Source organism: Niallia sp. M35 (assembly GCF_050971705.1).
Classification (GTDB): Bacteria; Bacillota; Bacilli; order Bacillales; family Cytobacillaceae; genus Niallia; species Niallia circulans_A.
Genome location: NZ_JBPCEP010000026.1, coordinates 1 through 53,373, shown reverse-complemented (window position 1 = coordinate 53,373; position 53,373 = coordinate 1). Strand labels below are relative to the sequence as shown.

Sequence of the window (53,373 nt, the reverse complement as noted above, 5' to 3'; positions counted from 1 at the left end):
TCATTATAACAAAGAAGTAGAGCTGGTCGATGAACCTTAATAAAGCTTTTGATAAAGTCTTTCTCCACCATTAAGCTCTCTATATTTTGGCATTACTTCAACAAAACTCAATGTCTCTTTATCCCCTAAACCTAGAAATCCTTCTTTACTTAAACTCTCATAAAATAGGTGATGAACTTGGTTCTGAAGCATTGGATTAAAGTAAATCAGTACATTTCTACAAATAATAACATGAAATTCATTAAAGGATTGATCTGTTACTAGATTATGCTGCGCAAAAATAATATTTTTCAACAAATCAGAATGAAAATAGGCATATTGATGATCGGTTTTATAATATTCTGAGAAGGCATTTGTCCCACCAGCAAGCATATAATTTTTCGTATATGCTTGCATTTTGTGGAGAGGAAATGCACCTTTGCTTGCCTTTTCCAGCACGGTTTCATTCATGTCTGTTGCATAAATAACCGCCTTATCCTTTAAACCCTCTTCTTCTAATAAAATGGCCATAGAAAAGACTTCTTCGCCAGTAGCACAACCAGCATGCCATATCCGAATTTCTTCAAGCTTTCGTAAATACGGGATGATTTGCGCTCTAAAAGAACGAAAAAAGCTTGGATTCCTAAACATTTCTGTTACATTGATAGAAAAATCATTAAGAAGTTGTTCAAGGAATGCCTCTTCATGAATCACTCTTTCCAGCAATCTCGTAATCGTAGGAATATTATCCATTTTCATTCTATAGTAGATTCTGCGTGTAATAGAAGATCGGTTATATTGACGAAAATCAAAACCTGATAATCGAAAAATCCCTTCAAGCAGCAGATCTACTTCGATGTCTGCATGATCTTGATTCTCTACCTCTTGATCATTATTCAGGAATAGATGATCCATCTCCGTTCCTCCTTACTTAGCTAAGCTAACCATACTCTTAAGACGGAGTATAATTGATCCAAATCTAACGGCTTACTGATATAATCAGATGCCCCCGCCTCTAAACATTTTTCACGGTCATTCTTCATCGCTTTTGCCGTTAATGCGATAATTGGTATCTCTGTCAGATTCAACGTTTGACGGATAATTGTCATGGTTTCATATCCATTCATATTCGGCATCATAATATCCATTAGGATAACATCCAAATCTATAGTTCTATCCAGAATGTCTAAACATTCCTTCCCGTTATAGGCAACAAGAACATCCATCCCTCTTTTTTCAAGAGTCGTTTTAAGAGCAAAGATATTTCGATTATCATCGTCTACAATCAATACCTTTTTCCCTTTAAACACATCCTCGTTCTCGTCCTTAGAAATCACAATTTCTGTTTTTCTTTCTTCTTCCTGTTTCTGTTCTTCCTTATCTATTTCTTGTCGAGCTTCTTGCTTTTTCACTTCCATAGTAGCAGCTACATTCATCTCACTAATATTAAGTTGGGTGTCTGCTATTCCATTCGGAAGACTTGGAATAATGAGGGTAAAAGTACTGCCCTTACCTTCCTCACTCTTCAAGGAAATCCAACCACCTAGCAATCTAGCAAACTCTCTACAAATGGAAAGACCTAAACCAGTACCTCCATATTTACGCACAGTGGCGCCATCTGCTTGCTGGAATGTTTCAAAGATTAATTTATGTTTATCTTTCGGGATGCCAATCCCAGTGTCCGTTACGGAAATTTCCAGCCACTCACTACTTAATTCTCTCATACTGCGGCTAATCTGATTTCTCTTCTTAATATTTAAGGAAACTGTTCCGTTTTCCGTAAATTTAAAGGCATTGGATAATAGATTTTTAATAATTTGTTGGAATCTCTTTTCATCTGTAAATACGATGTCTTGGAGACCTTCCTGTTTGTTTACTAAAAATTCTACTTCCTTCTGGTTAGCGATAGGCGCGAAGCTTCGCTCCAATTGTGAAGTAATATCATGAATGCTTACTTCTCCAAAATGAACATCAAGCTTGCCTGCTTCTACCTTGGAAAGATCAAGAATATCATTTATAAGCGAAAGAAGATCTTTACCAGAGGAATGAATAACATTCGCAAACTCCATTTCTTCTTCCGATAGATGATTCGAATCATTCTCCGCTAACATTTCTGAAAGAATTAGAATACTATTTAGCGGTGTTCTTAATTCGTGGGACATATTAGCTAAAAACTCTGATTTATAATTAGAATTTTGAATAACCAACTCTGTTTTCTCTTCTAATTCCTCTTTTGCTTTTTCTAAATCCCTCGTCTTGGCTTCTGCTTCCCTTGTTCGATCTTCAAGCTGTTCATTAGTAGCCATCAGCTCTTCTTTTTGCATTTGCAGCTCTTCTGATTGTGACTGTAATTCTTCTGACTGTGTTTGTAGCTCTTCTGATTGAACTTGTAACTCTTCTGTCATTGCTCTAGATTCATTTAATAAGCGAACGATTTCCATTCTACCCATAATACTATTAATCGTTAATCCAAATGTCTCCACTATCCCAGTAATGAGATTTTGTTGAAGGGTTGTAAATTCTGTCATTGTAGCAAGTTCAAGTACAGCAATAGCCTCCCCCTCAAACATAACAGGTACAATGATAATACTACGTGGAGAAACATCCCCTAACCCTGTTGCAATTAAGCGATAATCACTTGGGATTTCTTGATAATGAAGAACACGCTGTTCTTTAGCACTTTGACCAATTAGGCCTTCTCCTATTTGGAAGGTCTCTCGTCCAATCGTATCTCCAGATTCAGCAAATGTTGCCATTTTTATGTAGGTTTCTTTTTTCTGTTGGGCGTCTTTTACATAAAAGGCTCCAAAGCTTGCATTTGTTTTTAGCGCTATTTCTGTTATAAACACACTAGTTAACGCTTCAATAGAAGGAATTCCTTGAAATTTCATCACAATATCAGCAACGTTCGACTGTAACCATTCTCTCTGTTCAACTGTATCAAGGAGGCTATTTGTCGCTTCTGCAAGCTCTCTTATTTCATCGTTTGTCCGGACATGAATACGAGTACTGACATTTCCTTTAGAGGCAGCGATTGTTTTAATAGATCCTGTTACTTCCTTTATTGTTCTAACAATCGATTTAGAAGTTTGTCCAGCCAGACTAATAGCAACAAGTGAAATCAAGACTAATACGCCGAATAGTCCTACTGTTAAACCATTATTTTGTTTGTCCAGCTTTGTTGCCTGCTTGGCCGATGCATCCTTCTCTGTATCTCTAAGATTCGTAAATTTTTCTGTAATCTCGTTTATATAATCTCGTCCATTATCCTCTTTGAAAAATTCTTCAAGAGCTTCTGTATTATTTTGTGCTTTATATTGGATGGTTGGCTCACCAGCCGTATTAATCCAATTCAAAATATTTTCCTTTATTTCGAGTAAATTCCGCTGTTGTGCAGGTTTATTACTCATTAATTGATACAATTCCTCAAATTGCTCTTTCCAATTTTCCTTCCCATCATTATACGGAATTAAGTAACTTTGGTTACCTGTGATTATGTATCCACGCTGACCTGTCTCCATATCTAATACACTTTTCTCAATAGAAGATGTAAGTTCATGTATGCGAGAATCATAATTGATAATCGAATTACGTTCCTGTTGAAGGGAGCGTATTTGATTATTTAGTAAAATTACTGACACAAGTAAGCAAAGAATGATAACAATGTAACCAAGGATAATTTTGGAGCGAATGCCAAACTTAAATTTAGAATCCATTTGATTACCTTCCTTAACTTATTTTCTATTTTAATAGTATAGTATTTACAATAAAAATGAAAAGGGAATTTGTTCTATTTTCTTCTTTTTCATCTAGTTTATATTACTTTTTTCATCGCTTTAACTTTACAAGCCTATGCTTTGTATTTGCTACTAATAATTTTGTAAGTAAAACGGTGCTTGAATAACCCTTTGCTTTTCAATTACTTTACAACCTGGAAAACAAAGGGTGGGAATGACTGCATTTGCTACTTCTCACCCTTCTCTTACATTCAAAGCCTTTATGCGTATCAATTTATGTCTAATAAAAACATTCATTACAAACAGCAAATTTAAACTTAGCCGATAGTTCTTTCCCGCATTTCTTGCATTGCTTCGTCCGTTTCTTACCTTTAAACCCAGTCTTTAACTGATCGTTTATTTGGTCACTCAATTCCTGTCTTACCTTTTCCCAATAATAGGCTTCTGTCCTTCTTTCTAATCTATATAGGAATAATAAGTGCAGACCAATCGCTTTATAACCGAGCTCCAGTTCCTCCAAACTATCTTGTTTAATTTTTGGTTCTGGTAAATCCCTGTTTTCCACAATTGCCTCCATATTTGCTTTCCATTGCGCTCGTAATGAGGCTTCACTTGTGGCGAATGGTAGTTTCAGAAAACTAAATAAATCATGCAGGGACATTCTCGCTTCGACCATCGTATCCATAATCATTTCATATAGCTGCATTTCCTCTGCTAGTGAAGCCTTTCTTGTTCCTTCTGGGCTTTTAAAATGTCCCCATAAATAAAAGAACAGCCCCAAATTATTGGAATACTTTTGAAATCTTTCTAAAACAGCACTTGTTGGTGCTATTGTGAATCCATACAAGTCTTCGTCTCTTTTTTCTAATAAATACTTCATCCTTTTACGGTCACTGGTGAAAGCAACTCGCCCAATATCATATATCCCCTTTCTTCCTGCTCTACCTGCAATCTGCTTCACTTCCTGTGAGGTTAACATCCTTCTTCTTATCCCATCAAATTTGTCATTCTCTAAGAAGACAATTCTCCTTATTGGTAAATTAAGCCCCATCCCAATTGCATCTGTTGAAACAATAACTTTCGTTTCTCCCTTAATAAAGCGCTCCATTTGTTTTTTTCTTGCTTCTGGTGGCATACTTCCATAGATGATACTGACTTGCCATCCTTTTCTTTGTAACTCAGAGGCTGTTTCTAAGACACTTCTTCTAGAGAAACACACTAATGCGTCTCCCTTTCTTGTATGACTTAATTGAAATAACTCATTTTCTACCTGTAACGGTGTCTCCCGTCGATATTCATGAACCTCTACATCTATATCACCTAATAACTGTAGAATCATGTTTTTGGCATGCAGACTTGCGATAATATGGACCTCTTGTGCATTTGTCTTGGTGATAGCACGATACCATGAGAATCCTCGTTCTCTGTCCGCAATCATTTGTGCCTCATCAATGACAACAACTTCGTAAAAATCCTTTTCATGAAACATTTCTACTGTACTCGATTGATGTTGAGCTTCCAGAACAAGCTTTTCTTCTTCCCCTGTTTTTAGCGAACATGGAATTCCTTGCTGATTCAGCTTCTCATAAATTTCCAATGCTAATAATCTTAATGGAGCTAAATATAAACCGCTGGAAGCTTCCATCATTCGTTTAATTGCTTGAAATGTTTTACCAGTATTTGTTTCTCCAGTATGAAGGATATATTTAACATCTATATTGGTTGGAGGGTAATATTCTCTTCCAAATATATCCTCAATCATTCTTGCTTCTTCTTCTTTACGTCGTCTTTGCTCCTCGCGATCTTCTGCTTCCTTCTGTTCCTTCCTTTGACGGTCTTTTTCCATAATCTCTTTATGAATCTCTACATCAAAAGGAATATCTAATAATTTTTCCAAATCGATTACATACTCAGAAAACAAATCTTCAAGAAACTCTTCTGTTATTTCTTCCAGTAAAGGCGTGCTTACTTCTAGTAAAAAAGAATTGCTTAAGGAATGGTCAAATATGTCTTCATATTCTTCTTTTATTCGATTAGGCAATTTATCTTTCAGCCATGTCGGAAAAAAGTCAATTAAATGCTGAAAGATTAAATTTTCATATGCTTCTGTCCGGTCTTCTAAAAAGTAAAATTGGTTATAGGGCATATTCATTTCATTTGATAAATATTCTTCAAAGGTTAACTCCATCGAAGATAAAACAATGCCATTCCGTTCTATCTCTAGCGCAATATTACTTCCTGTTAAATAGCGAACATAGAGAAACAATTCCTCATAATGCTTTTCCATCAATTGCTCAATATAATAAGAGAATTTCATTTTATATTTACGTTTTGCTTCTAGATTTTTCTGTTCTTCTACGGTTTGCAAATAGTTTTCTCGTCTTTCTTTATACCTTTTTTCCCATTCTTCTTTTTTATCCCCGAGGTTTTTTCTTAACCATTCTTCATAACGGAATACTTCAACCTCACGAATTTCACTTCTAAATAATCGGTTAATAACCTTTTTATTAAGATCATTAATGTCCAATCCTTTATTGGTGAGATATTGTTTCTTTTCAGCATACTTGATATGACTAGTTGCAGTATTTAGCCAAGTATTTAGCCAAATTTGCTCTATAAATACTTTTCGGTCATCCATATATTGTTCAAAAGTAGGCAGACGATCTTGTTTCTCTAAATACTTATTTACATCATTCATAATATGGCTTTTTGTTTGTTGAATCGCTTTATCGTATTGCGGTTTTAATATTGGATTTATCATGATGAACTCCTATAGAAATGTTATACCATTCTTATTTTCCTTTATTTTATCTTAGACATGTAGGTTTTTTAAAATTTTTTAGACTGTCTACCATTTTTCATATGGACTTTATTAACGATCATAACATGGATACTAAAGTAAAATGTTGTTATATTCGTTTATTTTATTCAATGCCGATTTTTATCGTTGATTTACTACGATTTTTTTGTTTTGGAAGATTATTTCTTAAAAATTAGGGAAAACATAAAGGATGATTTCTCGGGAAATAAAAAATCCTTGCACGTTGGCAAGGATTATTTGGGAGGGTCTTCTTTAATAGAGTAAAATTTGTTGCTTAGTTTTTCTTAAGGCTTAATTCTCTTTTATATTTCTCTAGTTCTTTCTCTGTGCAGCGTACATAGTGACCTGGAGTTACTTCTCTTAACTCAGCTGGCTCATTAGTATCATGTACAGATGGATCATATGCAATTCTCTTGCGCTCACGTTCATAACGCGGATCTGGAAGTGGAATTGCGGATAGTAATGATTTTGTGTATGGGTGAATTGGGTTTTCATACAATTCATCTGCTTCTGCAAGCTCTACCATATTACCCATATACATAACACCAATACGATCACTAATATATTTAACCATGGAAAGATCATGAGCAATAAATAAATAAGTCAATCCACGCTCTTTTTGGAGCTTTTTCAAAAGATTTACTACCTGTGCTTGAATAGAAACGTCTAATGCAGAAATAGGCTCATCACAGATAATGAAATCTGGCTCAACAGCTAGGGCGCGAGCAATTCCAATTCTCTGCCTTTGACCGCCGCTGAATTCATGCGGAAAGCGTGTAGCATGCTCTTTATTCAACCCTACTACTTCAAGGAGTTCTTCAACTCTTTGACGACGCTCTTCTGGTGTTTTTGCAAGATTATGATTATCAATTCCTTCTGCAATAATATCCAGTACTGTCATACGCGGATTTAGAGAAGAATGTGGATCTTGGAAAATCATTTGCATTTTTTGGTTAAATTTGCGAAGCTCTGCCTTTGATTTTTTCCCATGCACATCTTCGCCTTCAAATTTCACTTCTCCACCTGTTGCATCGTAAAGACGGATGATTGTTCTACCTGTTGTTGACTTTCCACAACCAGATTCTCCAACCAGACCAAAGGTTTCTCCTTTAAAAATATCAAAGGATACACCATCTACGGCTTTTATTACCCGATCTCTTCCAGCTGAGAAATGTTTTTGTAAATTCTTAACCTCTAGTAATTTTTCTCTAGTCAACGTTTTCCACCATCCTTTTTACCAGTTTGCGAGAAACCTAACATTCTTTGCTTAACTGATTCTGGCGGTTCCATATGTGGAGCATCTTCATGCAATAACCACGTAGCTGCATAATGAGTATCTGAAACCTTAAACATAGGCGGCTCCATTACTTTATCAATTTCTAGTGCATATTTATTTCTAGATGCAAACGCATCTCCGACTGGCGGCTTTAACATATTTGGCGGGCTACCAGGTATAGCAAACAACTCTTCATCGTCACTATCAAGTGTCGGCATAGATCCGATTAGTCCCCAAGTATATGGATGTTTTGGATTATAGAATATATCATCTACCGTACCAATTTCAACAATTTTACCAGCATACATTACAGCAACACGATCTGCCACATTTGCCACAACACCAAGATCATGAGTAATAAAGATAATTGCACTATCTGTTTTCTTTTGAATATCTTTCATCAACTCTAGAATTTGTGCCTGAATTGTAACATCAAGTGCTGTTGTTGGTTCATCAGCAATTAAAATCTTTGGGTTACACGCAAGAGCAATCGCTACAACCACCCGTTGGCGCATTCCACCTGAGAATTGATGCGGAAACTGATTAATTCGTACTTCCGGCTGTGGAATACCAACTAATTCAAGTAATTCTAAGGCACGTTTTTTTGCATCAGACTTGTTCATGTTTTGGTGCTTAATTAAGCCTTCCATGATTTGATTTCCAATTTTCATCGTTGGATTCAAAGAGGACATCGGATCCTGGAACACCATTGAAATATCTTTTCCGCGAATTTTTTGCATCTCTTTTTTGGATTTCTTAACTAGATCTTCTCCTTCAAAAAGAATTTCACCTGTTTTAATCACACTTTGCGGCTCAGGAAGAAGTCTCATAATGGCATTAGAAGTAACCGATTTACCAGAACCGGATTCTCCTACTATTGCTAATGTTTCCCCTTTATTCAGATCAAAACTAACACCACGAACAGCTTGTACCTCACCATTGTAGGTGTTAAATGATACTCTTAAATCTTTGACTTCTAATAATTTACTCATTTATTAAACACCTACTTTCTATTTATGCATCTTAGGATCAAATGCATCTCTTAAACCATCACCTAAAATGTTAAATGCAATCATTAGTACTGATAATACAACTGCTGGGAATACTAATAAATATGGGTATAATCTTAAGTTTGCAAATCCTAGTTCAATTAAAGCACCTAAAGAAGCGTCTGGTGGTACAATACCTAAACCGATGAAACTTAAAAATGCTTCGAAGAAAATAGCTCCAGGAATAGAGAACATGGTGTTAACAATTATGATACCACTGATATTAGGAATTAAGTGCTTTCTAATTATCGTACCGTTTGAGGTTCCTAATGTTTTTGCTGCCAGAACAAATTCCTGGTTAGTAAGTTTCATTACTTCACCGCGAACGACACGTGACATGCCAATCCAACCTGTAATTGTTAATGCTACAACAATAGAAATAATACCTGGTTTTAGAATTAACATCATTAATAAAATGATTACTAAGTTAGGTATACCCACTAGCACTTCTGCTATACGTTGTAAAACATTATCTACTCTTCCACCATAGAAGCCAGAGATACCACCATATGCAACACCTATTAATAAATCAAGCGCAGCTGCAACAAACGCAATAATGAGAGAAACTCGAGTTCCTTCCCAAAGTCTTGTCCATTGATCACGTCCAAGTGTATCTGTACCAAACCAGAAATACGTATCATCTAACTTCCTTTGCTCGTAAATATGGAAAGTCGCTTTTACAGAAGCTGAATTTCTTTCCCCATTACCTTCATCTAATACTTTAATATCAATAAACTCTTTATCACTCTTATAACGAGCATAGGCCTTATTCGTTGCATCCTCCACTGAGACACCTTTATAAGTCCCTGATAATGTACCATCCAGCCCAAGCCAAGAAACCTTCTCCAATACCGGTACTCTAGGAGGTAATTTAGCACGAGACAAATCCTGACCATTACTATCATATCCAGTGAAATAAGGTCCAAATATACTCAAGACTATAATCAACAGGATTACAAAGATACTAATAATTGCAGGTTTATTTTTAAATAAAGTTCTTCTCGCATCTTGTCCAAAAGTTCTACTTGGAGCAGTGATTCTCTCACTAATACTCTCTTCTTGCTTAAGAGGTTTAAATAAATTTTTATCTATATTTTTTAGATTATTTTTATCCATCCTATTTCTTTCCTCCTGCAATTCTAATTCTCGGATCTATCAATCCATAAAGGAGGTCAATGATTAAGATGATGACAACAAATGCAAATGCATATAATAGTGTTGTTCCCATGATAGTCTGATAATCATTTACAGTAACTGATGAAACGAACTGCTCACCAATTCCAGGAATTGCGAATATTTTTTCAATTACTAACGATCCTGTCATCAAGTTAACAGCCATTGGACCTATAACAGTTATTAAGGGAATTAAAGCATTTCTTAAACCATGCTTAAAGATGATACCAGACTCTGCAACCCCTTTAGCACGAGCGGTTGTAATATACTGAGAATGTAAAACTTCAATCATTTCTGTTCTAATAAATCTAGCAGAAATTGCTAGAGGAGTTATTGCTAAAGCAATAGTTGGTAGAATTGTATATTCGTATCCATCCCATAATGCTACCGGTAACAAGTCCCACTGGACAGCAAAATAGTACTGCAATAAACCAGCAAATACAAACGATGGTATAGATGTACCCAATACCGCTATAATCGTTGATATAAAATCGATTGGTCCATTTCGGAAAATAGATGAGATCAATCCAAGAAGAATTCCTACTATTGTGCCAAGTACTAATGCCTGTGCACCTAGTAAAGCAGATGGCCCTATTTTACTCATTAAAATATCCATTACAGGTGTATTATCAAAAGCAAATGACACACCTAAATCTCCTTGTACCAGATTTCCTAGATAACGAACATATTGAACTGGGATTGGATCGTCTAATCCGTATTTTTCTAAGACAATCGCTTTTTGCTCTTCACTTAACTTATCTTCTGCTTTAAGTGGACTTCCCGGTAAAAACTTCATAAGGAAGAAAGATACTGTTGCTATTATGAAGAGCGTTAAGAACATATACCATAAACGGCGAAGTAAATATCGCGTCATCTGTGCACCTCCTATTATTCTTTGTATATTATAGCATAATAATTTATTTTTTATATTATCAGAATTTTCCTGCAGCAAAATATAAGAGAGTATATGCTATAAAAGCATACACTCTCTTGTTATTTCATAGCAAGAATTTTCGTAAAAATCAATTACTTACCTGATCCAACACTAGTCCATTTCCATTCATAAGTAGGTCCAAATGGATTAACAATCATGTTTTGGATTTTTGGAGATGAAAGGAATGCTCTACCACGTTGGAAGATTGGAGCAATTGCACCATCTTCAAATAATAACTTTTCAGCTTCTAAGAAGTTTTTGTAACGTGCATCATTATCTGTTGCAAGGGTAGTTGCTGTATCTGCCAATAGCTTATCATACTCTTTATTAGAGTATCCCATTTGGTTGTTTCCGCCATCAGTAATCCATAGGCTTAAGAATGTATATGGATCTAGATAATCAGGACCCCAACCAGCAACTTGAAGATCGTAATCCATTGCTGTATCAAGAGCTAAACGTTGTTTAAACGGAACCTTTTTAAAGTTAACTTTTAAACCAGGAAGGTTTGTTTGTAATTGATTTGCTAAATATTCATTCATTGTTGTAGAACTTTCAGAATCATCACCTAATAATTCCACTTCAATAGTATCTTTACCTAATTCTTTTTTCGCTTTCTCAAAATACTCTTGAGCAGCTTTTACATCATAAGTTACAAGATCTCCACTTACTTTACGGAAATCACCACTGCCATCTGGCATTGGAGTAAAGTCTGCTGGCACTAAACCATTAGCCACAGAAGAACCATTGTTTAGGATAGTATTAACTAATGCTTCCTTATCAAATGCACGACTAATTGCTAAACGAAGATTTTTATTTTTAAGTACTTCGTTTCTTGTTTGATTTATCTTAAAATAGAAAACAGAGTTATCTGGTTGCGTAACAAAATCAGGATTAGAAGAGTATTGATCAACATAGTCAGAAGATAATCCAGCTCGATCTACTTCACCTTTTTCATATAGGTCAACCATTGTTTGGTTATCTTTAACTACTACAAAATTAATTTTTTCTAGCTTAACAGTATCTGCATCCCAGTAAGTATCATTCTTAGCAAGATTCCACTTTTGAGAAGCACTTTTCCAGTTTTCTAATACGAACGGACCGTTTGATAAGAGAGTATCAGAGCTAGTTGCGAATTTATCGCCTTTTTCTTCCACAAATTTTTGATTTAATGGCAAGAATGTACCGAAAGTTGTTAATGATTCAAAATATGCAATTGGGTTAGCAAGTTCAACAACTAAAGTATGGTCGTCTTCAGCTTTAACCCCTAGTTCTTCTACTTTCTTTTCGCCCTTGCTAATTTCTGTAGCATTTTTGATTACGCCACCCATCATGTACGGACCGTATTCAGAACCTGTCTCAGGATTTACTGCGCGCTGCCAAGCATAAACGAAATCGTTAGCCGTTACAGGGTCTCCATTTGACCATTTAGCATCTTGACGTAACTTGAATGTCCAAGTTAAACCATCATCAGATACTTTGTGAGAATCTGCAATACCTTTTTCTACCTTAGCATCTTTACCTAAACGATAAAGACCTTCCATAGTAGCCCCCAAGAATTGGAAACCGTATTCATCTGTTGCTTTTGATGGATCCATAGATGGAATCGCATCTCCATTAATTAAGTTTAATTCTTGTTTCACATCTTTATTTTCTGCAGACTTATCTGAACCTTTAGACCCTTTGTCGTCGCCAGAACATGCTGCTAAAAATACACTTAACACTAATGTCAGTGAAAGCAGCCAAGTAAATTTGCGCTTCATTAAAAAAAGACCCCCCATTGTTATATTATTCTGTAAATTACATCTAAAAAAGAAGCTAAAGTGAGTATACTATTATTCTAGTAGAGTTGTAAAGACTAAATATAGAGATAATTTCAAATATTACTATGACGAAACGGCACTATTCTGCATTAAAACAATAAAGATAACGCTTCCTTTTTTGGTAAAATTCTAAAAATTATTATAAAAAAGATGGGGAAAAATACTTCAAAAGGCCCCGATATTGTAAAATATATCCATATGCCAATATACTTTTTCTCCATATATTAGCAGATTATTTTATTATGCTAGAATTTTTTAGTGAGTGCTGTTTCACATACCAGTGGATTATTTTAATTTTTAGTGTAAAAGGTAAACAAAATACTACTGTTCTGAAGTATTGAATTTCTATCCTTTTTTCTAACAATGTACTTTCTATTAGAGTTAAGGTAAAATACGTTTATTCGTGATTACAAACTTAATTAAAAAAGGTGAAACTTTATGCAAAATAAAAAATGGTTTATATTTCTTATAAATCTCTTTCTTACATTTATACTTTTTTTTATCTCTTCATCGGAATATTCTCTTGTTCATTATATTAATTCCGTCTTTTATTTAACCTTCCTTTATATTGTTATTTTTCTATTTATGTATATTGCTAAGGGTGGTTTTTTCGACGGAGTAACATTCAGTTTCAGACGGTTTCATCATGTTATTCTAAAAAGGAATGATTATTTAGAAGAATGGAAGGAGAAGCCTCTTCCTTCTCAAAAATTTAATAAAAGGTTTTACTCTGTTCTTAAGTTCCAAGTTATATCCTTATTTGTTTATTTACTAATTTTATTGATAATTTACTATATCTAATAAGATGGAGTTTTATAGTAATCTTTTATCCCGTACATTCTCCCTATTTTTCTAAAACGTAGGAATATTTATTTAATTACAACATTAAAATTGTATATATAGTGTTTACCCATTATAATGGTGTTGTAAAAATATTGAAATGAGGGGGATGTATTAATGAAATTGGAAGCGTTTCCACCTGTAAAAGGCAAACATAACCTTGAAAACTACGAGGAACAGTACCAACATTTCAAATGGGACCAAGCAGAAAAGGATTTTTCATGGCATCAAACTGGAAAAATTAATTTGGCCTATGAAGCAATTGACCGTCACGCTGAAAACTACCGCGCCAATAAAGTAGCCCTCCATTATTTTCATCCATCTAGAAAAGAAACATACACATTTAAAGATTTAAAAAAATTCTCCAATAAAGCTGGAAATGTATTAAAGGAGATCGGAAATGTAAACAAAGGAGATCGAGTGTTTATTTTTATGCCTCGCTCCCCAGAATTATATTTTGCTTTACTTGGTGTAATCAAACTAGGTGCTATTGTCGGCCCATTATTCGAAGCCTTTATGGAAGATGCGGTGAAAGACCGTCTCTATGATAGTGAAGCAAAAGTAATTATTACCACACCTGAACTAGTAAATAGAATTCCACATACAGAATTACCTGCTCTCGAAACTATTTTTATTGTCGGTGAAGACATCCAAGAAAACGATAAAACAAAGGATTTCCTTCATTACTTTCAAACAGCATCTACAGAATTAGACATAGAATGGGTCGATCGCAAGGATGGTTTAATCCTTCACTACACCTCTGGTTCAACGGGGAAACCAAAAGGTGTGCTTCATGTTCACAATGCCATGATTCAACATTATCAAACGGCAAAGTGGGTATTAGATTTACAAGAGGAGGATGTATATTGGTGCACAGCTGATCCAGGCTGGGTTACAGGTACCTCCTACGGAATCTTTGGACCATGGCTTACTGGCTCGACAAATGTTGTGGCAGGAGGCCGATTTAGTCCTGATATTTGGTATAAAACGATTGAAACCTTTGGAGTGACTGTTTGGTATAGTGCTCCTACCTCCTTTAGAATGCTAATGGCAGCAGGAGAGGAGGTAACAGAAAAATATACACTCTCTTCTTTGCGTCATATATTAAGTGTTGGCGAACCACTGAATCCCGAGGTAATTCGATGGGGATACGATGTATTTGGACATCGTATCCATGACACTTGGTGGATGACGGAAACTGGTGCTCAGCTAATATGCAATTTACCATGTATGGATATTAAATTAGGTTCAATGGGGAAACCATTACCGGGAATTGAAGCAGTAATTTTAGATGACAATGGCAACATTCTGCCGCCAAACCAAATGGGGAATTTAGCCATAAAAAAAGGCTGGCCTTCGATGATGCATACAATATGGAACAACCAAGAAAAATTTAATAGCTATTTCCAACATGATGAATGGTATGTTTCAGGAGACTCTGCTTATATGGATGAAGAGGGATATTTCTGGTTCCAAGGGCGAGTCGATGATGTTATTATGACTGCTGGAGAGAGAGTTGGACCATTTGAAGTGGAAAGTAAATTAATCGAATTTCCAGCAGTGGCAGAAGCTGGTGTCATCGGTAAACCAGATCCAATTCGAGGGGAAATTATCAAAGCCTTTATTGCATTGGTTGATGGCTATGAGCAAACAGATGAATTAAAAGAACAAATACGATTATTTGTAAAAACCGGCTTGGCTGCTCATGCTGCTCCAAGAGAAATCGAATTCTGTGAAAAACTTCCTAAAACTCGCAGCGGAAAAATTATGAGACGTGTCTTAAAAGCATGGGAACTTGGCCTCCCTACTGGAGATCTCTCCACAATGGAAGATTAAAAGTTAAGAGCCCGAATATAGAGAAGGAAATAAGCAATCCTCTTTTTCGCAAAAAGAAGATATTTATTTCCTTCTTTTATTTGAAAGCGTTACATTTGGCGTTTATCTCCTTTCTATGGCACAATAGTAATGCTTGTTTAGATCTGATAGCAACATATTTTTAAAGCGTTTTCTTATAGGAGGAGGAAGAAGAACATGAGAACAATCAAACTAGGTAGCAGTAACTTAGAAGTACCAGTAGTTGCAGTTGGTTGTATGCGTATTAATTCATTAGAAAAGAAGGAAGCAGAACGATTTGTTCAAACTGCGTTAGAACACGGTGCTAACTTCTTTGATCACGCAGATATTTATGGAAAAGGAGCTTGTGAAGAAATTTTTGCTGAAGCGATAAATATGTCGCCAAGTGTTCGTGAAAATATAATCTTACAATCTAAATGCGGGATCAGAACAGGAATGTTCGATTTCTCTAAAGAACATATTTTGCAATCAGTAGACGGTATTTTACAAAGATTGAACACTGAATATTTAGACTCCCTTCTCCTCCATCGCCCAGACGCCTTAGTGGAGCCAGAAGAAGTCGCAGAAGCATTCGACATTCTGGAACAAACAGGTAAAGTTCGCCACTTTGGTGTTTCGAACCAAAATCCGATGCAGATTCAATTATTACAAAAGTATGTGAAACAGCCAATTGTGGCTAACCAATTGCAATTAAGTATTACGAATGCGAATATGATTTCTAATGGGATTAATGTCAATATGGAAAATGACTCAGCCATTAACCGTGATGGCAGCATTTTAGACTTCTGTCGACTACATGATATAACGATTCAGCCTTGGTCTCCATTCCAATTTGGTTTCTTTGAAGGCGTTTTTCTTGGCAACGATAAATTCCCTGAATTAAATCAACAAATTGATGAAATTGCAGGCAAGTATCAAGTAAGTAACACAACCATTGCGATTGCCTGGTTATTGCGTCACCCTGCCAATATGCAGCCAGTAATCGGTACAATGAATGTGGAACGTTTAATTGATTGCATAAAAGCAAGTGACGTTTATTTAACAAGAGAAGAATGGTACAGCATTTATCGTGCCGCTGGAAATATATTGCCATAATTTTATTAATCAAAAGAAAAACCAGTCAACTACTCTACATAACGAGTCGCTGACTGGTTTTTTCTTATCGATTATCTACCTTTTCTGGGTACATATCATGGTTCATTAATCGATGTGCTGCCATCTCTTCAAATTTGGTGCCCGGTTTTCCATAATTACACCATGGGTCGATGGAAATCCCGCCTCGTGGAGTGAATTTCCCCCATACTTCTATATATCTTGGATCTAACAGTTTTATTAAATCATTCATAATAATATTGACACAATCTTCGTGAAAATCCCCATGATTGCGAAAACTAAATAAATACAACTTTAAAGACTTGCTTTCCACTATTTTCTTATTGGGTATATAAGAAATATACATTGTCGCAAAGTCAGGTTGCCCTGTTATTGGGCAAAGACTCGTAAATTCGGGACAATTAAATTTCACAAAATAATCTCTATCAGAATGAAGATTATCTACTGATTCTAATACCTCTGGTGCATAATCACTTTTATATTGAGTATTTTGATTTCCTAACAAAGTTAAATCTGTTAATCCTTCTTCGTTCTTTCTTCCTGACATGAAAAAGTCCTCCTTGTTTGGTGTTTCCCAACCCTGCTAAAAAGAGAGGCATTTACCTTACGCAGAAAAACTAGCTGAATCAAACAAAAAAGCCATATCCTTTATGGACATGGCGTGAATTGCATGTATCCATAGTTTTTTATAGAGGGTATTTGCTATGAACCTCTCCCGTTTCAGTACGGGTATATCTTTTCTTACTATATAGAATCCACAAAAATTCGTCAATTAAAAATCGCTGGCCTTCTATATCTTTTTCTTCCCTTTATTTATGAAGTACTTCCACTGTTTCTATCCCTTCTTTATCCATTTCAGCATTCAGATCATCTTGTACCGTTATATCCGCAAGCTTAACTTTTGAGCGATAAGCGGAGCGAACGATAACATGGGATGCGACAGGAGAAGTTAAAAAAACAAAGAAAATTCCCAAGAACAGGCGAATGCTAAAAACACCTTCTATAATAAAAAAGACAAATGTGCCAACAAGGGTAAAAAGTACTCCCATAGTAGAGCCTTTGGATGCAGCATGAGATCTTGTGTATACATCTGGCAGTCTTATTAATCCAAGGGAACTCAGAAAACAAAAAATGGCGCCACAGAATATAAGTAGAACAGATATGAGTTCAATCAGATTGTTTTCGCTCAATGACTACACCTCTTTCCATATATCGGGCAAAAGCAATCGTTCCAATAAACGACAAAATCCCAATTAATAAAATCACCTCAAAAAAACCTGTATTCCGAAGCAGAACGGAAAAAATCGCTACTCCTGCAATTAGATTGATTCCTAAACTGTCTAATGCTTGTATTCTGTCAGGAGCTGACGGTCCTTTAATAAGACGATATATTGTTGCAAGAATAGATATGATCAGTAAAATTAACGATCCAACTAATAATTGATCAATCATAGCGAGTCACCCTCTTTATTGCCTTTTCGAATTTTTCCTTTGAACGAAAGATGGATTCCTTTTGTGCAGGGATATCCATCGCATGAATAAAGAACTTTTTATTATCGGAAGTAACCTCTACTACAACAGAACCAGGAGTTAAATTCATTAATAGAGCTAGTAAGGAGACTTCCAATTCCCCTTCTAATTCCGTTTCTAACGAAAATATTCCTGGGGAAATATTTAATCTTGGCCTTGTTATTTGCCTAATCACAACAACACTTGAGGTAAACAGCTGCTCAATAAAAACAAAAAATAGCTTTACGACCGCAAAAAATGTTTCTAAATAAAATTTAGTTGACAAATAGCGACGCAAGATAAATAAAACAAGTATACCGAACAAGTAACCAGTAAAAAACGTTAAGACATTCCATGTGTCCTGTAAAAACATCCAGATGATACCGATTAATAAGTTGATCAATATTTGCATAGGCATGGATACCACCCCTTTTTTGTCTATTTACTACTTAAATTCCCTTAATTATTGCTTAAAACAGCTTTGACATAATAATTGGGGTCCATCAAGCCTTCAACTGCCAAATCTACATATTCATGAATCCCTTCTGTCCCTATTCCTAATGCAATGGTTAAGAAAGTAAGGAAAGCCATCGGCAGCATTAATCCTTTCGTGGTTCCTTTTTCTTGTTCTAATGTTAAATCGGTATAGCCCCAAAACACAGCCATAAATACTTTCATAATAGAATAAAGGACAAACAAGCTGCTGATTAGTCCAAATGCACCTAACCAGTAATATCCTGCATTAAAGGTACCTTCTGTAATAAATATTTTCCCTAAAAATCCACTTAACGGAGGAATTCCTGATAAGGATAAAGCTGCTACAAAGAACATCCAGCCTAACTGCGGGTGTAAACGAATCAATCCACTCATCTCATCTAATTTACTTGTTCCAGTCAGATGAATAATTGTACCTCCCAGCAAAAAGATAAGTGCTTTGATCACCATATCATGCATGAAATAGTAGATGGAACCAGTCATCCCCACTGTTGAGTACGTAGCAACACCCGCCAAAATAAACCCAACACCAATGACCACATTATAGGTCATCACTTTATAGATATCTCTATAGGCTACGGCTCCAATTGCTCCAAGAGTCATCGTAATAGCTGCGAGAATTCCGATTAATAAATGGGTAATGTGAACTTCATGATAAAAAATCAAGGTAAATACTCGAATAATCGCATACATTCCTACTTTTGTTAAAAGTGCAGCAAAGATAGCAGAAATCGCTGTTGGTGGTGCACTATATGAACCTGGAAGCCAGAAGAATAAAAACAATCCAGCTTTTAAGCTAAATACAATTAGGAATAAAATCGCTACCGTTGTCATGAGCCCGCCTTGACCAACTTCTGCAATACGGACAGATAAATGGGCAAAATTTAACGTTCCAGTAATAGCGTATAAATAAGCAATCGCAACGAGAAACAGAAAGGATGAAATAATATTTATCAGTAAATATTTAATTGATTCTCTTAACTGAACCCTTGTTCCTCCTAATGAAATGAGTACATATGAAGCAACAAGCATTACTTCAAAACAAACAAATAGGTTAAATATATCCCCTGTAAGGAAAGAACCGTTTACACCTGTTATCAAAACCAAGAATAATGGATAAAAATAATACTTCTCCAATTGTTCCCCAATCGAATGAAATGCGTATAACAAACAGCAAAACCCAATAATACTCGTAACGAGAACAAGAATTGCCGCAAACATATCAGCTACCATACTTACACCAAATGGTGGGTCCCATCCTCCTAATTGAATGGACTGGATCCCATCTGTTTTAATTTGACCGATTAAAACGTAAGCCACAATAAAAACAGAAATAACTGCTACTAAGCTTAATATCCGATGAAGGATAACTTTATCTCGAAAAATAACCATGATCATCGCAAATACGATAGGAAGGATGATCGGCAAAATGACAATATTATTCATCCTCATTACCCCTTAATAAATCTGTATCATCGGTGCCTAATACTTTATATGCTCTGTAGCTTAGTACTAAAAATAAAGCTGTTGTTGCAAAGTTTATGACAATGGCTGTAAGCAGCAATGCCTGCGGCAAAGAATCTGCAAAAGTATGATCGGTTATCCCTAAGAGCGGAGGACCTCCTTTATTCAATCCACCCATTGTAATAATAAGCAAGTTTACACCGTGACCAAGAATTGATGTCCCTAAAATAATTCGTAATAATGTCTTTGTTAAAATAAGGTAGATTCCGATAGAGAATAAGATACCTACAAGAATAGACATTAGCGTCTCCATTATCGATCATCCCCTATTGTCATAATAATTGTTATGGCGGTACCGATAACGGCAAGAGCCACACCCACATCGAAAATGACTGCAGTCGCCAACTCCGTTTTTCCAAAAATCGGCAGATCAAAGTATCCAAAGGCTTGGGTTAAAAATGCTTCCCCAAACACCATTCCCCCTACCCCTGTCAAAACAGCGATTAACACGCCCACTCCCGCTAATACTTTAAAGTCAACAGGAAGGTTCTTTCGGACGGATTCAATATCAAAGGTAAGAAAAAGCAATATAATCGCAGCCGCAAAGGTAAGACCGCCAATAAATCCACCTCCTGGAAAATGGTGTCCAGAGACAAAAAGGTTGATTGCAAAGGTGAGGATAATGACGACAGCAACCTTTGCAACACTTCGGATGATAATATCATTTGGTTCCTTCATTCTTATCCCCTCCCACTAGTCGTACCTTTATTAATGTATAAACTCCCAAACCTGCTACTGTAAGCACAAGAATCTCTAACATCGTGTCAATACCTCGGAAATCTACCAAAATGGCATTAACGATATTTTTTGCTCCGGCTAGTTTATAGGAGTTTTCATAATAGCTTGAAATAGAAGCAAACAGATGGGTTCCATTTGCTGATAAAGCAATCAGTGTAACAACTAACCCTACGCCAATCGAAATAATGGCATTAACCACTTTAAAAGGTACCCTGCTTATTTCTTTCTTTAATTGCGGCAAATGATAGAAGCATAGCAAGAATAATACAGTCGTTACCGTTTCAACTACTAATTGCGTAAGTGCTAGATCTGGAGCTCTAAAAAGAACAAAGAAAAACGAAACAAGAAATCCTAACGCTCCAACCGCCACAATAGAGGTAATTCTCGATTTGGAGAACAGCACGGTGACAGAACTTACAATCATTGCAATGACTATTCCCATATCAAAAATAGTAATTGGTGAATCATGTGACATATCAAATGTAAAACCATTAAAAAGGAACAAGGATCCCCCGATGATTAAAATGATAAAGCCAAATATATAGACTAGATAATCACGTAAAAAGCCAGTCATATAAAAATTAGTAATAGACTTAGATAATATTTCTAGATATTCCAAGCCTAGATTATATAAATTACTTAATGTAATGGCTTGTGGATACAGACGATAAATCTTATACCATTTTCGTAAAAACAAATATAGTACCGTACCTAATACCACCACACCAATCGTCATCCAAAGCTCTGTATTAAATCCATGGAAAGCGCTAATTTTTTTGGACTCAACTGTATACGCAAGTGTTGGCAGCACAGCTGTAAATGCTGGTTTTAACAAAAATTTCGAGACAACATTTGGAATAAAGAAGAAAAGAATAACAAGCGCACCTAGAATGATAGGTGAGAGCAACAAGCCAATTGGCGCCTCATGCACCACTTTATCCAGTTTTGGTGCTTTATTTTTCCCTCTAAATGTTTTAAAAATTAATACCATGCAATAAACAAACGTTAATACACTAGCAATCCAAGCTATAATAGGAATAAAAATTCCAATATGCTGAAGATTAAATATTTCCATTTCCGACGCTTGCACAACAGCGGTAAAGAACATTTCTTTACTTAGGAAACCATTAAATGGTGGAAGACCAGCCATCGAAAAACCACCAATTACTGTAAGGGTAAAGGAAACTGGCATTAAGTGAATAAGCCCGCCAAGTCTCCGCAAATCCCGAGTACCGGTTTCATGGTCAATTATTCCTACGACCATAAATAAAGAGCCCTTAAAGGTGGAATGATTTACTAAGTGAAAAATCGCTGCAAAAATCGCTGTTGCATACAGCCCTGCTTCTTCTACAGCTACCCCTTTATACATTGCAGCAGAACCCAAGCCAAGCAGACTCATAATTAATCCTAATTGACTAATGGTTGAATACGCTAATAATGCTTTTAAATCTGTCTGCTTCACGGCATTAAAGGAGCCATATAATAAAGTAAAAATGCCTATTCCTACAACAATCCAGAACCACTCCATCGTCCCGCCAAAAATAGGAGTTAGACGAGCAACTAAATAAATTCCTGCTTTAACCATCGTTGCCGAATGTAAATAAGCACTGATTGGAGTCGGTGCTTCCATGGCATCTGGAAGCCAAATACTAAACGGAAATTGGGCAGACTTCGTAAATGCCCCTAGTAAAATGAGAATCATTGCTGGTATAAATAAAGCATGACCTTGAATTAAATCAAGTTGAAGCAGCGTTTCTCTTATGCTGGTTGTATCTGCCATAATAGAAAGCATAATCAAACCCGCCAGCATCGCAAGTCCGCCAAAAACAGTAATCAACATTGCCTTCTGCGCGCCATATCTAGAACGGTCCCTTTCATACCAATAAGCAATTAACAGAAAGGACGACACACTCGTAATTTCCCAGAAAACATACAAAACATAATAATTATCAGACAATACTAGCCCAAGCATCGCTCCCATAAATAACAATAAATATACATAGAAGTTATGCAATGCTTCGCGATGCTTTGATAAATAGAAAATAGAATATAAAATGACTAAACTTCCTATCCCAGCAATCAGCAATCCAAAAACTAAGCTAAGCCCATCTAAGTAGGTTATAAAGTTAATGCCATAGGCTGGTATCCATTTAACTGTAGAAGTAAACACCTCTCCTTTTGCTACTTTTGGAATGTACGTCAACAGATAGATAAAAATAAGAAATGGCACAAACAGTACAAACCAGCCAGTATGGATTCGTGGCGTCAGCCTTTTATAAATAAAAGGCACAATTAAGGCAAACATAAATGGAAACAATATCATAAAATGTACCCAAGTCATTTTTATTTCCCTCCTTTAAATTGGTTCTATTTTGATGAACTTAAGTCATAAAGGTATTTATAATGAAAACGATGTCTAACCTTACTATTAGTAAAAGAATATAAATGTATTTGTTCATTTGGATAATTTAAGGAAATGCATTGACTCATATAGTAGCATACGTTATAGTCATACATAGTTTATTATTAATGGTGTAAATCATTCACATCTATACCTGAGGTGAAAAAAATCATGATAAATGGAAAAGAACGCATGGATGAAAGTATTCTCGTCTGCGTTTATTACGGTCCTAACGGTGAACGTCTTATACAACGAGGCTGTAAATTAGCTAATATGCTTGATTGTCCACTCTATATTCTTACGGTGGATTCCAAACCGTTTGATGAGCTGGATGCAGAAAAGTCAAACTATATTACTAGATGGAAAGAGTTAGCTGAACGTCATAGTGCGGATGCGTTTATCATTAAAGACAAGGAATCAAGACCAATCTCTAAGGTGATCGCAGAAGTAGCTAGAGAAAAAAACATCACCCAAATTGTTCTTGGTCAAACAGCGCAAAGTCGTTGGGAGCAGATCGCAAAAGGTTCGATTATTAATTCGTTATTACGTGAAATCCCATTTGTTGATCTTCATATCATTTCGGTCGCCCGTTTTTTGAAAAATCCTGAAGGTCAATATGAAAAAGGTGTACGTGCATATTTAGTAAAAGAACAAAATGGATATCGTCTAATTTTCAATCATACAAAGCAGGTAATGTATGAAGGGATTTTCTTTAAAGAACACGGTACGGATTTTAATAATGGTGTTTTCAAATTTATGAAAGATCAAGAAACATTGCAAGTGCAAGTACATGAGGATATCGTTAACGAATTAACGAATGTTGACATCGATACGAACGCTAGTAACGATGATGATTATCTATAGGCCATTTATACTCCACCAAACTTGGTGGAGTTTTTTATTAAAGATTAACATCCACTTTAACTAATCTCTTTTCGTGCTTTTCAATGCCTATATATTTTAAAGTTTCCGAACGGGAAGTGTGATTGTATACATGCATCAATAAAGAAATAGCTATCCCCTTTCGGTAGGCATGGTAGCCGAATGTTTTTCTCAAGGTATGCATTCCAATCTTCCCAGAAATTCCAACTAATTTTGCCGCTTTGTTTATAATCCGATAGGCCTGTTGACGAGTAATCGGTTGATTATTCTTCTGAGACTTAAAAAGAAATTCATCCTCTTCAAATTCATGTTCTTGCAAATATTTCTCCAATTCAATATGCACTTTACTATTTAAATAGTATGCCTTCACTTCATCTGAATCACGAAGATACAAAAACTCCTTAATTCCCGACGCATCTCTTACATCCCGAACTTTTAATGCGAGTAAATCACTAACTCTTATTCCTGTATTAATACCTAATACAAAAAGGAGCAAGTCTCTTTGAGATTGTTTTCTTAATACTACTTTAATCGCATTAATACTCTCAATTTCTTTTATAGGATCGACATATTCCATCGGTTTGCCTCCCAATAATGTTACATAACTTTATGTTATCATCATTTAAGTAACATTACAATGAATATCTACTATATAAATGTTATTTCTTTTGTAGTATGCTTCTCTTGTGTGTAAATAATCTGTTATGAAGTTTTCTAGAGAATTTGCTTTTCTATGCTACCGGAAAAGGATTTTTTTAACTTATATGAAAAAGAATATGAATAGTTTTTTTGTTACCTTTTGTCTTAGATTTTCTTGAAATGGGCTTTGACGCTGCTTCCAATCCTGACAAACATAGACAAAGGCAGTAAATGTCTCCCATCTACTGCCCATCCTACTTAATATTGAAAAATCTCTAGCCATTCCTCTCCCGTTTCCATATCTCTCACTTTATACGTATTTCTATCTACCTCCTTTTCTCCTATCATAATGACCTTTTTGACCCCTTCTTTATTTGCTTTCTCTAAAGCTTTTGCCAGTTTTTTCTTTCCTAATTCTAATTCCACTTTAAAACCTTGGTCTCGAAGCGCTTTTGCTGTTAATATAGCTTCTATCGGGCGACCAACGGGAATAATGTAGTAGTCTAGCCTTTCCGCTTCTGAAAAGTGATTTTCTAATGAAAGAGCGGCTAAAATGACATCCAGCCCAAAAGAAATGCCCACTGTTGCATAAGTTTCTTCAGAACCAACTAGCCCTCCTATCGCATTATCATATCTTCCGCCACTACCAATGCTTGACTTTACGCTTTTATCTGTTAAAAAAATTTCATATATCGTTCCTGTATAAATTTCAAGGCCTCTCGCAAGAAATGGATTGAATACGCAATATGGCTCAAGTTCTAGCCGTTTTAAATATACTTGTAATTCATTCCATTCTTCCAGTCCCTGTTTGATAATCTCCTCTTTTTCTGCCAACTGTCGATACTGCTCCACAATACCGTCCAAGTCCTTTTGTAAAAATGCTTCGATAGCGTCTATCGCACCTTGTTCTAATCCAACTTCTCTCAGTTCTTCCTTAATTTTATCCTTACTAATTTTCTCGATTTTGTCTAATATCAAAATTACGCGGTTTACCATTTGACCAGTAATATTCAACTGACGGAGAAATCCAACTAATAATTTGCGATTATTATATTGAATCGTCACATCCATCTTTAATTTTTTGAAAACATCCAATGCCATCATCATGAGCTCTGCTTCGGCCACTTGCGATTGAACACCTACAATATCCACATCACATTGTGTGAACTCTCGGTATCGGCCTGTCTTTATCGGTCCATCTCGAAAAACTTTGCCAATCTCGTAGCGTTTAAAAGGCATTTTTAATGTTGGGTTCATCGCAACAACCTTCGCAAAGGGGATCGTTAAATCATAGCGCAGCGCCAGCTCTCTTTTTCCCCGATCAGAAAGTGTATACATTTCTTCTAATATTTCTGCCCCGCCAGCATATTTAGAAGCAAGCAAGCTTTGATAATTTAAGATCGGTGTCTCTATCGGCTTACAGCCATACTGAATAAATACATCTTCCATCGTTCTGCGGATCGCTCTTCTGATTCCCTCCTCTTCTGGCAAATAATCGAGTGTTCCCTTTACATTTTGATAATTCATCTTCTTCATTTTTTTAGCCTCCTGTTTAAAAATAAAAAACCGCCCTTGATTTAAGTAGTAAAACTTAATCAAATGCGGTTTCATGAGAAATAGCCTTCCTATGTACGATTTTTAAATCGAAATAGCAAGACTACTGTTTATGATGATGTAATTGTGAAAGAAAGATACTAAGTATGCGTTTAACCATTTCCATCACCTCGTATTTTCCAAATACTTTAACATATTAGTAAAGAGAAAACAATAGCCATTTATTATAACTTTCTTTCATGTCCATATATGATACTATCTTAATTAGATTGGTAGGTGATGATAATGATAAAAGAAGTCTGTGTAGAAAACTTTACACTTGTTCCGAGCGCCATCCAAAAAGGGGCCGATCGAATTGAGTTATGCGATAACCTTTCTGTTGGAGGAACAACAGTAAGCTATGGCGTTGCCGCAAAAACGATTTCCTATTGTAGAAATACCGATACAAAGGTGATGGCTATCATTCGCCCAAGAGGCGGAAACTTTATGTATAACGAGCATGAGATAGATATTATGTGCCAAGATATCCGCCTTTTTAAAGAGCTTGGTATAAACGGTGCAGTAATCGGCTGCTTGGATAAAGCTAACTGGATTGATGAAGAAGCGCTGGAGAAATGCTTAGACGCTGCTGCTGGGATGGAGATTACCTTTCATATGGCCTTTGACGAAATTGCTCCACAGCTAAAATGGCAAGCAATTGATTGGCTCGCATCCCATGGCGTGCACCGTATTTTAACACATGGTGGCCCTCTATCAACAAGAATAGAGAACAATCTTCCTGCACTAAAAAGTTATATAGAATATGCTTCTGAAAAAATTATTATTATTCCTGGCGGCGGAATAACATCTGCTAACCTTCCGTTGCTTTCTTCAGAGTTAGGAATGAAAGAAGCGCATGGGACAAGAATTTTGGGAGATTTATAATTTGTGTCCTCAGGGGTCATCCTTCTTTCATGCAAACAGCAAAGGGACTATCCCTAAATGGACAGTCCCTTCTATTAATTATTCGCTTCTTTATAGTTCTCGTCAAACCATTTTAATACAATCTGGATTGTTTTATCCCAAAATGCCCAGTTATGGTCTCCCGGCATTTCAATATAATGATAATCTCTTATTTTCTTTTGTGCTTTCTCTCTAAACTTTAAGTTGTCCTGATAAAGGAAGTCTTCTGTACCACAGATTTGCAGCATTTTCACATGGCTATCTTCTTTTAGCTTCTCCAAAAGATGGAATAAGTCATTTTCACTGCCAGCCAGCTGCTGGATAGATCCAAAAATATCTGCAAATGCTTTGTCTCTATCTCTATCCCTCTTCCACAATTCTACGACATCCATCGCTCCGGATAAGGAGGCAAAGCTGTTGAAGCGATCAGGAAAAGTTAGAGCCAATTTTGTTGCGCCATAGCCGCCCATGGATAGTCCAGCAACAAAGCTAGCCTCTTTCTGATCGGAAATACGAAACCACTTTCTAACTAATGCAGGCAATTCTTCCGATAAAAACGTCCAATAGCGATTTCCATTCACCATATCTGCATAGTAACTTAAATCTACTTGAGGCATCACAATCGCAAATTCATACTCTGAAGCATACCTTTCAAGTGATGTAGCTGTTAACCAAGCTTCGTCATCATCAGACCAGCCATGTAACAGATAGATAACAGGAATAAGGGCGCTATTCCCTTTATCAGGAAGATAAATATTCATAGAAGTTGCTTTTCCTAAAACTTCAGAACGAAAATTCACTTTAGAGACAGCCATTTTTCCACCCCTACTTTTTATTAGAAATAAATGATTTCCCTTCTACAAAACTGGTAATTATCCATTCATCCTCGACTTCTTCATTATTTATCAACTGAACCACTTTTTCCGCGGCAACCATTCCCCAACGATGTTTGGAATAAGAAATTGTCGCTAATGACGGATTAAGAAAAGAGCCAATTTCTATATTATCAAAGCCAATAAGAGAAATATCTGTGCCTATCTTTCTATCTTTATCTTTAAAATATTTATAAATTCCTACAGCCATTTCATCATTAAAAGAAAAAATGGTAATAGGTGAGCATGTCATCTTCGAATGGATAATTTCTGCTGCTGCATAACCCGATTCCTCCGTAAATGCAGAGGGAATAACCTCATACTCGACGCCATAGCGAGCTAATTCGCGTTCACTAGCCTCCATCCTTTGCCGGCTGTCAAACGCTTCTTCTGGACCTGTTACCAAATAAACTTTTCCCAGATTACTTGAAATTATTTTTTCCACCGCAAGCGTTGCTCCGCCTTTATTATCCAATAGTACTTTTCTAACATTAGGACAACTGATTTCTCGATCCAGCACAACTAAAGAGTGCCCTCGATTGGCAAATTGAATAATTTCTTCTGTGCTAAAGCTCCAGTCTAGGATAATTCCCCCATCCACCATTCTTTCTGGAAGAAATAAATGGGACTTCTGCCCACTACAAACAATCATGTCATAGTTGTAATAGGCAAGACCCCGTTTAATTCCTTCTAATAGCTCTCCATAGAAACTCCCGCCATAATCTGCAAGATAGACAGCTATAATTTTTGTTTCCTGCTTTTTCAATGTTCTCGCTGCCATATTAGGAATATAATTGAGCTCATTTGCAATAGCAGTTATTCTTGCACGAGTGGCTTCCGTTACCTTTGGACTGCCATTTAGTGCATAGGATACGGTAGAAATAGAAACACCAGCTGCCTTAGCTATATCTTTAATCCCTACCATTGCCTTCACCCCTTCCTATTAGCAGTACACTTCTAATATATTTTCTTGTTGTAATACTTTCTTCATTGCTTCCTTATTTAAGCATATTCCACCCTGCCGATAAAGATTATCTTCAAGTCTGTTCTCTAGAACATTTCCATTAAAGATCGCCTTCTTATCTTTAGACCCAAGTGTATACTTAATCTCTACAGGCTTATCTAATAATTGAAATGTTACAGTTAAGCCATTTAAGCTTTGTGGCAGAACTGGATCAATAATAACCTCTGCAGCTGTTTGGCGAATCCCTAATACGTTGCTTATTAACTGATTAATATAAATTCCTGGCCCGCTAGAGTATATACGCCAGCCGCCTTTTACAGGAACACCGCCATTTTTAAGTTTACCAAAATTCTCTTGTGCTTCATACCTCGTTTTGAAATCGCCATCAGAACTGCTGAAATAAACATTACTCTGACGAATAGCTGCATTTTCCACACGATCTTTGAGACCAATTGGATTAATCGTATTTAACCCTTTCCACGTTTCTTCCGCTTTCCCTAACTTCGCCATTGCTTCCGTAAAACGAATATGAGCGTGTACATATTGCAAACCAATTTCTCTTCCAAAGTTAGCCGCCTGTTCCGCACGTTTAAAGTTAGTGCTTACGCCGCCTTTATAAGATGCAGGCCGATTCATTAATCGCACTCCATCCGGAAAATATAAATTTTCTTTTATAATTTGATAATGATGCTCGGCTATCTCCGGTGTGATTAATTCTGCAATCATACTTCTCGTCATGGGTAATAATCGGTATTGAATATTTGTTTTTTCATCATCTGGATGTATCATTAATTCCACATGATCCGAATCCTCCATATAGACAAATCCTGGAATAGTATCTGCACTTAATATAAAGCGGTTAAAGTCCGCTTTAATATTTTTAGCCAAATCAAAAAGGTATGCTGCATACAGATTATCATAACTCTCTAACGCTCTCGCTAAGTTACGAATTGTCTGGTAGGTAAGTGCTACAGTCCAGCTGCTAGCCATATTCTTCTTTAACCTGCTATCATATGGCTGTAATGTATCGTCCCAATCTCCATCTCCATAACAAGACAAAAATGTATTCGGCAGAAAATTTGTCTCTATATAATGGATTTGCTTCTTAACATGCTCCATTAACGGATAAAACTCTTCCGTTTTTGCAAATGTATCTCGATTTGTAAATGGAATAGACTCCGCTAATATGCTCGCATCTCCTGTAAATGTTAAATAATCTCCAACTACCTTTAACGGCCATACAATAACATCACCATGACTTTCATCTGCCTTAATCTTTTCAAATCGATCAAACATAAACCACTGCGGCCAATTCCCATCATTTTCGAATTGGTTTGCATATACTTTTTTCAATATCTCACGAACAATTTCAGGGCGATTAACGGCAAAGAAATATTCCACTGGTCCCTGCGAAACGTCCCTTGTTCCCCATGCAGCACCGCCATATTGCTCTAACCCGTGTGGAGACAGATAATGGACTAGCATATTATGAGAATACCATCTACTAAGCAGATTCATTCTCTCTACTTCTTCTTGAATGAGTGGATTCTCATGCTTCATCTGAAAACCATTTAATAATCCATCCAGATAGCGTTCATAGCTTTCCGTCTCTATACCTTCGCTCTTTTGATGATGCTGATAATTTCCTCTATGCAAATTCCCCTGAATAGTAAGGTTTACGGTATGTTCTTGCAGCAATTCTAACATAACTAGCGGGAAGTCCGATCCTTCCTTAAGGGAAACAAAAACCGTTTCATCCTTCAACGTAAAGGATTGTTCAACATGGATATGATAAGTTAGCTCTGGATAGCCTTGATCGACAGTTGAACTTGGTGTGCCATTAAATGTGATGACTTGATTTGATTGTTCCCATTTAAATGGTACCGAATCCTCTCCATCATTCATTAAAATATGATTACTAATGACAAAATCATATTTTTTCCCTCTTTTACTTTCGATGCTCAGCTTAATCTCATGGTCTTCAACAGAGGTATAATTTGTCACTATAATCAAGTCATCCGCAAGCTTGTAATACCATTTAGCAACATTAAAGCCCATTTCAAATGCAGATGGCATAGCTAATAACTGCCACTGATTATTTATTTTCATATAAATCCGCTGACCAGATTTCTTCATTATATTAAGTGAATTTCTATTATTGCTCATCATTTTGTTCATGGAAGTGTTCCCTAAAACAATTTGGGAATTAAAAATCCCATACATATAGACCGTTGTAGCCATTACCGGTTTATCTACTACTAAGTCAGTTCCGCTTAAAAGGATATGACCATGCGGCCTTTCCATTTGAACTTCCTTTTCCTTTAATACAACATGATGTTGATTATCTGTGAAAAAGGACAAAAGCTTTTGATCTACTATCTCTTTTTCTAGTTGAATCCCAAATAACTCATCTATTTCCTCAGGAGTCAGGCTTTCTGTTTTGATAACTTGATTAACAATACGCGTCATTTTATTTACTGGTTTTGTAACCTGTTCCAATTTGTTTGCTTCTACCCAAATTTCTTCTATTTGTTGAGTAGTGAAAAAGGGTTTCTCTACAGCTGTTGGATGATTTTCCAAGATAGAACCATAAAAAACAACCGATTGCTTCTCTTGTACATTTCGTTTATCTGTTTGTAGGGCCGCATAAGCCATTTCATACTGATAAACCTCTGTTGACAGGCTTTCCCTCTGTAATGCCTCAGGAATATTTGTTTCTTTATAAGACATTCCAAAGAATTGATATCCATCTGTACTAAATCCAATTGTTTTTTGCAAACATCCTTGTTGTAAATACGGGAATTTACCGTCTTGCGGCTGATTTTGCCTAGAGCAGATTGTATATCCATGCTGTGTATCGATGTAATGATCGATATATTGAGATACATAAGCCTCATTCGATTGAACGGCTCCTTTTGCCGCGATGCCAATATCCTGTCCATATAATAAATCTACTGTTTGATTCCCTTGTAAAGAAACTTCCCAGAACCATACGTCATGTGAGGTTACTATAAATTTAACTTCATAGGATACTCCTTCAAAGGTGCCACTCCAAATTAATGCACGCTCACCTACTGCCAGCTTACTATCCGATTGAATACCAAGTAATGGTGTCGAAAGAATTGTCCCCTTTTTAAACACACGCAAATAGATTTGGTTTGCACTGCCATCTAATAAATTCCCTATGAGTTGGTTAACCATTATATCTTTATGACGAATCTCATATATATCCCCGCTAGGAAGAAATGAAAATGTCGTATTATTCCCATTCAATGTAACTGTTTGCGTATTCATATCTTCATACCTATCCTCTTATCTTTTTTAATTCAAAACTTTTTGATTGAAGTTCTATGCTATTTGGACCAACCATTACTTCAAAATCGCCGTCATCACTTAAAAATTGCATATTTCTATGAGTATATCGAAGCTGCTCTTCGGAAATTTTAAAGGTAACCACTTGCTTTTCTCCATTTTTTAACTGAACTTGCTTAAAGTCCTTTAATTCCTTAACAGGACGCACAACCTCTCCAACTAGATCACGTATATAAAGCTGGACCGTTTCTGTGACAGGATAATCTCCTCTATTTTCCACTTCCACCGTAATTGTCACTGCTTCATTCTCCGATATGGTCTCTTTATCTAATTGCAAATTACTGTAGACAACCTCGCTGTAGCTTAACCCATAGCCAAACGGATAACGTGCATAATTCGAAACATCTAAGTATTTAGAAACATATTTTTCGTCCGGATTCTCTTCATAAGGACGACCTGTATTATCTCCATTGTAGTAGACTGGCACTTGCCCCACATTTTCAGGAAAACTCATGCTTAAACGCCCGCTTGGGTTTACATCTCCATATAAAATGTCACTTAGCGCATTTCCACCTTCTGTCCCAGGGAACCACGCTTCTACAATGGCATCCGCTCCATCTAGCTCACTAATATCTAATGGTCGGCCATTATACAACGTAACGATTATCGGTTTACCTGTATCCTTTAATTGCTTAAAAAGCTTTATCTGTTCTTTTGGCAAGCAAATATCACTTCGGCTGGCCGCCTCTCCACTCATCCATTCTTGTTCCCCTAAAGCTAATATAACGACTTCTGCATGACTCGCTGCTTTTAGTGCGCTTGAAATCATGTCTTCTGATAGTTTAAAGTAATCACAAGGTACTTCTGCTGAGAGAATATTAGCAGATTTCTCCTGCATCCCTTCGAGTAACGACACAGCTTCATCCATTTTCCCTTGCCATGACCAAGCTCCTAAAATATCCTGTGAATCTGCTCCCGGTCCGACAACTGCTACTTTTTGATCGGCAGATAACGGCAAGACACCATTGTTTTCTAGCAATACAATTGATTTTGCTGCTATTTCTCTGGATGCATTTCGATGAGATTGTGACAGTATTACTTCTTTTTCCCGATCTGCATCTGCTCCACGATGAGGATTTTCAAATAACCCTAAATCATTTTTCAATTCTAAAATTCTTAGCACGGCTTCGTTTAAAAGTTTTTCGTCTACTACTTCTTCCTCTACTAACTCCTTTAAATACTGAGCATAACAAGTGGTCATCATCTCAATATCTACTCCTGCCTTTATGGCAAGCTCCGCAGCTTTTTTTTCATTTCTAGCTACTCCATGAGCAATCAATTCCTTCACTGCTCCCCAATCAGATATTACTACTCCATCAAAACCAAACTGGTCCCTTAATATTTTTCTAAAAAGCCACTCATTCCCAGTTGCAGGAATCCCGTCAACTGTATTAAAGGAGGTCATTACTAATTTAGCACCTGCATCAATAGCAGCTTTGTAACTCGGCAAATAACTTTCCCTTAGTTGCCGTTCAGACATATCGACCGTATTATAGTCTCTTCCTCCCAACGGAGCACCATATGCAGCAAAATGCTTTACACAGGCCGCCAGTCGTTCTGTATCGCTTTTCAAGTCTTCTCCTTGATAGCCACGCACTAACGCTTTAGCAAATTCACCATTTAAATGAGCATCTTCTCCTGTTGATTCCATCACTCTCCCCCATCTAGGGTCGCGCACTAAGTCAACCATCGGTGAAAAGGTTACATGTAAACCAGATACACTAGCTTCTAATGCAGAAATTCGCGCCATTTTTTCAGCAGCTTCTAAACTCCAGGAACTCCCTAAACCTAAAGGAATGGGGAAAATCGTTCGAAATCCATGGATAATGTCAGCCATCATTAAGGTTGGAATTCCTAAACGATGCTTTTTCATATATTCCTTTTGGATACGAATAGCTTCTTCAGCTCCCGATAAACCTAATGTAGAGCCAGCTTGTTTGATATTTTCTTCTGTTAACCCTAAATCAGTTAAAGGTCCTGTCATTTCTTCACTTTTTTTTGTATAAAAATCGGCGGAAAGCTGTAGAAGCTGATCTACTTTTTCCTCTACTGTCATTTCATCCACTAATTTAACTAAATCTTCATGTCTCATTTACATGCTCCTTACTTCAATCCTGATACATTGAATCCTTGCAGGATGTATTTTTGGAATATCATGAATACAATAATGATTGGAATAATCATAAAGGTAGAACCAGCCATCTGCAGAGCATAATTGCTTGCATATTGTCCTTTTAAAAGCTGTAGACCAACAGATAATGTATAATACTTTTCATCATTTGCCATAATTAGCGGCCATAAGAAGGAATTCCACGCACCGATAAAGGTCAATATTCCTTGCACAGCTATAACCGGGCGTGAAACAGGCATAATTATTTTCCAAAATATTTTCCATTCACTCGCACCATCTAATCGAGCCGCTTCTAATAATTCGTTCGATATAGTAGACATAAACTGACGGAATAGGAAAATGGCGAAAGCCCCCACTAGACCCGGAAGAACAATCCCTGCCATTGTATTTGTTAAGCCCATGGCGTTTAAAATCAAATAAACTGGAATCATCGTGACTTGCCCAGGTATCATCATTGTCGCAAGCACTAAATAAAAGAGTATATTTTTCCCCTTGAAGTTATATTTTGCAAATCCATATCCTGCCATCGCGTTTAAAATTAGTCCGCCAAATGAGCATAGGACGATAATTAATGTATTTTTTAAATACACTGCAAAGTTAAACGCTAAAAACAATTCTTTAAAATTAGCAAAGGTGATCTCCTGCGGCCAAATAGTTGGAGGAAACTGCATAATTTCCGCATCCGTTTTCAGGGAAGAAAGCAGCATCCAAATAAATGGTAAGACCATAAAGAATCCGCCAACAGTAAGAATAATTCCAACAATCCATTTTGAAGTTCTCATTTGCTTTTGAGATGTATGCATAGCTATTTCCTCCTATAATGATTCTTCATCACTCTTACGCTGAATGCGGAATTGAATCAAGGTAACGATAATAATCGCAATAAATAAAATAAATGACCCTGCCGCTGCATAACCAAACTTACTAAATTGGAACCCGTTCCGGTAAATAAATAACGCAACGGAAGTAGTACTATCTAAAGGCCCGCCATTGGTCATAATAAACGGTTCTTCGAAAAACTGGAGCCAGCCAATCATCGTCGTAATCGTTACAAAGAAAGTTGCAAACTTAAGCATTGGTATCGTAATTTGAAATAACTGTTGTCGTCGATTAGCGCCGTCTAATGAGGCAGCCTCATAATATTCTTTCGGTATACCTTGAAGCGCCGCTAAAAAAATAATCATATTCGTACCAATCGCTCGCCATAAAGCAAGAATAATTAATGACACTTTCGCCATTGTCGGATCTTGCAGCCACGGTACTGGAGAAACATTGATAAGAGACAATAAATAGTTTAAAAATCCAAAACTCGGATTATAAAGATAACTCCACACAACTGCTACGGCAACCACATTTGTTATCGATGGCGTATAAAAAATCAACCGAAAAAATTGAAAGATTTTATTTTCCCCGAAGTTAATCATAACCGCGATTCCTAAGGAACAAGCGATAACTAAAGGCACACCAATCACTACATAAAACAAGGTATTTCCAATTGATTTGAGGAAAACAGGATCTGTTAAAATTTCTTTGTAATTACTTAATCCCACAAAATTGATCTGTGACCAATCAGCTAGTCCAACTAAGCTGATATCTGTAAAACTAATAAAAAAAGCTACAACAATGGGAATTAAGGAAAACAACATTAGTAAGAGCAATGCAGGAGAAATGAATAAATATGGGGCTCTTTTACTAGTAAAGTTTCTCAATTTTAAAGCACTTCCTTTACTTTAAATAGAAAGGAGCATCTCTTTAGAGAAAGATTTCTTTTAACACATTCAGATTAGGAAACAGACTTTTCTAATCGAACCCGTTTATTCAGATAACTTCCGCTAATGTTTGAGATACTCCTTTCTGCTCATTTATTTACTTAAAACCTTTTCTGTTTCTGCATTAAAAGCATCCATCTCTGCCTGTACATCTGCTCCACCCAAATAAATTTTCTCAAAATGCTTCAAGTAGTTTTGAGCGATTTCTTCAAATTCAGGAATTAATGGCATTGGATGAGAGTTTTCCATTTGCTCTCCAAATACTTCATATAATGGATCTCCGGCTAGCTTTTCATCCTTCCACGCTTCTTTTACTGTTGGCATGGCATTCGTTAATTCTAACCACTTTAATTGGTTTTCCTTGCTCACCATAAAATCAATAAATTGTGCCGCTTGATCTTTTTTCTTTGAATGTTCAAATATCGTTAAATTCGATCCACCAAGACTTGAATCATTATTATCTTTTCCAGCAGGAAGAACGGCGGTTGCCCATTTGCCTTCGATATCTGGCACTGTATCATTGACTGTTTTCACCATCCACGGACCACTAATAAACATTGGTACAATAGCATCTCCTGAGAACGTTTGCGAAACATCCATTCCTAAGTCTTGTTTAGGAGCATACCCTTTTTGAATCATATCATTTAAAAACGTCACTGCTTCTACAAACGGCGCTTGGTTAAATTGCGCTTCTTCCTTGTCTGACAGCAATTCAGAACCGTTTTGTCGAGCAAACATGAAACCAAGTGTTTGTTCCTTCGAATCGACATTTAAGCCATACATATTATCTCCTCGTTCTGATAGCTTCTTCGCTGCGTCTTCAAGCTCTTCCCATGTTTTAGGTGCCTCTTTATATCCAACGGATTCTAAAATATCGGTCCGATAGAACAAAACTCTCGTTTCCGCTGCCCACGGTATCCCGTAATACTTATCATCAAACTTGGTTGTTTCTACTGAACCTTCGAAAAAGTTTTCTGGCTTTAAATGATCATTTTTATCAATAAATGGCCCCATATCTGCCAATGCACCAGCAGCTTGAAACTCCGGCATCCAAGTAGTACCCATTTGAAGAACATCAGGACCTTCCTTCGAAGCTACGGCTGTCAGTAATTTATCATGAGCACTAGCCCAGGGGATTGCTTGGATTTTCACTTCAATGCCTGTTTCTTTCGTAAATTCCTCTGCCATTTTAGGGAGCTGCTTCACTTCATCGCCCATTCCCCAAACAGTTAGTACTTCTGAGTCACTAGCATCATTTTTACTATCAGAACATCCCGCCATTAATCCTACTGCAAGTAATGCTGTGGTTCCTAGCAATGCAAATTTCTTTTTGAAATTCATTCTTGTTTCCTCCATTTTTAGATGAATTTTATAGAAACGTTTCGATATAAGTTAGTATATATCACTGAATATCAACTTGCAAGCGTTTTCTAAATATTTCATTTAGTATTATTAGTAGAAACGTTTCACAAAACACAATGAAAAAACCCAACAAAGTTTTAAAGAGTTACGTAATATCAATGGTTTTCCTAGATATACTTTCCTCTCTTATCTTTGTTGGGTTAGCACAAATTCAAAGAAATTTATCCTTTAAAAAAATCTTTTAGTACTTGGAAATCTTCTTTTACATCAATCTTATTCGGCTCTGCCTTTTGCAATCTTTCCACGATAGCTGGTATGTCATTTAACTCTTTGTTATCTGTATATTCAATAAAGGATAACTCATGTAGCCAATCATTATAAGAATGCTTTGCTTTTCCATAGCTATTTCCGAACACTAGACAAGGTGTTTTAGTGATAATGGAAAAGATCATAGCATGCAAACGATCTGTAATAATTAATTTTTTGGAGCCAATTTTATCAAGCGTTTTTAAGAAGTACTTTTCACGGTCCGCATAATCAATCACATCAACCTCTGATAAAACCGTATCTGTCCGCTCTACAGACTCCGTTTTTCCAAATAAGTCCATTAAGTCAGAAACAAAGCTTTCTTCTGTCACCTTCTCCTTATCTGCTCTTAGAACAAATAGAACACCATCACGTTCCAGCTCCCTTGGCTCAATAGACAGAGATAATACCATATCTGGAGTGTAAATAACATTTGCCTGAAATGTTTCTTTTAAAATATCTAAAGTTTGATTCTCTCTTGCTACTAAAGTTAGATTAGGATTTTGATTGTATGCTTCTTGGCTTTTCCGCTTCTCTTCTCTACCTTGCTCTGTATCCTCAAAAAAAGCAGATTGTGGAAAAACAATTGTTTTGTAGTCTTTAAAGGATGAAACTACTTTTCTACGATCTTCCTCAATATCTACATATAAACTTCCTAAATTTCCTCCGCCTGTAAAACAAACAATATCATCTTTGTTAATAATCTTCTTAACTAGCTCTATTCCTTCTTCTGTTGCATAGTCCATAATTTCAATATATTCATAGTAAGGAAAACAATTTTTAATAAACTTTTCCTCTGCATAGGCAATGGCTTGATCTCCAATATTCGTATAACTTGGCGATCCAAATAGGAATACTTTTCTCTTGTTATTAAACAATGCTTCCTTATCTACATTAGGAGCAATCCCTTTTACCATATTCAATTCTTCTTTTCTTGCTTGATTTAACATGACTGTATTCCTCCTTCTTACTTCGATAGAACTTGTGGTTAATTGTCATGTACCCAAAACAAGCTATAAGTATTCCAAAAACGGTAACTTTCTCCCTTACTTTCTTTGCTTCCATATCATTAAAATTGATTTGCCATCATTCGGAGAATCTTCTCCATAATCAAAAGGAAGCACGGCAAAAAAAATAAAATAAAAGGAAAAATAAACAAATTGATAGAGAAATGAGCTTTTTGGTAGAACTTCCTGAATGATTAAAGAATTAACGACTAGAATCGACAATAAGTTAAATAATATGCCTCCCCCATGAATCAATGTCTGCTGCCATCTTTTTTTCTTCTCTATCCCTTTATAATGACAGGCCGCATCTACAAAATAAAGGACATGAATATGCATACACCCTATAGAAAACAGTCTTTTTCCCCTGCCAATCGTTAAATCGCCCTTCAACCCAAATATCCATACAAAGAGTTGATGCCCAGCAGCATGAATTAAATTAACAATAGGCAAAACGACGAAAAAGGCCCATGCAAATTTGTCGAGATCACTTAGAGTAAACATCTTCATCCTCCTTCTCTCACCTTTTAAGATGGGCAGTTTCAGTTACTAGTTTTCTTATAGAATTTGGATATATGTAAGATACCTCTTTCGCATTGGAACCAATCCCTTATTCGAGATTTGATAGATATTGGTAATATTTATATACAATTATTTTGGTAGATAGTTGATTTCGAAGGGAGAGTCTCTGGATAATTACCCCTTTCTCGAACAGCTGCTCGAATGACTGCGATGGGGTGTAGTCATTGTACTGCTGGAACCTGCTCTGATTGTTTGAATGATCTGTATGCTATGCAAATATAGAAACCTATATTATTTTGTGGTATCCAGTTATCTATAAACGGGATGGTATACATAAAAAAGAAATATATATAACGGAGAGGAAATTAAAAAGCCTAAACACTTAAAATGATACAATAAAGACAACGACAAGAAGGAGTTGATTTATATGCTATTAAAAAGTGCTGTTTATGGATTTATTATTGGTGATGCACTAGGTGTCCCCCATGAATTTAAAATAAGGGGAACATACGCATGTGAGACTATGACAAATGGTGGAGTATGGAATCAACCTGTTGGCACATGGTCAGACGATACATCCATGTTGCTCGCTACATTAGATTCCATTAATCATGAAAATGGTATAAACATCAAAGATATGAGAAATCGTTTTCTCGATTGGATGCATCATGCGAAGTATACAGCAAGAAATGAAACTTTTGATATAGGATTAACTACACAGCAAGCACTAATGGACGGTATTGGTAAAAGTGATGTTAGATCAAACGGTAATGGTTCGCTTATGCGTATTCTGCCTCTTGCATTTATTGATTGTGATGATAAAAAGGTCAAAGAAGTATCATCCATAACACACGCACATGACATATCCAAGAAAGCTTGTCTTATTTATGTGGACATTGTAAGAAGGTTAATAAAAAATGAAAACCTAAAAGATATTCTAAATAATCAGACACACGAGGAACCATTCACACGCTTAAATTCATTGCATGAACTTGCAGAATCCGAAATCAAATCGACAGGTTATGTTGTCGATACCCTTGAAGCAGCTCTGTGGTGTGTCTTACAATCTCATTCGTACAAAGAAACTGTGCTAAAAGCAATCAATCTCGGAGGCGATACAGACACTATCGCAGCAATTGCTGGTGGACTAGCGGGTATTATTTATGGTTATGACGCTATACCGAAAGAATGGATTGACACATTACATAACAAAGAACTTATCACAGCCATACTGTTAAAGCAAAAACTAGAATAACCTTTGCTTTACAGTCCCCTATAAAAAGATAAATACCTTCTTTTTTGGCAGCAAAGAAGTCACACAAAAATGTCTCTGATTTGAGATATGTCCCTTTGTTCCTGATTTCAGACGGAAACCTTTTTATATGTGATACGTATCTATGCCTGTACACTATATTTATTTATATATACTCTTTCTATATAAAAAGAAGGAACAAAGGAACAACGATACGGGAACGTTGATATAGCAATAATCTTCTGTTCCTAATGACGTGAAAAAGCAGGTACAAAGCAGGGACATTTTACGTCAAAAAGGAACAAAAAAATCGGGTGAAATGGTCATTATCTGAGGTAGATTTTCACACTTCTCGATCTTGTATAATTCTAAAAAAAATATAATGAAGAATTATTTTTGTGACTATTTTTTGGAGGTTGGACAACAACACAAATGAATACCATATGTTTCTTCAATCGATTCTTCTAATGCCTGCAGCTGTTTCGAATATTCAATACAGATATTCTGATACGAATCTTTTTCTTTATTTGTTTTACACGTTTCTATACAATTGGACATTCTTTTCTAAGTTTATAAAGCAATTTTCCAGAGAGGGAGAGTCTGTTTAGGCGTACCTTCTCCTTGAAGTACTCCCACAGCAAGAAACATGTGGGGGGCCATATGAATATGATCAAATGGTTGCTAAATATAAAAAGGGAACCATTCCTGCCATTAAAGACAGAATGGAGGGATTCGAAAATACGTACAGTATATAAAACATAAAGCACATAGCCCTAATCTGCTATGTGCTTTTCATCCCTTCCTAAATGCCACCTTTCAAAATAAAAAAAAATTCCCCATTGACAAATCCTACCTCTCTCTATAAAATACTGAATAATTTTGCAAAATTATCAATTTGATTCGCTAAATAGCGAATCAAAATAAAAGGAAGAGATCCATGGACAAAGTAAACATTTGGATTAAAAAACATGTACGTGTCATTTACTCCCCCTTTCGTGAATTGTTAACAAGTTTACATGTTTTACACAATCCAGCTCATCACCTGACGAGGCTAGAGTGGGCAGAGAAAACAAAAGAAGCAATATCGAAACCGCATTGGAAAATGATTCAATTCTTTGGGGAAATTAGTAATGAATGGCTTAATTTTCTCGATTTGGATGATTATCTTTTATTGGAAGAGAAGCATGTTGAGGAAGCCATTGAACGATTACGTTTATTGCCAGAGCAGCAATTTCTTGCCTTCCTGCTAGGTAAAAGCGACTTTACAGATGCAAATACAAACCAACAAAAGGTTTTAAAAAAACCTAATTATTATCGGAATCTCCTTTGCGATTTGCTCTATGATTACCAGCAAAATTATTTTGCGCGCGAATTATATCGAATGGAGCCGTGGTTAATTAAATCTGTTCATGAATTAAAAAAAGCAATAGCAGCAAATCCATATGAAGCGATCAACGCTATTCATCCACGCTTCAGACTTGATCCAAAATCGATACGATTTTATAAAGCAAACACCTGGATTTTTGCTTATGAAGAGATAGAAACATTGACGATATACCCATCCAGCTTTATCGCGCCACATCTCTTAGTTGGCTTAGAAGTTCCTGCCATCATTGTTTATTTGCATGTCTCCTTTCCTAATCAGCTGGGAACTAGTCAAGATATAGTCCCAATAGACTTGCTTTCTACTCTCGCTGCATTAGGGGACAAAACGAGATTACAATTATTAAGACAAATGTCTCGGCATCCCATTTGTACACTGCAATTATCGGAATCTACCGGGCTTGCAAAGGCCACAATTTCTAAGCATCTAAAAATCTTAGAAAAGGCGTGCTTAATAAAAGGGGAAAGACATGGACACTTTGTGTTTTATGAGACAGATTTACAAAAATTAGACCAACTGAAGGTCGACTTAAATCAGTTTTTTGATCAGCCTTCCCTTGGTCAAAAGGAGGATACATAAATGTGGTTGAGCATTTCTGCTACTTTTTGGCGAAATTATCTCGTGATGAAAAGAGCTTTTCCTTGGTCTTTTTTTCTAGGACATATATTAAGCGCTATTTATATTATCATCTTTGCCTACCTTACCTATTTTTTTGTTTTTAAAGGAGAATTATCATCCAGTTTCTCTGCCTATGCGGGGACAGATGACTATCTTTCCTACTGCATTTTAGGTGGATTACTTTACTCTTTTTCAGTGTCTCTTTTAATGATTACAAGTCGAACACTTATCACCGAATTGCGAGAAGGGACCCTAGAATCCCTTCTTCTAACACCATCGACAAGAAAGGGATATTTTCTCGGCTATGTAGCGCAAGGGTTGATTAGAATTATGTTGGAATTCCTTGTGATTATTGCCGCTGGCTCTCTATTTGGCTTGCATTTACAAGGAATAAACTGGCTTCATGTCTTAATTGTTCTTGTCGTTTTGATTCTTTCCACCTTTTCGATGGCATTAGTATTAGGATCGTTTATGCTCTACTTTCGAGATACATATATCACGCAGAACACCTTATTTGTCCTTATGGGACTTGTTTGCAGCATCACTTTTCCAAGTGACTTTTTACCAGCGGCAGTAAGGTGGATCAGCCAAGTCATGCCACTTACCTATGGAATTGATGCTTTACGAATGGTCTGGATAGAGGGAACCCCACTTAATGAGCTTTTGGCTCCATTACTAAAAATGGCAACGCTTGGTTTGATTTATTTGCCAACAGGCTCATATTTGATGAAAAAAATGGAGAAATACGTATTAGAAAAGCATTTTGGATAAGGAGTGATGAAAATGATCGAAGCAAAAGGAATTAGTAAGTATTACACAGTGAAAAAAAGAAAGAATTTTTTCCGTTCAGAAAAGCAAGTTGTATGTGCTGTTAAAGATTTAAACATCTCTATTAAAGAAGGAGAAATCGTTGGCTTGCTCGGTTTAAATGGGGCTGGAAAAACTACTACCATTAAAATGCTCAGTACCTTACTAAATCCAACAGATGGACAAATAACAATTGATGGTTTTGATGCTGTAAAAGAGGCAATGAAGGTAAAAAAGCATATTAATATGATTGCTGGTGGAGAAAGAATGCTATATTGGCGGCTGACTGGATCCGAAAACCTCCGCTATTTCGGAAAGCTCTATCAACTATCAGGTCTAGAGCTTGAAAAACGCATAGCCTATCTTCTCGATCAAGTTGGATTAAAAGAGGCAAAGGACATTCCAGTAGAACTATATTCAAAAGGGATGAAGCAAAGACTCCAAATTGCGAGAGGACTTATAAATAATCCTAAATATTTATTCCTTGATGAACCAACGCTTGGCCTGGATGCGCCAGTAGCTAAGCAATTGAGAGGATTAGTGAAAAACTTAGCAAAACAAGAAAACAAAGGAATCTTATTAACAAGTCATTACCTCGAAGAAGTGGAGGAGCTTTGTGATCGCATCTATATTATTGAAAAGGGATCGATTATTTTAGATGGCACACCAGAAAAAATTATTTCATCTGTAGTAAAAAGCTATCATTTAAGGATGGAAACAAGTTCCCTATCGGCAAGTGCGCAAAATAAACTCAAACAGGCATTAGTCGATTGCAGCATTCAGTTTAATTGGCTGACAGATAGCACAGTGATTCTTGTCGATGCACCCTATGATCCCACTTCTTTTCTTATTAATATTTGTATGAATGAATCTGTTTCAATTCTAAAACTTGAGCTTAAGCGGCCACGATTAGAAGACGCGATTCTAACCTTAGCAAAGGAGAAATCTGCATGAAGTTGTTTTCTATTTTACAAGCAGAAATGGCTAAAAGTCATAAACATAACTTTCATAACAAGTTAATCTATTTTTCCTTACTCTTATGGCCAGCCTTATTGTTTATTACGTCTTATTATTCCTTTAAGCCCTTTAACCTAACGGAATCTAGTCCGCTATCTGCCTATATGGATGTTGACCAAATCACTATGTTTTTACTAACCGGTTATTTAGGATATATTTTCTTTTGGAGCCTTGTTCAATCCGCTTGGAATATGAGCTATGAGCGTCAGGCTGGTACACTTGAGCTCATCTTTCTTACACCTGCAAATCGTTTAACTATCATGTTTGCACGTGCAGCAGGAAATTTGCTTGAAGCTGTATGGTTATTCACTACCTTCATCCTATTGGTGCTTATTGTTACAGGACAAGCGGCTGAAATTTATTGGGCAAATGTTCCACTCGCCTTATTTCTCCTTTGTATATCTGCGATTGTTTGGGGTGGATTTTTAAATATTGTTTTTCTCTTTTCGCGAGATGCAGGAATTCTTTTTACCATTTTCGAGGAACCAATGCAGTTCTTCTCTGGTGTACGTATTCCAATCCTTGCCTTCCCAATCTGGGGAAAAGCAATTGCCTACCTTTTTCCGCTTACTTATGTACTAGGTATCTTTCGAGATCTTGTGCTAAATGGAAAAGATTTTACGCAAATGATCGGACAATATTTACTTTTAGTTTCCATCATTCTAATGCTTGCCGTGACCTCCGTCTTTCTTTTAAAAAAGGCAGAAACCCATGCTAAGAATACAGGAAATATGGTTCTTTATTAAGGGTAATAATCGTGCCTCTTCGTTTCACGTGAAACAAGAGGCTATTTCCTAGAAAATATTAATCCTACACTAAAAAGTCCACCAGCTTTACGACAAGAGATAATGCCCTTATCGTTAGTTTCTTCCAAAAACCCGCTTCTGTTTCCTTTACTTTCTCGTCTGATTTATAAGTCCCATCTTCTAAAACTTGTAGACTTTGATTATTTACCGTTTTATTTAGTTCCTCTTGAAGAAAGTGTGCGAATTCTTCACTATCAATTAATACCATTGTTTCGGTATTTAAAAAAGTACTTCTTGCGTCCAGATTATAGGAGCCAATTAAACTAATTCTCCCATCAAAGATATATGTCTTTCCGTGAAGTGATTCCGTTTTCGGCTGGTATTCATATAACTCATCAGCGAATTGAATAATGTCCTTCCTGCTTGCCCAATATCCAGAAAACGCAACTAAGTTCGGAGTAGAGGCAACGGAGTTTGTTAGGACCTTCCAATGGTCAACCGCTATTTTCTTTTTATCTACATAAGCCAGCATTTTCCTCGTTGGCACAATATAAGGACTTTCTAAATAAATAGATTTTGCTTGTTCACTTAGTGATACAATTTCTTTCCAAATAAGAGGATCTTTATTAAAGCGCTGATGGGGATTAAAAAGAAAATGGACCTTTTTCGTTGGATACGCATCTTTTTTCCAGTTAATCATTTTATCTATCGACAATGGATAAACATCTTTAGCATGTTTTAATAAGTGAAGGGCTTTCTTCCGTTTTTGCTCCCCTAGCTTTTCCTTCCTTGGTGAAAGTTTCTTTACAGAAATTTTTGTAAAAGGATGTTTCCAAACATATTGATAATAACCATCCATTTGCTTTAGCACACTCGTTTTTGGTTTTTCAGTAAACACAAGCACATCCCGATCATTGGAAGCTCCTTTAGCTCCTTGTGAACTAAAATATTTATCTCCTATATTTCTACCGCCAACTAATGCAAGTTCTTCATCTATGATAAATAACTTATCATGAAATCGATTATTCCAAGTCCAAGGCTTGCCTAAATGTAGGGGTTCATAATACTTTAATTCCATATTCGGGTGCTGATAAATAGCATAGCTATACAAACGCAAATCCTTATTAAATCGGTTGACCATTCCATCCAGCAAAATACGTACTTTTACCCCGCGATCTGCTGCTTCAAATAGAGAAGCAAAAAACAAATCAGAATATGTACCTTTTTGAATGGCATAAGTAGATAAATCAATAGATTTCTTTGCATTCTTTATTAACTGCAATCTCGCTAAACCAGAATCTTCCCTGTCTTGAAGTAATACAACTTTATCAGAAGACACTACTCTCTCTTCGTTCTGTGAAAGGTTCACAGCTGGGTTCCAAGAAGAGTTTTCCTTAGGCTTGTAAAAAAAAGGCACAATGACGCAGAATACGACAATATATAGGAGATAGCATCCAACTAAAACCAAAATAGTTTTCATGCTTTTATGTATCATATTGTTTCCCACCCATTTTGTTAGATACTAAGTAGTTTCTCCTATCGACGTTTAATTATGAAAAAAGCTATTTCTTTTTTTACTCAGTTTCGATCCTTAATTTTCCGAGAGCAAAAATTACTATTTTTATAGAAGGCTTAATCATACTATCTATAGATGAATGAACCCCCTCTTAATTGAGAATAGGCCTTAATAAATGAAAATTACTAGATAGATATCAAAAACACCGCAAATACAGTGCTTAGGTTGTCAACTTTTCACAAATTCAAGCAAGGATTCTTATAGATAAAAATTAAAATAAGTATTAATTAGTTTTAGATTATCCTTGACAAAATAATTAAATTTATATAATAATAAATGTTGAATTGTAATAATTATTATTTGCATAAGTTTGGATTATTTGTCCAAACTAGTAATAAATTATTCATATTAGGAGGAATTTTATTATGTCAATTATCGGAAAAGAAGTTTCACCATTTACAGCTCAAGCATTTCATAACGGTGAATTTATTGAAGTAACAGAAGAAAACTTAAAAGGTAAATGGAGTATTTTCTGCTTCTATCCAGCTGATTTTACTTTCGTATGCCCAACTGAATTAGAAGATTTACAAAATGAATATGCTACATTGAAAGATCTTGGAGTAGAAGTTTACTCTGTTTCAACAGACACGCATTTCACTCACAAAGCATGGCATGATCATTCAGATGCAATCGGCAAAATCGAGTACATCATGATTGGTGACCCAACACAAAGAATTTCTCGTGATTTTGACATTCTTAACGAGGAAGCTGGTCTTGCAGATCGTGGAACTTTCCTTATCGATCCAGATGGTAAAATTCAAGCGGTTGAAATCAACGCAGACGGTATCGGCCGTGATGCAAGCACACTAGTAAACAAAATCAAAGCTGCACAATATGTTCGCAACAATCCAGGTGAAGTTTGCCCAGCTAAATGGCAAGAAGGCAGCACTACACTTAAGCCAAGCCTAGACCTTGTTGGCAAAATTTAAGGGAGTGGCTCTGTATGTTACTAGATAATGAAATTAAAGGGCAACTGAATCAATATCTGCAAATGATGGAAGGCGATGTTGTTCTTAAGGTTAGCACGGGATCGGATGAAGTATCCCGTGACATGCTAGCCCTAGTTGATGAACTAGCTACTATGTCATCTCATATCAAAGTAGAAACTGCTGAATTAGAAAGAACACCAAGTTTTAGTGTAAATCGTGTTGGCGAAGATACTGGAATTACTTTTGCTGGTATCCCTCTAGGACACGAATTCACTTCTTTAGTATTAGCTTTACTTCAAGTAAGTGGTAGAGCTCCTAAAGTCGATCAAAAAGTAATCGATCAAATTAAAGCAATCAAAGGTGAATTCCACTTTGAATCTTACATTAGCTTAACTTGCCATAACTGTCCGGATGTAGTACAAGCGTTGAATGTGATGAGTCTTATAAACCCTGGTATCACACATACAATGATTGATGGGGCAGCTTTTAAGGAAGAAGTAGAAAGCAAAGATATCATGGCAGTTCCTACTGTTTTCCTTAATGGGGAATCATTTGGCAGCGGTCGTATGTCATTAGAAGAAATTTTAGCAAAAATGGGCAGCGCTGCTGATGCTTCTGAATTTGCTGATAAAGATCCATTTGATGTATTAGTAGTTGGCGGTGGTCCGGCTGGTGCAAGTGCTGCAATCTACGCTGCACGTAAAGGAATCCGCACTGGTATCGTTGCAGAACGCTTCGGTGGCCAAATCATGGATACGTTAGCTATTGAAAACTTCATTAGTGTGAAGCAAACAGAAGGTCCAAAGCTTGCAGCAAGTCTGGAAGAGCATGTAAAAGAATATAACATTGACGTTATGAACCTTCAACGTGCTAAACGTTTAGAGAAAAAAGACTTAATAGAAATCGAGTTAGAAAATGGTGCTGTTCTGAAAAGTAAGTCTGTTATTCTATCAACTGGTGCTCGCTGGCGCAATGTTGGCGTACCGGGAGAAGCAGAATTTAAGAACAAAGGTGTAGCATATTGTCCTCACTGTGATGGTCCATTATTTACTGGAAAAGACGTTGCTGTAATCGGCGGCGGTAACTCAGGAATTGAAGCTGCTATCGACTTAGCAGGAATTGTGAAACACGTAACAGTTCTTGAATTTATGTCGGAATTAAAAGCAGACTCTGTTTTACAAGAGCGCTTAAACAGCCTACCAAATGTTACAGTTCTGAAAAATGTTCAAACAAAAGAAATAACTGGTACTGATAAAGTTAACGGTATTACTTATGTTGAACGCGAAACTGGCGAAGAAAAACATATCGAGCTTGCAGGTGTGTTTGTCCAAATTGGTCTAGTTCCTAATACAGACTGGTTAGAAGGTTCAGTGGAGCGTAACAGAATGGGTGAAATTCTTGTTGATAAGCATGGCGCTACAAGTCTGCCAGGTGTATTTGCAGCTGGAGATTGTACAGACAGCGCTTATAAGCAAATCATTATTTCCATGGGTTCTGGTGCAACTGCTTCATTAGGTGCATTTGATTATCTGATCCGTAATTAATAGATTTTGAGAAAGAGCTTCCCTTTTGCGGAGGCTCTTTTTTTGTTATGTTGAGGGTATGCAGAGGTGAAGTGATGCTGTTTGGTAGATATTTTGGACTTTGGCTGATTTCCCCTCCGCTTTGGCTGATTCCTCCTCCGCTTTGGCTGATTTCCTCTCCGCTCTGGCTGATTCCTCCTCTACTTTGGCTGATTTCCTCTCCGCTTTGGCTGATTTCTCCCCCACTTTGGCTGATTCCCTCTCCGCTTTGGCTGATTTCCCCTCCGCTTTGGCTGATTCCTCCTCCGCTTTGGCTGATTTCTCCTCCGCTTTGGCTGATTCTTCCTCCGCTTTGGCTGATTCTTCCTCCGCTTTGGCTGATTTCCCCTCCGCTCTGGCTGATTCCTCCTCTACTTTGGCTGATTTCTCCCCCGCTTTGGCTGATTTCCTCTCCGCTTTGGCTGATTTCCTCTCCGCTCTGGCTGATTTCCTCTCCGCTCTGGCTGATTCCTCCTCTACTTTGGCTGATATACCACAATTACGGACTATATCTCCCTCATCTGCTGCCATTCCACTATACCTCATAGGCCAAATAAGCTCCCTATCGCTTTTACCAATAAAAAAGAGGTCTGTCCACAAAAAGGACAGACCTCAACCACCACTCCACATTATTTTAACTCCAACTCCATCCACTCATCCGTTTCCTTAAAGCCGAACTTCTTATAAACAGGTCTGCCAAGCTTTGAAGCACCTAACCACATTTTCTTAATACCTAAGTTTTTAGCTTCCTCCACTAATTTTGTTAGTAGAGTGGTAGCTATTCCTTTTCCGCGATGAGCATTCTTTGTATACATATTGGTTACATATGCTTGTTTTCCACTCTTATTGGTATAGGTAGGGGGAAATTCATATATTACGATAGCTCCTGTTGCAATTATTTCATTTTTCTCGATTACAAGCCATTGAATAAGAGAACCCTCTGCTAATTTCCTTTGAAAGAAATCTTCCAGCTCGTCATTAATATCTTTATCTGCTGAAACTCCCTCATCTATTAACTGATTTTTTCTTAGCTCTATTAGCATATTAATATCCTTAATAGTTGCTTTACGATAATCCATCCTATTCCCTCTTCCTAAATATTATTGTTATTTTCTCTGATAACTTATTTTTTCAAGCCAAATAGCGTAGTTACACTAAGCCCTAACCCAAATGTAATAATACATAAGATTATACTAGTGGCTCCCGAAACCATACCAGGAAAAACAACAAAAAGAGAACCGATAATTAATCCAATAATGATTGCATATGTGATATGCGGGAAATGTGAAAGAGCATATTTAATCCCTTTGCTACTCCCGATAAATCCAATTATTGCTCCAAGTCCAAGTACGATAATCACTGGGATATTCCATGTCGACAAGGCATTAATTGCTGTTGAATAAACTCCAAGTAACAGTAAAATAAACGATCCACTAATCCCGGGAAGCAGCATAGCCATGCTGGCTAACCAACCAGATAAAAACAATCCCAGAACCGACCATACAGTTAAGGAAGTAATCGGCTCTATTGATTTAACAGGATGCATGAATGCCATGGATGCGATAATAATAGCAGCAATTGTTAAAATAATATAATGTCCAGAACCAAAATTCTTTTTCGGCCGAGCCTCTTTTAACATAAGTGGAATTACACCGATAATTAATCCAATAAAGAAAAATTGTGTTGGCTCATGATAATTTTCCAGTAAAAATTCTATTAATCTACTTAATAATAAAAGGGCAGCACCCATCCCAACTGCTAATGGTATTAAAAAGCCAAGTTGTTTCTTCCAGTTCCTACTAAAGAAACCGCTAATTGCATCGAGCAAACGGTCATAGATGCCCAAAATGACGGCAATTGTTCCCCCGCTCACTCCCGGTATTAAATCACTTATCCCCATAATAAATCCTCTATATAAGTTTTTCCATTCCACTAATTTTTCATTTCCTTTCTATTCTTCTAATTACATATTTTTTAAAGATTGATAGTATTTTCCTAACTCTATCATACCATAATTCTGAATCTTCCTTCCTTTTTCAAAATAAAATATCTTCAATTTAAAACCAGTCTAAATATACTAAACCTTTCAATAATTATCCAACAATAACTTTACAAATATATCTTTTAGTAGGTATAATAATTTTTATAGTTTTGAATGTTCAATAGATAGATAATATTCAGAATTAATGATTATAAACAGGGGGAATACTTCATGAAACGAAAAAATTGGTTATTACTTCTTATGTTTGCATTTGTGCTAAGTGTATTAGCTGCATGCTCTGGCGATAAAACCGACGTTTCTACCGACTCAAAAGATAAGGACGGTAAATCAGACGAAAAAGTCCTTAACTTTATAAATCCAGAGGCAATTCCGTCAATGGATCCAGCTTTAGCTACAGATGAATCTTCATTTGTTTATCTTGGTGCAACAATGGAAGGGCTTTACCGTTTAGATAAAGATACACAGCCATCACCAGGTATTGCAACTGATCACAAAGTTAGTGATGATGGGTTAATTTGGACGTTTACATTAAGACAAGATGCAAAATGGTCAAATGGTGACCCAGTTACAGCAAATGACTTTGTGTATGCATGGCAACGCGCTGTTAATCCAGACACTAAATCGGAATATGGTCCTTATATGATGAATGGTGTCATTAAAAATGCTGCTGCTATCAGTTCTGGGGAACTAGCTGTTGATCAATTAGGGGTGAAGGCGGACGGTGATTATACACTTGTTGTAGAATTAGAAAACCCAACACCTTATTTTGAGACATTAACTACTTTTGGCACCTTCTTACCATTAAACCAAAAGTTTGTGGAAGAAAAAGGAGATAAATTTGCAACAAGTTCAGAAAACTTATTAGCAAACGGGCCTTATAGCATTACTGACTGGGATAGTACAGGTAATTCATGGGTACTTGCAAAAAATAATAGTTATTGGGATGCAAGCACTGTTAAAATGGATAAATTGACATTTGAAGTAGTAAAAGACCCACAAACAGCTCTAAGCTTATATGAAAAAGGAACAGTTGATCGAATGGATCTTACATCTGATTTGGTTGACCAATATTCAACTGATGAGAATTATGTTGTTTCAGCAGACACATTTTTATATTTCCTTAAATTTAACCAAACAAAATCAGAAGCCTTGGCTAACAAAAACATTCGTTTAGCGCTTAGCCGCGCCTTTGACAAAGATGCTTTAGTTAATGAAATCTTAAATAACGGTTCTATCGTAGCGAACGGACTTGTCCCAGCTGACTTTACTCCAATTCCAGAAACTGGTGAGGACTTCCGTAAAGTTAGTGGAGATCTTGTTACTTATGATTTACAAGCAGCTAAAGACTACTGGGCAAAAGGCTTAAAAGAATTAGGTACAGATAAAGTTTCTCTAGAGTTTTTAGCAGATGATGATGCAACAACCAAAACTTTAGTTGAATATGTAGCTAATCAGTTATCTACAAACTTAGAAGGCTTGAATATTAAAATTAAACAAGTTCCAAAAAAGCAACGACTTGATTTAGATACTAGCATGGATTATGAGCTGCAACTTTCTAGATGGGGCCCTGACTTCCTTGACCCATTCACATACTTGAACCTGTGGATTACCGATGGAGGAAACAATAAAACAGGCTATTCTAATAAAGAATATGATCAATTAGTTAGCGATACAGCAACTAAACTTGCAACTGATAATGTTGCTCGTTATGATAACTTCTTAAAAGCTGAAAAGCTATTATTCGAAGATGCTCCAATTGCACCTGTTTATCAAGCATCAAGAGCACAATTAATTTCACCAAAAGTAAAGAATGTGTTTGTAAACCCATTCGGAGCAACTTATGAATATAAGTGGGCAGATGTAGGAGAATAAGAATTAACTTAAAAAGCGGGAGTATA

44 protein-coding genes and 1 riboswitch are annotated in these 53,373 nt (G+C 36.4%); of the genes, 13 read left to right on the top strand and 31 right to left on the bottom strand.

From position 1 onward, the window contains the following. Nucleotides 1-36: 36 nt before the first annotated feature. The 8 genes from NiCM35_RS25110 to NiCM35_RS25075 all read right to left on the bottom strand — a co-directional run bounded on the left by NiCM35_RS25110 (nucleotide 37) and on the right by NiCM35_RS25075 (nucleotide 12,729). A complete protein-coding gene (locus NiCM35_RS25110) occupies nucleotides 37-894 on the bottom strand; it encodes a CheR family methyltransferase (protein ID WP_123258560.1) in 858 nt (285 codons plus the stop codon). 20 nt (nucleotides 895-914) lie between these two features. Next, complete coding sequence (locus NiCM35_RS25105; protein WP_095329410.1) at nucleotides 915-3,695, bottom strand: ATP-binding protein; 2,781 nt, start codon at nucleotides 3,693-3,695, stop codon at nucleotides 915-917. A gap of 301 nt (nucleotides 3,696-3,996) precedes the next feature. Further along, the gene (locus tag NiCM35_RS25100) at nucleotides 3,997-6,477 is read right to left on the bottom strand and encodes a DEAD/DEAH box helicase (RefSeq protein ID WP_433780860.1); all 2,481 of its coding nucleotides are present in this window, start codon (nucleotides 6,475-6,477) and stop codon (nucleotides 3,997-3,999) included. Nucleotides 6,478-6,811: 334 nt separating this feature from the next. Next, a complete protein-coding gene (locus NiCM35_RS25095) occupies nucleotides 6,812-7,753 on the bottom strand; it encodes an ABC transporter ATP-binding protein (RefSeq protein WP_095329409.1) in 942 nt (313 codons plus the stop codon). Continuing rightward, nucleotides 7,750-8,805 carry an ABC transporter ATP-binding protein gene (locus NiCM35_RS25090; protein WP_095329408.1) on the bottom strand — a complete coding sequence of 352 codons (1,056 nt, stop codon included), beginning with the start codon at nucleotides 8,803-8,805 and terminating at the stop codon, nucleotides 7,750-7,752. Before NiCM35_RS25090 ends, NiCM35_RS25095 begins: the two co-directional genes overlap by 4 nt. A gap of 18 nt (nucleotides 8,806-8,823) precedes the next feature. Continuing rightward, nucleotides 8,824-9,978: an oligopeptide ABC transporter permease gene (gene opp3C, locus NiCM35_RS25085; RefSeq protein WP_095329407.1), complete on the bottom strand. Its 1,155-nt coding sequence runs from the start codon at nucleotides 9,976-9,978 to the stop codon at nucleotides 8,824-8,826. Nucleotide 9,979: 1 nt separating this feature from the next. Beyond that, nucleotides 9,980-10,909, bottom strand: coding sequence for an oligopeptide ABC transporter permease (opp3b, locus tag NiCM35_RS25080; RefSeq protein ID WP_095329406.1), 930 nt, complete (start codon nucleotides 10,907-10,909; stop codon nucleotides 9,980-9,982). Between the two features lie 152 nt (nucleotides 10,910-11,061). Then, a complete protein-coding gene (locus NiCM35_RS25075; RefSeq protein ID WP_433780859.1) occupies nucleotides 11,062-12,729 on the bottom strand; it encodes a peptide ABC transporter substrate-binding protein in 1,668 nt (555 codons plus the stop codon). A 498-nt stretch (nucleotides 12,730-13,227) separates the two neighbouring features. Between NiCM35_RS25075 and NiCM35_RS25070 the strand changes: the two genes are divergently transcribed. From NiCM35_RS25070 to NiCM35_RS25060, 3 genes are all read left to right on the top strand, one after another. Then, the gene (locus tag NiCM35_RS25070) at nucleotides 13,228-13,590 is read left to right on the top strand and encodes a DUF3899 domain-containing protein (protein ID WP_095329404.1); all 363 of its coding nucleotides are present in this window, start codon (nucleotides 13,228-13,230) and stop codon (nucleotides 13,588-13,590) included. Nucleotides 13,591-13,746: 156 nt separating this feature from the next. Continuing rightward, nucleotides 13,747-15,465, top strand: coding sequence for an acetate--CoA ligase (acsA, locus tag NiCM35_RS25065; protein ID WP_095329403.1), 1,719 nt, complete (start codon nucleotides 13,747-13,749; stop codon nucleotides 15,463-15,465). A 195-nt stretch (nucleotides 15,466-15,660) separates the two neighbouring features. Then, the gene (locus NiCM35_RS25060; RefSeq protein WP_123258563.1) at nucleotides 15,661-16,578 is read left to right on the top strand and encodes an aldo/keto reductase; all 918 of its coding nucleotides are present in this window, start codon (nucleotides 15,661-15,663) and stop codon (nucleotides 16,576-16,578) included. Nucleotides 16,579-16,642: 64 nt separating this feature from the next. On the opposite strand, the gene queF is transcribed toward NiCM35_RS25060, so the two are convergent. The 8 genes from queF to NiCM35_RS25020 form a co-directional block, all read right to left on the bottom strand. Continuing rightward, nucleotides 16,643-17,143: a preQ(1) synthase gene (gene queF / locus NiCM35_RS25055; protein ID WP_047940920.1), complete on the bottom strand. Its 501-nt coding sequence runs from the start codon at nucleotides 17,141-17,143 to the stop codon at nucleotides 16,643-16,645. A gap of 125 nt (nucleotides 17,144-17,268) precedes the next feature. Next, nucleotides 17,269-17,315, bottom strand: a riboswitch (PreQ1 riboswitch). Nucleotides 17,316-17,405: 90 nt separating this feature from the next. After that, a complete protein-coding gene (mnhG, locus tag NiCM35_RS25050; RefSeq protein ID WP_095329401.1) occupies nucleotides 17,406-17,786 on the bottom strand; it encodes a monovalent cation/H(+) antiporter subunit G in 381 nt (126 codons plus the stop codon). Beyond that, nucleotides 17,764-18,048 carry a Na(+)/H(+) antiporter subunit F1 gene (locus NiCM35_RS25045; protein WP_047940922.1) on the bottom strand — a complete coding sequence of 95 codons (285 nt, stop codon included), beginning with the start codon at nucleotides 18,046-18,048 and terminating at the stop codon, nucleotides 17,764-17,766. The genes mnhG and NiCM35_RS25045 overlap by 23 nt, the downstream gene beginning before the upstream one ends. Continuing rightward, nucleotides 18,041-18,523: a Na+/H+ antiporter subunit E gene (locus NiCM35_RS25040; RefSeq protein WP_095329400.1), complete on the bottom strand. Its 483-nt coding sequence runs from the start codon at nucleotides 18,521-18,523 to the stop codon at nucleotides 18,041-18,043. Before NiCM35_RS25040 ends, NiCM35_RS25045 begins: the two co-directional genes overlap by 8 nt. Before the next feature lie 41 nt (nucleotides 18,524-18,564). Then, on the bottom strand, nucleotides 18,565-20,046 hold the full coding sequence (locus tag NiCM35_RS25035) for a Na+/H+ antiporter subunit D (RefSeq protein WP_433780858.1): 1,482 nt from the start codon (nucleotides 20,044-20,046) through the stop codon (nucleotides 18,565-18,567). Then, entirely contained in the window at nucleotides 20,039-20,377 is a 339-nt protein-coding gene (locus tag NiCM35_RS25030; RefSeq protein WP_016201601.1) for a Na(+)/H(+) antiporter subunit C, read from the bottom strand. Before NiCM35_RS25030 ends, NiCM35_RS25035 begins: the two co-directional genes overlap by 8 nt. Next, a complete protein-coding gene (locus NiCM35_RS25025) occupies nucleotides 20,377-20,802 on the bottom strand; it encodes a Na(+)/H(+) antiporter subunit B (RefSeq protein WP_095329398.1) in 426 nt (141 codons plus the stop codon). The genes NiCM35_RS25030 and NiCM35_RS25025 overlap by 1 nt, the downstream gene beginning before the upstream one ends. After that, nucleotides 20,786-23,203 (bottom strand): Na+/H+ antiporter subunit A, encoded by a 2,418-nt coding sequence (locus tag NiCM35_RS25020; protein ID WP_095329397.1) that lies wholly within the window; start codon nucleotides 23,201-23,203, stop codon nucleotides 20,786-20,788. The genes NiCM35_RS25025 and NiCM35_RS25020 overlap by 17 nt, the downstream gene beginning before the upstream one ends. A gap of 231 nt (nucleotides 23,204-23,434) precedes the next feature. Between NiCM35_RS25020 and NiCM35_RS25015 the strand changes: the two genes are divergently transcribed. After that, nucleotides 23,435-24,127, top strand: a complete 693-nt coding sequence (locus NiCM35_RS25015) for a universal stress protein (RefSeq protein WP_123258565.1) — start codon at nucleotides 23,435-23,437, stop codon at nucleotides 24,125-24,127. 37 nt (nucleotides 24,128-24,164) lie between these two features. Here NiCM35_RS25015 and NiCM35_RS25010 read toward each other — a convergent pair whose 3' ends face one another. After that, the gene (locus NiCM35_RS25010) at nucleotides 24,165-24,722 is read right to left on the bottom strand and encodes a tyrosine-type recombinase/integrase (protein WP_095329395.1); all 558 of its coding nucleotides are present in this window, start codon (nucleotides 24,720-24,722) and stop codon (nucleotides 24,165-24,167) included. Nucleotides 24,723-25,042: 320 nt separating this feature from the next. Beyond that, a complete protein-coding gene (locus tag NiCM35_RS25005) occupies nucleotides 25,043-26,320 on the bottom strand; it encodes a histidine--tRNA ligase (RefSeq protein WP_433780857.1) in 1,278 nt (425 codons plus the stop codon). A 303-nt stretch (nucleotides 26,321-26,623) separates the two neighbouring features. Between NiCM35_RS25005 and NiCM35_RS25000 the strand changes: the two genes are divergently transcribed. After that, nucleotides 26,624-27,262, top strand: coding sequence for a copper homeostasis protein CutC (locus NiCM35_RS25000; protein WP_171510214.1), 639 nt, complete (start codon nucleotides 26,624-26,626; stop codon nucleotides 27,260-27,262). A 74-nt stretch (nucleotides 27,263-27,336) separates the two neighbouring features. Here NiCM35_RS25000 and NiCM35_RS24995 read toward each other — a convergent pair whose 3' ends face one another. The 9 genes from NiCM35_RS24995 to NiCM35_RS24955 form a co-directional block, all read right to left on the bottom strand. Further along, nucleotides 27,337-28,095, bottom strand: a complete 759-nt coding sequence (locus tag NiCM35_RS24995; RefSeq protein ID WP_095329392.1) for an alpha/beta hydrolase — start codon at nucleotides 28,093-28,095, stop codon at nucleotides 27,337-27,339. A gap of 10 nt (nucleotides 28,096-28,105) precedes the next feature. Then, complete coding sequence (locus NiCM35_RS24990) at nucleotides 28,106-29,077, bottom strand: LacI family DNA-binding transcriptional regulator (protein WP_433780856.1); 972 nt, start codon at nucleotides 29,075-29,077, stop codon at nucleotides 28,106-28,108. Between the two features lie 18 nt (nucleotides 29,078-29,095). Beyond that, nucleotides 29,096-32,410: a GH36-type glycosyl hydrolase domain-containing protein gene (locus tag NiCM35_RS24985; RefSeq protein WP_433780855.1), complete on the bottom strand. Its 3,315-nt coding sequence runs from the start codon at nucleotides 32,408-32,410 to the stop codon at nucleotides 29,096-29,098. 10 nt (nucleotides 32,411-32,420) lie between these two features. Further along, nucleotides 32,421-34,580 (bottom strand): beta-glucosidase BglX, encoded by a 2,160-nt coding sequence (gene bglX, locus NiCM35_RS24980; RefSeq protein WP_433780854.1) that lies wholly within the window; start codon nucleotides 34,578-34,580, stop codon nucleotides 32,421-32,423. 11 nt (nucleotides 34,581-34,591) lie between these two features. Next, nucleotides 34,592-35,422, bottom strand: coding sequence for a carbohydrate ABC transporter permease (locus tag NiCM35_RS24975; protein WP_061797067.1), 831 nt, complete (start codon nucleotides 35,420-35,422; stop codon nucleotides 34,592-34,594). Between the two features lie 12 nt (nucleotides 35,423-35,434). After that, nucleotides 35,435-36,265, bottom strand: a complete 831-nt coding sequence (locus NiCM35_RS24970; RefSeq protein WP_369988880.1) for a carbohydrate ABC transporter permease — start codon at nucleotides 36,263-36,265, stop codon at nucleotides 35,435-35,437. 216 nt (nucleotides 36,266-36,481) lie between these two features. After that, entirely contained in the window at nucleotides 36,482-37,729 is a 1,248-nt protein-coding gene (locus NiCM35_RS24965) for a sugar ABC transporter substrate-binding protein (RefSeq protein WP_095329387.1), read from the bottom strand. Between the two features lie 242 nt (nucleotides 37,730-37,971). Further along, nucleotides 37,972-39,006 carry a polysaccharide pyruvyl transferase family protein gene (locus tag NiCM35_RS24960; RefSeq protein WP_123258569.1) on the bottom strand — a complete coding sequence of 345 codons (1,035 nt, stop codon included), beginning with the start codon at nucleotides 39,004-39,006 and terminating at the stop codon, nucleotides 37,972-37,974. A 96-nt stretch (nucleotides 39,007-39,102) separates the two neighbouring features. Beyond that, nucleotides 39,103-39,564, bottom strand: a complete 462-nt coding sequence (locus NiCM35_RS24955; protein WP_123258570.1) for a hypothetical protein — start codon at nucleotides 39,562-39,564, stop codon at nucleotides 39,103-39,105. Nucleotides 39,565-40,009: 445 nt separating this feature from the next. Here NiCM35_RS24955 and NiCM35_RS24950 point away from each other — a divergent pair, with 445 nt between their 5' ends. From NiCM35_RS24950 to NiCM35_RS24930, 5 genes are all read left to right on the top strand, one after another. Continuing rightward, on the top strand, nucleotides 40,010-40,837 hold the full coding sequence (locus NiCM35_RS24950; RefSeq protein ID WP_095329384.1) for an ADP-ribosylglycohydrolase family protein: 828 nt from the start codon (nucleotides 40,010-40,012) through the stop codon (nucleotides 40,835-40,837). Between the two features lie 934 nt (nucleotides 40,838-41,771). Then, nucleotides 41,772-42,797, top strand: a complete 1,026-nt coding sequence (locus NiCM35_RS24945) for an ArsR/SmtB family transcription factor (protein ID WP_123258572.1) — start codon at nucleotides 41,772-41,774, stop codon at nucleotides 42,795-42,797. Next, on the top strand, nucleotides 42,798-43,607 hold the full coding sequence (locus tag NiCM35_RS24940; RefSeq protein WP_095329379.1) for an ABC transporter permease: 810 nt from the start codon (nucleotides 42,798-42,800) through the stop codon (nucleotides 43,605-43,607). It abuts the gene before it with no gap. Nucleotides 43,608-43,619: 12 nt separating this feature from the next. Then, nucleotides 43,620-44,597, top strand: a complete 978-nt coding sequence (locus NiCM35_RS24935) for an ABC transporter ATP-binding protein (RefSeq protein WP_095329378.1) — start codon at nucleotides 43,620-43,622, stop codon at nucleotides 44,595-44,597. Next, nucleotides 44,594-45,406: an ABC transporter permease gene (locus NiCM35_RS24930; RefSeq protein ID WP_095329377.1), complete on the top strand. Its 813-nt coding sequence runs from the start codon at nucleotides 44,594-44,596 to the stop codon at nucleotides 45,404-45,406. Before NiCM35_RS24935 ends, NiCM35_RS24930 begins: the two co-directional genes overlap by 4 nt. 64 nt (nucleotides 45,407-45,470) lie before the next feature. Here the strand turns inward: NiCM35_RS24930 and NiCM35_RS24925 are convergent, their stop codons facing one another. Then, nucleotides 45,471-46,901 carry a phospholipase D-like domain-containing protein gene (locus NiCM35_RS24925; protein ID WP_095329376.1) on the bottom strand — a complete coding sequence of 477 codons (1,431 nt, stop codon included), beginning with the start codon at nucleotides 46,899-46,901 and terminating at the stop codon, nucleotides 45,471-45,473. Nucleotides 46,902-47,347: 446 nt separating this feature from the next. Between NiCM35_RS24925 and ahpC the strand changes: the two genes are divergently transcribed. Further along, a complete protein-coding gene (ahpC, locus tag NiCM35_RS24920) occupies nucleotides 47,348-47,911 on the top strand; it encodes an alkyl hydroperoxide reductase subunit C (protein WP_095329375.1) in 564 nt (187 codons plus the stop codon). A gap of 14 nt (nucleotides 47,912-47,925) precedes the next feature. Then, a complete protein-coding gene (gene ahpF / locus NiCM35_RS24915; protein WP_123260233.1) occupies nucleotides 47,926-49,455 on the top strand; it encodes an alkyl hydroperoxide reductase subunit F in 1,530 nt (509 codons plus the stop codon). A gap of 45 nt (nucleotides 49,456-49,500) precedes the next feature. On the opposite strand, the gene NiCM35_RS24910 is transcribed toward ahpF, so the two are convergent. The 3 genes from NiCM35_RS24910 to NiCM35_RS24900 form a co-directional block, all read right to left on the bottom strand. Then, nucleotides 49,501-50,004, bottom strand: a complete 504-nt coding sequence (locus NiCM35_RS24910; protein WP_433780853.1) for a hypothetical protein — start codon at nucleotides 50,002-50,004, stop codon at nucleotides 49,501-49,503. 98 nt (nucleotides 50,005-50,102) lie between these two features. Next, on the bottom strand, nucleotides 50,103-50,552 hold the full coding sequence (locus NiCM35_RS24905; RefSeq protein WP_172859652.1) for a GNAT family N-acetyltransferase: 450 nt from the start codon (nucleotides 50,550-50,552) through the stop codon (nucleotides 50,103-50,105). A 44-nt stretch (nucleotides 50,553-50,596) separates the two neighbouring features. Further along, nucleotides 50,597-51,406 carry a DUF368 domain-containing protein gene (locus NiCM35_RS24900; protein WP_095329368.1) on the bottom strand — a complete coding sequence of 270 codons (810 nt, stop codon included), beginning with the start codon at nucleotides 51,404-51,406 and terminating at the stop codon, nucleotides 50,597-50,599. 279 nt (nucleotides 51,407-51,685) lie between these two features. Here NiCM35_RS24900 and NiCM35_RS24895 point away from each other — a divergent pair, with 279 nt between their 5' ends. Continuing rightward, nucleotides 51,686-53,347 carry a peptide ABC transporter substrate-binding protein gene (locus tag NiCM35_RS24895; RefSeq protein WP_433780852.1) on the top strand — a complete coding sequence of 554 codons (1,662 nt, stop codon included), beginning with the start codon at nucleotides 51,686-51,688 and terminating at the stop codon, nucleotides 53,345-53,347. The last annotated feature ends 26 nt before the right edge of the window (nucleotides 53,348-53,373 follow it).

Excerpts from the sequence above, each read along its gene's own strand:
- NiCM35_RS25110 (WP_123258560.1), bottom strand. The coding sequence starts at position 894 with ATGGATCATCTATTCCTGAATAATGATCAAGAGGTAGAGAATCAAGAT.
- NiCM35_RS25105 (WP_095329410.1), bottom strand. The coding sequence starts at position 3,695 with ATGGATTCTAAATTTAAGTTTGGCATTCGCTCCAAAATTATCCTTGGT.
- NiCM35_RS25100 (WP_433780860.1), bottom strand. The coding sequence starts at position 6,477 with ATGATAAATCCAATATTAAAACCGCAATACGATAAAGCGATTCAACAA.
- NiCM35_RS25090 (WP_095329408.1), bottom strand. The coding sequence starts at position 8,805 with ATGAGTAAATTATTAGAAGTCAAAGATTTAAGAGTATCATTTAACACC.
- opp3C (WP_095329407.1), bottom strand. The coding sequence starts at position 9,978 with ATGGATAAAAATAATCTAAAAAATATAGATAAAAATTTATTTAAACCT.
- opp3b (WP_095329406.1), bottom strand. The coding sequence starts at position 10,909 with ATGACGCGATATTTACTTCGCCGTTTATGGTATATGTTCTTAACGCTC.
- NiCM35_RS25075 (WP_433780859.1), bottom strand. The coding sequence starts at position 12,729 with ATGAAGCGCAAATTTACTTGGCTGCTTTCACTGACATTAGTGTTAAGT.
- NiCM35_RS25070 (WP_095329404.1), top strand. The coding sequence starts at position 13,228 with ATGCAAAATAAAAAATGGTTTATATTTCTTATAAATCTCTTTCTTACA.
- acsA (WP_095329403.1), top strand. The coding sequence starts at position 13,747 with ATGAAATTGGAAGCGTTTCCACCTGTAAAAGGCAAACATAACCTTGAA.
- NiCM35_RS25060 (WP_123258563.1), top strand. The coding sequence starts at position 15,661 with ATGAGAACAATCAAACTAGGTAGCAGTAACTTAGAAGTACCAGTAGTT.
- queF (WP_047940920.1), bottom strand. The coding sequence starts at position 17,143 with ATGTCAGGAAGAAAGAACGAAGAAGGATTAACAGATTTAACTTTGTTA.
- NiCM35_RS25045 (WP_047940922.1), bottom strand. The coding sequence starts at position 18,048 with ATGATTGATCAATTATTAGTTGGATCGTTAATTTTACTGATCATATCT.
- NiCM35_RS25040 (WP_095329400.1), bottom strand. The coding sequence starts at position 18,523 with ATGCCTATGCAAATATTGATCAACTTATTAATCGGTATCATCTGGATG.
- NiCM35_RS25035 (WP_433780858.1), bottom strand. The coding sequence starts at position 20,046 with ATGAATAATATTGTCATTTTGCCGATCATCCTTCCTATCGTATTTGCG.
- NiCM35_RS25030 (WP_016201601.1), bottom strand. The coding sequence starts at position 20,377 with ATGGAGACGCTAATGTCTATTCTTGTAGGTATCTTATTCTCTATCGGA.
- NiCM35_RS25025 (WP_095329398.1), bottom strand. The coding sequence starts at position 20,802 with ATGAAGGAACCAAATGATATTATCATCCGAAGTGTTGCAAAGGTTGCT.
- NiCM35_RS25020 (WP_095329397.1), bottom strand. The coding sequence starts at position 23,203 with ATGACTTGGGTACATTTTATGATATTGTTTCCATTTATGTTTGCCTTA.
- NiCM35_RS25015 (WP_123258565.1), top strand. The coding sequence starts at position 23,435 with ATGATAAATGGAAAAGAACGCATGGATGAAAGTATTCTCGTCTGCGTT.
- NiCM35_RS25010 (WP_095329395.1), bottom strand. The coding sequence starts at position 24,722 with ATGGAATATGTCGATCCTATAAAAGAAATTGAGAGTATTAATGCGATT.
- NiCM35_RS25005 (WP_433780857.1), bottom strand. The coding sequence starts at position 26,320 with ATGAAGAAGATGAATTATCAAAATGTAAAGGGAACACTCGATTATTTG.
- NiCM35_RS25000 (WP_171510214.1), top strand. The coding sequence starts at position 26,624 with ATGATAAAAGAAGTCTGTGTAGAAAACTTTACACTTGTTCCGAGCGCC.
- NiCM35_RS24995 (WP_095329392.1), bottom strand. The coding sequence starts at position 28,095 with ATGGCTGTCTCTAAAGTGAATTTTCGTTCTGAAGTTTTAGGAAAAGCA.
- NiCM35_RS24990 (WP_433780856.1), bottom strand. The coding sequence starts at position 29,077 with ATGGTAGGGATTAAAGATATAGCTAAGGCAGCTGGTGTTTCTATTTCT.
- NiCM35_RS24985 (WP_433780855.1), bottom strand. The coding sequence starts at position 32,410 with ATGAATACGCAAACAGTTACATTGAATGGGAATAATACGACATTTTCA.
- bglX (WP_433780854.1), bottom strand. The coding sequence starts at position 34,580 with ATGAGACATGAAGATTTAGTTAAATTAGTGGATGAAATGACAGTAGAG.
- NiCM35_RS24975 (WP_061797067.1), bottom strand. The coding sequence starts at position 35,422 with ATGCATACATCTCAAAAGCAAATGAGAACTTCAAAATGGATTGTTGGA.
- NiCM35_RS24970 (WP_369988880.1), bottom strand. The coding sequence starts at position 36,265 with ATGTTGTTTTCCTTAATTCCCATTGTTGTAGCTTTTTTTATTAGTTTT.
- NiCM35_RS24965 (WP_095329387.1), bottom strand. The coding sequence starts at position 37,729 with ATGAATTTCAAAAAGAAATTTGCATTGCTAGGAACCACAGCATTACTT.
- NiCM35_RS24960 (WP_123258569.1), bottom strand. The coding sequence starts at position 39,006 with ATGTTAAATCAAGCAAGAAAAGAAGAATTGAATATGGTAAAAGGGATT.
- NiCM35_RS24955 (WP_123258570.1), bottom strand. The coding sequence starts at position 39,564 with ATGTTTACTCTAAGTGATCTCGACAAATTTGCATGGGCCTTTTTCGTC.
- NiCM35_RS24950 (WP_095329384.1), top strand. The coding sequence starts at position 40,010 with ATGCTATTAAAAAGTGCTGTTTATGGATTTATTATTGGTGATGCACTA.
- NiCM35_RS24945 (WP_123258572.1), top strand. The coding sequence starts at position 41,772 with ATGGACAAAGTAAACATTTGGATTAAAAAACATGTACGTGTCATTTAC.
- NiCM35_RS24940 (WP_095329379.1), top strand. The coding sequence starts at position 42,798 with ATGTGGTTGAGCATTTCTGCTACTTTTTGGCGAAATTATCTCGTGATG.
- NiCM35_RS24935 (WP_095329378.1), top strand. The coding sequence starts at position 43,620 with ATGATCGAAGCAAAAGGAATTAGTAAGTATTACACAGTGAAAAAAAGA.
- NiCM35_RS24930 (WP_095329377.1), top strand. The coding sequence starts at position 44,594 with ATGAAGTTGTTTTCTATTTTACAAGCAGAAATGGCTAAAAGTCATAAA.
- NiCM35_RS24925 (WP_095329376.1), bottom strand. The coding sequence starts at position 46,901 with ATGATACATAAAAGCATGAAAACTATTTTGGTTTTAGTTGGATGCTAT.
- ahpC (WP_095329375.1), top strand. The coding sequence starts at position 47,348 with ATGTCAATTATCGGAAAAGAAGTTTCACCATTTACAGCTCAAGCATTT.
- ahpF (WP_123260233.1), top strand. The coding sequence starts at position 47,926 with ATGTTACTAGATAATGAAATTAAAGGGCAACTGAATCAATATCTGCAA.
- NiCM35_RS24910 (WP_433780853.1), bottom strand. The coding sequence starts at position 50,004 with ATGGCAGCAGATGAGGGAGATATAGTCCGTAATTGTGGTATATCAGCC.
- NiCM35_RS24905 (WP_172859652.1), bottom strand. The coding sequence starts at position 50,552 with ATGGATTATCGTAAAGCAACTATTAAGGATATTAATATGCTAATAGAG.
- NiCM35_RS24895 (WP_433780852.1), top strand. The coding sequence starts at position 51,686 with ATGAAACGAAAAAATTGGTTATTACTTCTTATGTTTGCATTTGTGCTA.